The 45655-nt window shown below is 38.5% G+C and carries 38 protein-coding genes; 15 read left to right on the top strand and 23 right to left on the bottom strand.

Features of this window, described 5'->3' with window-relative positions; genetic code table 11:
- Positions 1-908, bottom strand: a 908-nt coding sequence (locus B2R65_RS05365; RefSeq protein ID WP_286741484.1) for a transcriptional regulator, incomplete at its 3' end; no start/stop codon positions are given.
- Positions 909-923: 15 nt separating this feature from the next.
- On the bottom strand, positions 924-2162 hold the full coding sequence (locus tag B2R65_RS05370; RefSeq protein WP_004586301.1) for an AAA family ATPase: 1239 nt from the start codon (positions 2160-2162) through the stop codon (positions 924-926).
- A 774-nt stretch (positions 2163-2936) separates the two neighbouring features.
- On the opposite strand from B2R65_RS05370, the gene B2R65_RS05375 reads away from it, so the two are divergent.
- On the top strand, positions 2937-4151 hold the full coding sequence (locus tag B2R65_RS05375) for a hypothetical protein (protein WP_004586302.1): 1215 nt from the start codon (positions 2937-2939) through the stop codon (positions 4149-4151).
- A 62-nt stretch (positions 4152-4213) separates the two neighbouring features.
- Here B2R65_RS05375 and B2R65_RS05380 read toward each other — a convergent pair whose 3' ends face one another.
- Positions 4214-5089 carry a DNA replication terminus site-binding protein gene (locus B2R65_RS05380; RefSeq protein WP_286741486.1) on the bottom strand — a complete coding sequence of 292 codons (876 nt, stop codon included), beginning with the start codon at positions 5087-5089 and terminating at the stop codon, positions 4214-4216.
- 988 nt (positions 5090-6077) lie between these two features.
- Here B2R65_RS05380 and B2R65_RS05385 point away from each other — a divergent pair.
- A complete protein-coding gene (locus tag B2R65_RS05385) occupies positions 6078-7427 on the top strand; it encodes a class II 3-deoxy-7-phosphoheptulonate synthase (protein ID WP_286741488.1) in 1350 nt (449 codons plus the stop codon).
- Between the two features lie 58 nt (positions 7428-7485).
- Here the strand turns inward: B2R65_RS05385 and ppsR are convergent, their stop codons facing one another.
- On the bottom strand, positions 7486-8295 hold the full coding sequence (ppsR, locus tag B2R65_RS05390; RefSeq protein WP_004586305.1) for a posphoenolpyruvate synthetase regulatory kinase/phosphorylase PpsR: 810 nt from the start codon (positions 8293-8295) through the stop codon (positions 7486-7488).
- 154 nt (positions 8296-8449) lie between these two features.
- Between ppsR and ppsA the strand changes: the two genes are divergently transcribed.
- Positions 8450-10825 (top strand): phosphoenolpyruvate synthase, encoded by a 2376-nt coding sequence (gene ppsA, locus B2R65_RS05395; RefSeq protein ID WP_054981983.1) that lies wholly within the window; start codon positions 8450-8452, stop codon positions 10823-10825.
- A gap of 65 nt (positions 10826-10890) precedes the next feature.
- On the opposite strand, the gene B2R65_RS05400 is transcribed toward ppsA, so the two are convergent.
- Positions 10891-11100, bottom strand: coding sequence for a PGPGW domain-containing protein (locus B2R65_RS05400; RefSeq protein ID WP_154945509.1), 210 nt, complete (start codon positions 11098-11100; stop codon positions 10891-10893).
- 145 nt (positions 11101-11245) lie between these two features.
- Here B2R65_RS05400 and ydiJ point away from each other — a divergent pair, with 145 nt between their 5' ends.
- Positions 11246-14293 (top strand): D-2-hydroxyglutarate dehydrogenase YdiJ, encoded by a 3048-nt coding sequence (gene ydiJ, locus B2R65_RS05405; RefSeq protein ID WP_286741491.1) that lies wholly within the window; start codon positions 11246-11248, stop codon positions 14291-14293.
- Positions 14294-14436: 143 nt separating this feature from the next.
- On the opposite strand, the gene B2R65_RS05410 is transcribed toward ydiJ, so the two are convergent.
- Positions 14437-15636: a cation:proton antiporter gene (locus B2R65_RS05410; protein WP_154945507.1), complete on the bottom strand. Its 1200-nt coding sequence runs from the start codon at positions 15634-15636 to the stop codon at positions 14437-14439.
- Positions 15636-16847, bottom strand: a complete 1212-nt coding sequence (locus B2R65_RS05415; protein ID WP_024032368.1) for a tyrosine-type recombinase/integrase — start codon at positions 16845-16847, stop codon at positions 15636-15638. The genes B2R65_RS05410 and B2R65_RS05415 overlap by 1 nt, the downstream gene beginning before the upstream one ends.
- A gap of 137 nt (positions 16848-16984) precedes the next feature.
- On the opposite strand from B2R65_RS05415, the gene B2R65_RS05420 reads away from it, so the two are divergent.
- The 3 genes from B2R65_RS05420 (at position 16985) to B2R65_RS05430 (ending at position 18936) form a co-directional block, all read left to right on the top strand.
- Complete coding sequence (locus tag B2R65_RS05420; protein ID WP_256846496.1) at positions 16985-17548, top strand: lipid-binding SYLF domain-containing protein; 564 nt, start codon at positions 16985-16987, stop codon at positions 17546-17548.
- Between the two features lie 215 nt (positions 17549-17763).
- Complete coding sequence (locus B2R65_RS05425; RefSeq protein ID WP_286741493.1) at positions 17764-18027, top strand: hypothetical protein; 264 nt, start codon at positions 17764-17766, stop codon at positions 18025-18027.
- A gap of 225 nt (positions 18028-18252) precedes the next feature.
- Complete coding sequence (locus tag B2R65_RS05430) at positions 18253-18936, top strand: hypothetical protein (protein WP_286741495.1); 684 nt, start codon at positions 18253-18255, stop codon at positions 18934-18936.
- Between the two features lie 16 nt (positions 18937-18952).
- Here the strand turns inward: B2R65_RS05430 and B2R65_RS05435 are convergent, their stop codons facing one another.
- From B2R65_RS05435 to B2R65_RS05450, 4 genes are all read right to left on the bottom strand, one after another.
- Positions 18953-19984 carry a patatin-like phospholipase family protein gene (locus tag B2R65_RS05435; protein ID WP_286741497.1) on the bottom strand — a complete coding sequence of 344 codons (1032 nt, stop codon included), beginning with the start codon at positions 19982-19984 and terminating at the stop codon, positions 18953-18955.
- A gap of 139 nt (positions 19985-20123) precedes the next feature.
- Complete coding sequence (locus B2R65_RS05440; RefSeq protein WP_286741499.1) at positions 20124-21530, bottom strand: alanine/glycine:cation symporter family protein; 1407 nt, start codon at positions 21528-21530, stop codon at positions 20124-20126.
- 126 nt (positions 21531-21656) lie between these two features.
- A complete protein-coding gene (gene ctlX / locus B2R65_RS05445) occupies positions 21657-22568 on the bottom strand; it encodes a citrulline utilization hydrolase CtlX (RefSeq protein WP_004586318.1) in 912 nt (303 codons plus the stop codon).
- On the bottom strand, positions 22565-23647 hold the full coding sequence (locus tag B2R65_RS05450) for an ornithine cyclodeaminase (protein ID WP_286741501.1): 1083 nt from the start codon (positions 23645-23647) through the stop codon (positions 22565-22567). The genes ctlX and B2R65_RS05450 overlap by 4 nt, the downstream gene beginning before the upstream one ends.
- 167 nt (positions 23648-23814) lie before the next feature.
- On the opposite strand from B2R65_RS05450, the gene B2R65_RS05455 reads away from it, so the two are divergent.
- From B2R65_RS05455 to B2R65_RS05465, 3 genes are all read left to right on the top strand, one after another.
- The gene (locus B2R65_RS05455; protein ID WP_004586320.1) at positions 23815-24246 is read left to right on the top strand and encodes an Lrp/AsnC family transcriptional regulator; all 432 of its coding nucleotides are present in this window, start codon (positions 23815-23817) and stop codon (positions 24244-24246) included.
- A 74-nt stretch (positions 24247-24320) separates the two neighbouring features.
- Complete coding sequence (locus tag B2R65_RS05460; RefSeq protein ID WP_286741504.1) at positions 24321-25031, top strand: AraC family transcriptional regulator; 711 nt, start codon at positions 24321-24323, stop codon at positions 25029-25031.
- Between the two features lie 150 nt (positions 25032-25181).
- Positions 25182-26045, top strand: coding sequence for a DMT family transporter (locus B2R65_RS05465; protein WP_286741506.1), 864 nt, complete (start codon positions 25182-25184; stop codon positions 26043-26045).
- Positions 26046-26112: 67 nt separating this feature from the next.
- Here B2R65_RS05465 and B2R65_RS05470 read toward each other — a convergent pair whose 3' ends face one another.
- The 3 genes from B2R65_RS05470 to B2R65_RS05480 all read right to left on the bottom strand — a co-directional run bounded on the left by B2R65_RS05470 (position 26113) and on the right by B2R65_RS05480 (position 29264).
- Positions 26113-27108, bottom strand: coding sequence for a patatin-like phospholipase family protein (locus tag B2R65_RS05470; protein WP_029772994.1), 996 nt, complete (start codon positions 27106-27108; stop codon positions 26113-26115).
- A gap of 282 nt (positions 27109-27390) precedes the next feature.
- Positions 27391-28380: an LLM class flavin-dependent oxidoreductase gene (locus tag B2R65_RS05475; RefSeq protein ID WP_286741508.1), complete on the bottom strand. Its 990-nt coding sequence runs from the start codon at positions 28378-28380 to the stop codon at positions 27391-27393.
- Positions 28381-28520: 140 nt separating this feature from the next.
- On the bottom strand, positions 28521-29264 hold the full coding sequence (locus B2R65_RS05480) for a siderophore-interacting protein (protein WP_286741509.1): 744 nt from the start codon (positions 29262-29264) through the stop codon (positions 28521-28523).
- A 123-nt stretch (positions 29265-29387) separates the two neighbouring features.
- Here B2R65_RS05480 and B2R65_RS05485 point away from each other — a divergent pair, with 123 nt between their 5' ends.
- From B2R65_RS05485 to B2R65_RS05495, 3 genes are all read left to right on the top strand, one after another.
- On the top strand, positions 29388-29807 hold the full coding sequence (locus B2R65_RS05485) for a MarR family winged helix-turn-helix transcriptional regulator (protein ID WP_004586326.1): 420 nt from the start codon (positions 29388-29390) through the stop codon (positions 29805-29807).
- Positions 29808-29888: 81 nt separating this feature from the next.
- A complete protein-coding gene (locus B2R65_RS05490; protein WP_004586327.1) occupies positions 29889-30302 on the top strand; it encodes a S24 family peptidase in 414 nt (137 codons plus the stop codon).
- Positions 30290-31549, top strand: a complete 1260-nt coding sequence (locus B2R65_RS05495) for a Y-family DNA polymerase (RefSeq protein ID WP_286741512.1) — start codon at positions 30290-30292, stop codon at positions 31547-31549. Before B2R65_RS05490 ends, B2R65_RS05495 begins: the two co-directional genes overlap by 13 nt.
- 1 nt (position 31550) lies before the next feature.
- Here B2R65_RS05495 and B2R65_RS05500 read toward each other — a convergent pair whose 3' ends face one another.
- The 6 genes from B2R65_RS05500 to B2R65_RS05525 all read right to left on the bottom strand — a co-directional run bounded on the left by B2R65_RS05500 (position 31551) and on the right by B2R65_RS05525 (position 39917).
- The gene (locus tag B2R65_RS05500; RefSeq protein ID WP_054981966.1) at positions 31551-32018 is read right to left on the bottom strand and encodes a hypothetical protein; all 468 of its coding nucleotides are present in this window, start codon (positions 32016-32018) and stop codon (positions 31551-31553) included.
- A 145-nt stretch (positions 32019-32163) separates the two neighbouring features.
- Positions 32164-38463, bottom strand: coding sequence for a M4 family metallopeptidase (locus B2R65_RS05505; protein ID WP_286741514.1), 6300 nt, complete (start codon positions 38461-38463; stop codon positions 32164-32166).
- Between the two features lie 190 nt (positions 38464-38653).
- A complete protein-coding gene (locus B2R65_RS05510) occupies positions 38654-39169 on the bottom strand; it encodes a DUF4240 domain-containing protein (RefSeq protein ID WP_096043004.1) in 516 nt (171 codons plus the stop codon).
- The gene (locus B2R65_RS05515; protein ID WP_004586332.1) at positions 39169-39360 is read right to left on the bottom strand and encodes a YwbE family protein; all 192 of its coding nucleotides are present in this window, start codon (positions 39358-39360) and stop codon (positions 39169-39171) included. Before B2R65_RS05515 ends, B2R65_RS05510 begins: the two co-directional genes overlap by 1 nt.
- A gap of 59 nt (positions 39361-39419) precedes the next feature.
- A complete protein-coding gene (locus B2R65_RS05520) occupies positions 39420-39701 on the bottom strand; it encodes a hypothetical protein (protein WP_286741517.1) in 282 nt (93 codons plus the stop codon).
- 3 nt (positions 39702-39704) lie between these two features.
- Entirely contained in the window at positions 39705-39917 is a 213-nt protein-coding gene (locus B2R65_RS05525) for a hypothetical protein (RefSeq protein ID WP_004586334.1), read from the bottom strand.
- Between the two features lie 89 nt (positions 39918-40006).
- On the opposite strand from B2R65_RS05525, the gene B2R65_RS05530 reads away from it, so the two are divergent.
- The gene (locus B2R65_RS05530; protein ID WP_004586335.1) at positions 40007-40834 is read left to right on the top strand and encodes an ion transporter; all 828 of its coding nucleotides are present in this window, start codon (positions 40007-40009) and stop codon (positions 40832-40834) included.
- Positions 40835-40900: 66 nt separating this feature from the next.
- On the opposite strand, the gene B2R65_RS05535 is transcribed toward B2R65_RS05530, so the two are convergent.
- Positions 40901-42016: a DUF748 domain-containing protein gene (locus B2R65_RS05535; protein WP_286741519.1), complete on the bottom strand. Its 1116-nt coding sequence runs from the start codon at positions 42014-42016 to the stop codon at positions 40901-40903.
- A 635-nt stretch (positions 42017-42651) separates the two neighbouring features.
- Here B2R65_RS05535 and B2R65_RS05540 point away from each other — a divergent pair.
- The gene (locus B2R65_RS05540; RefSeq protein WP_286741520.1) at positions 42652-43446 is read left to right on the top strand and encodes a GGDEF domain-containing protein; all 795 of its coding nucleotides are present in this window, start codon (positions 42652-42654) and stop codon (positions 43444-43446) included.
- Positions 43447-43515: 69 nt separating this feature from the next.
- Here the strand turns inward: B2R65_RS05540 and asd are convergent, their stop codons facing one another.
- Both asd and B2R65_RS05550 read right to left on the bottom strand, forming a co-directional pair.
- Positions 43516-44655, bottom strand: a complete 1140-nt coding sequence (asd, locus tag B2R65_RS05545) for an aspartate-semialdehyde dehydrogenase (protein ID WP_039972138.1) — start codon at positions 44653-44655, stop codon at positions 43516-43518.
- Positions 44656-45022: 367 nt separating this feature from the next.
- Positions 45023-45655 (bottom strand): TonB-dependent receptor domain-containing protein (locus tag B2R65_RS05550; protein WP_286741521.1); only part of this gene is annotated, 633 nt, incomplete at its 5' end.

The raw sequence follows: 45655 nt of genomic DNA on the forward strand, positions 1-45655 counted from the left end.
ACTTTATTATCTATTTTAATAGATACGTCACCACTTTTTAAATTACGTTGTACGTTTATAAAGTTGTTTTCAAATACAGCTTCACGTTTAGCAACCGCGCTAGGCTCGGTAGTTAAACGTTTAGTAATTGCCATTGCGCGCTTGTCGTCGCTTGTAATGGCGTTAAGCTCATCGTCTGTATGTAATTCGCTAACTAGGGCGTTAAACGCCTGCTCGTCGCGCTCCTTTGCACTAACAAGCTTTTTAGCGACTTCTCTGCCTACGTGATTAGCCGTTGGGTAAAGTGAAATTACATCAGCGGGGATTTGCTCGTACGCTTTAATGGCATCTGCAATTGCGGTGTGCGATACACCTTCAATAGCGGCAATTTCGCGATAAGAGCCTTTTTTACCTTGCTCAATAAGATCGTTTTTAGTTTGTTGATAAGCTTGCCCTAGCTCCCAAAGGCTTGGGGCTATGTACTGATCTGAAGATACAGCTAAAATTTTAGCGTCTTGATCGGTAAAATCAGGAGAGCTTAAAACTAAATAATCAGCATTACCTAAAATACATGCCTTTCGACGACGTGAACCGGCAAGTACTAAGTTAGTATTTCCCTGATCCCAAAGTAAAGCAGGGTGTTGATTACGTCCATCTTCACTGATTGCAGGTAAAATATCAGAAACCGACTTTTCGTTTAATAGCGCTTGTACACGGCGATTTTTACCGTAAACCGTGGTGCTAGATTCAATATCTGCATGAGCAATAACTTTACACACTAAGGTTATTTCGCGTGTAGGGTCGCTTGGCGCTGGCATTCTTATTACATCACCAGCGCTTGCTTGCTCAAGTAATGCATCGAGGCTGCTATTGCCTACGGCAGTTGCAAATGGATCTAAGCGGGTGTCGTTTTTACGTTTTGTAGCCATTTTTATGTAACATCCTTACTTAGTGTTGTTAAGTGATGATTGGGTTGACTCCCAATTAGAACGAATAAGCATTTCTAATTCGTCCACAACATCTTTAATATTTTCTTGCGCGCGTAATAAAGACTCGCGACTAGCTAAACTATCCGATGCTTTTTGATCAAATATGGTATTAAAAGACGATGAACTAGCCGTAATTGCCGAGCTGTGATTAATTGGGTAGCTCATTACTTGGCGGCCAAACGCACTACGTACATCTTTAACAATATCGCGCTGTGAATGATTACCCTTAACGTAATTGGTCACTAAAAACTGCATAAAGTCCCAACCTTCATGACCAAGTGCCGCTACTGTGTGGTAAATCTCACCTAAACGCTTTAAATATTTATTGTTAGCATCAAAATCTACAGCTTCTGGATGAACCGGAATAAGCATCGCCGTAGAGGCCATTAAAGCATTATAAAACATAAAGTTAAGTGTAGGAGCTGTGTCGATTAAAATAATATCGAATTCATCTTTAACCGGCTCAATAACCTTTTCTAAAAGCTTATGATAATGACGTGTTTGTTCGTAATTAGAGGTGTCTTTTAAAAGTGTTGCTGTCTCGTGTTCAAAGTAAAAGTCATCCATACCTGAGGGTAAAACACGAATATTTGGAATATGCGTAGTCACAAAAGCACTAGAAACAAACTCTGGCCAGGTTTCGCCTTCGTCTAAATCAATACAATCACGCATTAAGTCGCCTACCGTAACAGGGTCGTGATCGTTAGAAGGGAAAAAGCTAGAAGACGAACCTTGAGGATCTAAATCAATAATACCAATACGATAACGTTTGATATTAGTCGTCGCCAATGCAGCAGCAATATTAACCATACTGGTTGTTTTACCACAGCCACCTTTAAGTGAATTAATAACAATAACTTGGAGTTTATCGTTAGCAGTGCGGTGATCTGGCTGAATATCCATGATATCGGCCATCGCAAAAATATTAACTAACGTGTACGCATAGTGCCCATTTGCACCACGCTTAATATTTAAATCATCAAAGTCACCATTGTCATGACGACGTTTTAAGGTACGATTATTACACCCTAATAAATCTGCTGCCGCTTTTTGGGTGTAAGTTCTTAATTCTTTTTCTTCTGATTTAAGATGAGCGCGATAGTGTTGTATGCGTCCTTTTAAAGATTTTTCAGCAACTTCGGCTGTTGCTTTTAAAAGCCGGTAAGTACTTAGCGCGTTATTATTGATAGACATACTTTCTTCCTCAAAGTTAGGCAGTTAGTATAATGTCCATTCAAATAGCTGTAAACAACTATTTAAGACGACATGCATTTTAATAACAAGACATTTAAAAATATTTTTACACCTTTAAGATTGCTTAGTATAAATAAAGAAGTTTAAAGGTGGTTAAATATATAAGGTAATAAAGGTTAAGGGTGTATAATGGCTATATAACTATATGATATTTATAAATAATGTTAAAAAAAGCAGATCACCTTTATACTTGGTTAAGATCAGATCTTTATCTACATGCAGATCAGCTTTTTACTAAGCCTTATTTAAATATTAAAGTTATGCACAACTTACTCAATAAGTTATGTACAAAATGACTGTGTGAGATCAGTTTTTTACCAAGTAAATTATAAAGTTATACACTTAAGCTTACGAAGAACAGGGCGTTTAATTGGTATAGATCTGATCTGTAGTAAGTACAGATCAGATCTATGCTAACTCGAAGTACTGTTATCCACAGCAGGTATTTATTTTACTAACGTTTGTCGTGTAAAAAGTTTAAAAATAGCGCTTTTAATGGACAAAAAATAAATTGAGTTAGTAAAAATTTAGCTTGAGAAGCTTATCTTAGTAAAATAGTGATCTGAAATTAAGCTTATCACTCCCTACTTAGTATAATAATGATCCGTTACGTTTATTTATACTCGGATCAGTTTTATACTAACTTAAACATTTAACTTTTGTTGCTTAATGTGTTGTTATTAGCTGTCGCAATAAAAAATGGAAATCAGAACAATGAGCCGAAAGGTCAACATCTCGGTAGATAACTTGCCCGATACACTTAGGGGCCAAATACACGGGGTGGAAAGTGCAATAGATAACGAAAGTTTAGCACTATTTACAGATAACAAAGATGTGCGAATTTCTATCGAAAATGCCGCTCATGGGTTACGTGCTTATTCAAACACGTTTAACCACTATGATTTATGGGGGCGTTTTGTACGTTCTGGGCATAAAAAATTGCCATTGGAAGAAGCACCTAAAAAAACAATTATTACGCGTAAAATATCCGAAAAAGTGGATGGTATTTTATATGACGGCGAAATAAAAATTACACCGGCCGTTGTAAGCACGCGTAAAGATGGCGAAGACGTAGAATATTTAGTGTGGCCATCGGATAGAGAAGAAAAAGTTGAGCGCGCGTTAATTCGCCTTGCATCGAAAGGTAAAATCGTAAAAATCAATTTTAAGTCCGGTATTCAATATGCCGTGGTTTTTTCGATGAACGAATTAGCCCAAGAACTTAAAGCGGTTGGCCAATCAATGCCATACCCACAAATTAAAGAATCATTAGAAGCACTTCAAGGTTCTAAACTTTCATTTAAATACTCGGCTACTGATACTAAAAATACAGATATTGATGACTCTTTTTATGAGTCAAACATGAACTTTTTATCATCTCTTCATTTTAGTGGTAAAAAAGGCCAAGGCGGCAACGTTAAATGTGTTGCATGTTTAAATGCATTTGTTCATAACATGATTGATAACCTTGAATACAAAGGGTATTACTTTAACAGTGCGCAAGAGCTAAAACGTGGTTTATCGCGTTGGATGATGCTGCGTTTATACCACCTTTGGCGTTATGCCGCGCCTGGTAAAACGTATCATTTTAGATTGCTATCTATTATGGAAAAATACGGCTCTATTTATTCAACCGACGATATCACAGAAAACAAACTAAAAGCATTACGCCGTGATATGACCACAACAATGAAAGACTTGATTGAAAAAGGGGCTATTTCAGAATACAGCATTACTAATGTAAAAGATGATAAAACCGGTAATATTATTGATTACACCTATGAAATGCATCCTTCTGATCAGTTTTGTGATGAGATACTCACGCTCAACAAGCACAATAAGCGCATTGAGATTCAAGGTGGTAAACGAATTGTCGAAAACGCAGTTTTAATTGATGAAGATAAAATAGAAGAAATAGTCGAAAAATAACAACGGTTAAAATAATAGACTACTTACCAAAAAGGCCACACTATGTGGCCTTTTTAACATAATTAATTATCTACTTGTTCTAAATAAAGTCTATCCACTAAAAAGTCATACTCTTTTTTTCTCGGGTGAGACTCTGGTTTTTGATAATCTGGCAAAGTACCTAACTTAACATCGGGCTGTGGGTTAATTAAAATAAACGGCAATGCTGCACTTACGTGATACCTATTTTCTGCGGTATACCTAACATTTACTTGGGGACTCACTCGGGTAGGGCGGCGAATTCTTAACTTTTCTTTTTCACCTAAACTAGCTACTCTCATTTGCTCTTGTGCAACGAGTGACTGCCATTTTTGTTGGTCGATCATTCTTGGATTTCTATAACCTGCGGACTTATCGAGCATTTCAAGCGCCATTTTTTTAGTTAGAGTTTTAGTTGCATGCTTATGCATCCAAGTAAATCGCACTGAAAAAGGGGACTCACTTTGAAAATGAATTTTTCGATAGGCTGCAAGAGTGATTAAATTTGGAACCGCGTTATGAACAGCTTCAAATCGAGCATCGTTATTATCGATAGCCAAAACACACTCCTTAAAAGCAGCCTTAGCTTTATTAACTTGTTGTATTCGGCTAGTTAATGCTGCGACATCTGCATTTTTTAGAACCAAAAGCCCAGGATGACGCTTGAGTACTCTACTACTTAAACTTTCTTTTTTATAAATATCAGTAAATGAGTTTAAAATTGCCCTATGAGCAATTTCGCCGGTTAATTTTTTTACAGGAATTGACTCGGGAATAATACTTTCATCAACACTATTTATATTTGGTAGCTGATAATACTCAGCCTTTGAATATTCACAGACACGTAATTCATCAATCAACAACGACGTTAATTCATTCATTAAATCAAACTGACTTCTTATTTGTACTTTAGAAACCATAACCACCCTAAGAACACATCTTACTTATGTAATTATCAAGTTTAACCTTTTACTTTGGTTTTTTAAAGTTAATTCATTTTATTAAGGCTAAGATTACATTTAAATAAAATTAAGTATGATGTGTTCTTTAATGCTGTTTACTTATGCTTGTGAGATTCGGTGCTTGAATATTTGCATATAACATAAAGAATCAGTGAACCCAGGCGTGTCCAATACACTTATGCGTATTTAAGCTATATGGGGAAATTTGTTGTAACGCAGGTAATTGCTAGGGCTGTTCATGCTTTTATATATTATAGCTGTGTAAAATTGTTATTTAGCTTTTAGTTTAAGGCCAGCAATCAATTTTTTGGTTCGCCTCTTTAGATAGTGTTGGGCACTCATTGTATAATTGCTTATAAGTGATACTTGTAATACAGCGCTAGGCACCTGTAAGGGGGATGGCTGCTCTGTGAAAATAAACTCTACTACAACTTAATATTTAAAGTAGTCGTTCATACAGACTGTTTTTAGTAGCTCTAATTAGAGTGCTTGCATCGTCTAACAACCTGATCACAGTTGTACAGAATAAAGTGGACTTATTGCTATAGCCTTGCACAACCCCTAAGGCAATTATCACACAATAAAAATAAATTCTAGTTACTTGGTTGATTTAATTAAATTACCACTGTAAAGCTAAGATTACATTTAACCCACTTTAAGTATGATGTGTTCCTATCGAAACTGTTAACTTTAAGGCTTTGAATTCAATTTGGTTTGGGATGGTTAAAAAAACGCCTTCATATATTTAACTTATTGTATTTAAGTAAAAATAGTAAAATTAAAACACGCTTAAAACTAAGCATGAACAGCCTTAAAATCACAAATAACCTTATATATATTTAACTCATAACAAATTAGTTGGTAAATAGTGAATATAGTCCTTGAACTTAGGGCCATGCATACGTTAATTTCTTTATATCAGGTAAAGTAGGAATGAGGAAAGAACATGCAATCGTGGAACCCAAATAGCTGGAGAGAACTGCCAATACTGCAGCAGCCACAGTACCCAGATCAAGAAGAACTGAAAACAGTAGAAAGCCAGTTAAAGAGTGCTCCGCCACTTGTTTTTGCAGAAGAAACAAGAAGCCTCTTTAAACAATTAGAAGATGTATGTGAAGGTCGTGCATTTTTACTTCAAGGTGGCGACTGTGCCGAATCATTTAGCGACTTTAATGCCGCTAATATTCGCGATACATTTAAAACCATTTTACAAATGGCTGTTGTTTTAACATACGGCGGTAAATGCCCAGTTGTTAAAATTGCACGTATGGCAGGTCAATACGCTAAACCACGCTCTGCAGATTTAGAAACTATTGACAGTGTATCTTTACCATCTTACCGTGGTGATATTGTAAATAGCTTTGAGTTTACAGAAGAAGCACGTATTCCCGATCCACAACGTTTAATGAAGGCATACCACAACAGTGCTGCTACATTAAACTTACTTCGTGCATTTGCACAAGGTGGCTTAGCAGATTTACACCAAGTGAATCGCTGGAACATGGGCTTTGTAGCCGCTAATCCGCAAAAAGAGCGATTCCAACAGCTTGCTGACAAAATTCAAGACGCACTTGAATTTATGGAAGTATGTGGCATTAATTCTACTATTGCGCCAAGCCTTAAAGAAACCGACTTATACACGTCTCACGAAGCGTTATTGCTAGGCTATGAAGAAGCACTAACTCGTCGCGATCACCTATCAGGTGACTGGTACGACTGTTCTGCGCACTTTGTGTGGATTGGTGAGCGTACTCGTCAATTAGACCATGCACATATTGAGTTTTTCAAAGGTATTAAAAACCCTATTGGTGTTAAAGTTGGCCCAGGAATGGACCCAGATGACCTAATTCGTTTAATTGATGCAGTAAACCCAGATAACATTCCGGGTCGTTTAACGCTAATTACACGTATGGGTGCCGACGCACTGCCGGAAAAACTTCCAGCACTTGTAAGACGCGTTCAGCAAGAAGGCCGTAAAGTTATTTGGAGCTCGGATCCAATGCACGGTAACACTGAAAAAGCGACATCAGGCTATAAAACACGTAGCTTCGATAATATCATGCGCGAAATTAGCCAGTTTTTTGCTGTACACAAAGCTGAAGGTTCATACGCAGGTGGTATCCACTTAGAAATGACTGGCCAGCACGTTACAGAGTGTACCGGTGGTGCATACGGTTTATCTGATGATGACCTAGCGCAACGTTACAAAACACAATGTGACCCGCGTCTAAATGCAGACCAAGTATTAGAAGTAGGCTTTTTAGTAGCTGACTTACTAAAAGATGCACGTAAGTAATAAATATAAACTAAAGCCGCATTATGCGGCTTTTTTTGCAAAACAGTAAATTAGTTGGTTAGTACTTACGTCGCTCAAGGTTACTGTCTATTAAGATTTTTGCAGATATTTCTTCTACAGAATGATGGGTAGAATTAAAGTATGCAATTTTATGTCGCTTATAAAGCATTTCAACTTCACGCACTTCAATTCGGCATTGTCTTATTGATGCGTATTTGGAATTTGCCATACGGCGATGCCTAATTGCAGCCAAACGCTCAGGGTCAATAGTTAACCCAAATAACTTATGTTTGTAAGGGAGTAAACATTTAGGTAGTCCCTCACTCTCTAAGTCGTCTTCAGTTATCGGATAATTTGCAGCCTTAATGCCGTACTGTAGGGCTAAGTACAAGCTTGTTGGTGTTTTACCGCTTCTGCTAACTCCTACTAAAATAATATCGGCTTCAGAAAAGTTTTTAATATTTCCGCCATCATCATTCATAAGGGCATAGTTAACCGCATCTATTCTAAAGTCATAACTTTTTTCATGAATAGAGTGGGTACGATGCATTTTTGGCACTGGCGCAACATTAAGCTCTTTTTCTATTTTTTCACTGTAAGTAGACAAAAAATCATACGCGATTGCATCGGCCGATTTAATAATTTCACTTAAGTTGTGATTTACGAAGGTAAAGAATACAAATGGCTTCTCACCTTCTTTTGCAGCAGTTGCGTTTATTAACGCTTTAATTTCATTTGCTTTTTCTTCTGTTTCTACAAAAGGAATAGTTTTATGATTAAATTCAACCGGAAATAACGACAAAGTCGCGTGACCAAACACTTCGGAGGTAATAGCAGTGCCGTCTGATATATAAAAAGCAGTTCTCATAGTTAACCTTTTTATTACGTTTAATCCCTAAAATGGCTTACTCACGGTTTACGTGAGGTCTAATGCCAGTGTAGAATGAAGGTGACCTTTATAAAAGGTTTTCTTTCTTAACTCTCACAGTTACAACTACAATTTGTTTTTTGGAGAAAGACCCGTGCAAGAATACGTTCTCTGGTATCAAGAGCTTGGTATGCAAGATGTTCCTCGTGTTGGCGGCAAAAATGCCTCACTGGGTGAAATGATTTCAAACCTCGCTAACGCAGGTGTACAGGTTCCGGGTGGTTTTGCCACTACAGCCGACGCTTTCAATGAGTTTTTAGAGCAATCTGGACTCAATGCAAAAATTCACGACATTTTAGATACGCTTGATGTTGATGATGTAAATACACTCGCTAAAGTCGGTGCCGATATCCGTCAATGGATTATCGATACCCCATTCCAACCTAACCTAGACCAAGCCATTCGCGACGCATACAGCCAACTACATGGCGATACATCAGCCGATGTATCATTTGCAGTACGCTCATCAGCCACCGCTGAAGATATGCCAGATGCATCATTCGCAGGCCAACAAGAAACCTTCCTTAACGTTCGTGGTATCGACTCAGTAATGGTCGCTATTAAACACGTATTTGCTTCTTTATTTAACGACCGCGCCATATCGTACCGTGTTCACCAAGGTTACGATCATCGTGGTGTTGCACTATCTGCTGGTATTCAGCGTATGGTACGTTCAGATAAATCAGCATCAGGCGTTATGTTTAGTATTGATACAGAGTCTGGTTTTGAAGACGTTGTATTTGTTACTTCAAGCTACGGTTTGGGTGAAATGGTTGTACAGGGCGCAGTAAACCCTGATGAATTTTATGTTCATAAACCAACATTACAAAAAGGGTTGCCATCAGTAGTACGTCGTAATATTGGCTCAAAAGCCATTCAAATGATTTACTCAACAGATGAGGCACACGGCAAACAAGTAGAAATTGTTGACGTAGAGCCAAGCCTTTCAAACAAATTTTCAATTACAGATGAAGAAGTGCAAGAGCTTGCAAAACAAGCTGTAATAATCGAAAAGCACTACGGTCGTCCTATGGATATCGAATGGGCAAAAGACGGAAACGATGGCAAATTGTACATAGTACAAGCGCGCCCAGAAACCGTTCGCTCAAACGAAGATGCCAATATTATGGAGCGTTTTCAATTAAATGGCACAAGCAATGTAATTGCTGAAGGCCGCGCAATTGGTCATAAAATTGGTAGTGGTGTTGTTCGTGTACTTGATTCAATTAAAGAAATGGACCAAGTACAAGAAGGCGACATTTTAGTTACCGACATGACCGACCCAGATTGGGAACCTATCATGAAGCGCGCCGCTGCCATTGTTACAAACCGTGGTGGGCGTACGTGTCACGCAGCAATTATTGCCCGTGAACTTGGTATTCCTGCGGTAGTTGGCTGTGGTAACGCAACCGATTTAATTAAAGCAGGCCAAGAAGTAACAGTATCATGTGCTGAAGGCGATACAGGTTACATCTACGAAGGTATTTTAGATTTTGAAATATTAACGTCGCGCGTTGATAAAATGCCAGAACTACCAATGAAAGTGATGATGAACGTAGGTAATCCAGACCGCGCGTTTGACTTTGCACGTTTACCACATGCAGGTGTTGGCCTTGCACGTGTTGAATTTGTAATAAACCGCATGATTGGTGTTCACCCTAAAGCGCTATTAAATTTTGATGCACAATCACCTGCGTTACAAGCTGAAATTACCGACATTATTGCCGGATACGAATCGCCGGTAGAGTTTTATATCTCTAAATTAGTAGAAGGTATTTCAACGCTAGGCTGTGCCTTTGCACCAGAGCGTGTAATTGTGCGTATGTCTGATTTTAAATCAAACGAATATGCAAACTTAGTAGGTGGTGAGCAGTACGAACCTGAAGAAGAAAACCCAATGATTGGTTTTCGTGGTGCTGCACGTTATATCTCTGAAGACTTCCGTGATTGTTTTGCCCTTGAGTGTGAAGCAATTAAACGCGTAAGAAACACCATGGGTATGACCAACATTGAAATCATGATCCCATTCGTACGTACCCTTGAAGAAGGTAAACGTGTTATCGAATTACTAGAAGAGCATGGCCTTAAACGTGGTGAAAATGGTCTAAAAGTTATCATGATGTGCGAGCTTCCTTCAAATGCATTACTTGCCGATGAATTTTTAGAGATGTTTGATGGTTTTTCTATCGGCTCTAACGATTTAACTCAGCTAACACTTGGTCTTGACCGTGACTCAGGCCTAATCGCACATCTATTTGATGAGCGTAATCCTGCAATTAAAAAGCTACTTTCTATGGCAATTAAAACAGCTAAAGAAAAGGGCAAGTATGTAGGTATTTGTGGTCAAGGTCCTTCAGATCATGAAGACTTTGCAGCATGGTTAGTAGAGCAGGGCATTGATTCTGTTTCACTAAATCCAGATACAGTACTAGAAACATGGTTATACCTAGCAGACAAACTTGCTAAATAATCATCAGTACCCGTAACAAATAAAAATGCCAGCTATTATGCTGGCATTTTTGTATGTGGGCTAAATTACCGTGCTAATTTTTTATCTAAATAATTACACGATTTAGTTAAGGCTTTTTGGCAAAGCTTTAAATAATGCCTCGCTTTTGGGTAGTAAAAAGAAAAGCACAGTAACCCCGCCATAAAAAATATCAGGGAGGGGCCTGGCACTACAGCAAAAAATAGCCCCAGCAAAATAAACAACACACCTATGATCTGTAATAGTAATTTTTTCATATAAAGCTCTACACATTGGTTTAACTTGATTATAAATACAGCATCTCAAATTACGATAAAAAGAGTGTTACAAACTGTAAAATCTTCAATTTCTATTAGCCATCACCATGATATAATTACACAAATGCCTTAAATTATCGCCGTCATGATAGCAACAATTACACAGCAAGATGCAGCGACAGAGCTTGTCGCAAACTACTTAAGTACACTTAAAAATCAAGGGTTTAGTGGAGACACCGATGCAAGCTATGCAACGCGTTTAACCGCCTCTACCGATAACAGTATTTATCAGCAAATCCCACAAGGTGTTATTTTTCCAAAAACCGAAAAAGACATTCAACTGGCATTGCAAACAGCATCTCGCGACCCATTTTTGTCGCTTACTTTTGGCCCTCGTGGTGGTGGTACAGGTACTAATGGGCAATCACTCACACCAGGAATAGTGGTTGATTTGTCTCGCTACATGCGCGAAATACTCGAAATTAACGTTGAGGAAGGTTGGGTTAGAGTACAAACAGGTGTAATTAAAGATCAATTAAACGACTTTTTAAAACCGTACGGCTTTTTCTTTTCACCCGACTTATCAACCAGTAACCGAGCAACTATTGGCGGAATGATCAGTACTGATGCATCAGGTCAAGGTTCATTAGTGTACGGTAAAACCAGCGACCATGTTTTAGGACTTACTACCTATTTAGTCGATGGCAGCCCAATGGTGACATCACCAATAGACATAGAAAAAGCTAAAGTAATAGCCGAGCAAGAATCATTAATCGGTAGCCTTTACAAAACAGTATTGGAAATTTCTTTAAATGAGCGCCAAGCTATTTTAGAAAAATTTCCACGCTTAAATCGCTTTTTAACAGGCTACGACCTAGAGCATGTGTTAAGTGATGACTTACAAACTTTTGATATGAGTAGGCTAATTACCGGTTCAGAAGGCTCACTAGGTATAGTTACTGAAGCTAAATTAAACCTAACTCCCATAGCCGAATTTAAAACACTGATAAATATTAAATACGACAGTTTTGATTCGGCACTTCGCCACTCTCCCTTTTTAGTTGATGCGCGCGCAACATCGGTAGAAACAGTCGATAGCAAAGTATTAAACCTGGCTCGCGAAGATATTATTTGGCATTCAGTATCGGACTTAATAACCGATGTACCAAATAAAGATATGCAAGGACTCAACATGGTTGAGTTTAATGCAGTATCACCTGAAGATATAAAAGACAAAGTAAACACACTTTGCACATTATTAGATGAGTGCGTAGCAAATCAAACCAATGGTGTTATTGGCTATCAATTAACCAGCAGTAAAAGTGACATTTTAAAAATTTACGCAATGCGTAAAAAATCTGTCGGATTACTCGGTAATGTCAAAGGCAGCCAAAAGCCATTGGCCTTTGCTGAAGATACCGCCGTACCGCCAGAAAACTTAGCCGACTATATTGTAGAATTTAGAGCATTACTCGATAGCCATAATTTACAATACGGTATGTTCGGCCATGTTGATGCGGGTGTTTTACATGTACGCCCGGCGCTAGATATGTGCGACCCAGAACAAGAAAAACTGCTTCGTAAAATTTCAGACGAAGTTGTAAAACTCACCGCTAAATACGGCGGCTTAATGTGGGGCGAACATGGTAAAGGTTACCGAAGTGAATACGGCCCTGAGTTTTTTGGCGAGCATTTATTTAAACAACTACGTAAAATAAAAACAGCGTTCGACCCTAATAACAGAATAAACCCTGGGAAAATATGTACCCCCATAGAAAGTGAGGACTCACTAGTTAGTGTAGATGGGCAAAAACGTTCGTACTTCGATAAGCAAATTTCTATCGATGTAAAAACAAGTTTTAACAATGCAATGACCTGTAATGGTAACGGGATTTGTTTTAACTACGACGAAAATTCTCCCATGTGTCCTTCATATAAAGTAACCGGCGATCGCAGGCATTCGCCAAAAGGTCGCGCAACATTAATGCGAGAATGGTTACGACTTCAAGAGTCTAAAAATGTAGATTTGCTCGAAGTAGAAAAAGAGCTTAACAAAGGCGAAGTTATTACCTGGTGGGAGCGTTTTGTTCATAGCCGGGAAAAAAATAAAGGTGTTTACGATTTTTCTCACGAAGTAAAAGAGTCAATGGATGAATGTTTAGCGTGTAAAGCATGTACAACATCTTGCCCAATTAAAGTGGATGTACCTACTTTTAGAGCACGCTTTTTAAATTATTATCACAGTTATTACGCGCGCCCACTTAAAGATTATTTAGTCGCAAACATTGAAAGTTCGGCGCCTGTAATGTCTAAATTTGCACGCGTGATAAACCCAATTGTTAAAACAAACTTAGTAAGTAGTTTAATTAAAAAAACAGTAGGGTATGTGGATACACCCCAATTAAGTGTGCCTTCACTTGAAAAGCGCGTAGCAAAAGCACATAAATTTGATTTTGAATTATTAAATTCACTTTCAAGCGATGAACAAAATGACTATGTGCTAATAGTGCAAGACCCGTTTACCAGCTTTTACGAAGCCGAGTTAGTGCAAAGTTTTATAACACTTATCACCGCGCTGGGTAAAAAGCCGATGCTATTACCGTTTAAACCTAATGGTAAAGCCCAACACGTAAAAGGGTTTTTGCATGAGTTTAAAGTAACCGCAAAAAATGCCGCAGAGTTTTTAAATAAACTCGCTGATATTAATTCGCCTTTGGTTGGTTTAGATGCATCGTTAGTTATGTGTTATCGCGATGAATACAAAACCATTTTAGAAAATAATCGCGGCGAGTTTCATGTTCAACTTGCCCATGAATGGTTACAAACTCAATCGTTTAAATCTCTATCGGCTAAACAAAAAACCGATACTGAATTTACATTATTGAGTCACTGTACAGAAACAACCGCTTTACCAAAAGCGGCAAGCGTATGGAAAACAATTTTTACTGATATTGGTTTAACCCTAAATACAACCAATACAGGGTGTTGTGGCATGGCCGGTACTTATGGCCATGAAGCACAAAACCAAGAAAATTCCCGTGCACTGTACGAAATGAGTTGGAAACCAATAGTAGATAAAAATAAACCAGAGCAACTTTTATCTACCGGTTTTTCGTGTCGCAGCCAAGTAAAACGTTTTGAGCAATTTAAACCAAAGCACCCAATAGAGTTGCTCGCTCAGGTACTTAGCTAGTAAAAGTTAAAAATAAAAAAGGCGTAACTTAAAAATAAGTTACGCCTTTTTTATTAATACCAATTCGCTTAGTTAAGTGATTTATTTTAAAGCTAAAAAACGTGTTGATAGCAAAGCAATAGATTCGCTAATTTTTATAAACGCTATTTAGATTTTTTAACGAAGCTATCTGCAATTGGCTTTGTACTTATACCATGTATAAACACGCTAAATAAAATAGTGGTCATTGCAATAGTGGCAATATCGTATTTATTTTCTATTTGCGTGTCTATTACCATTAAAGTAAAAACAATAGATGCTAAACCGCGTGGCCCAAACCATGCAAAAGTAAAACGTTCCTTCCAATTAAGTGCTGTAAATTGTAACGATAACATAACCGGAATTATTCTAATTAATGTAGTGCTTAGTAAGGCATACACAATTATATTTGTATTTAATTTGGGTATTACTAAATACGCACAAACAAATCCAAATAAACACCAAATCATTAACGATGTAAAATCAGCAATGTGCTCTGAATCTTCTATTAACTCAGCGCGAATGTCAGTTTTAGAAAATTTATCAAATAACAAACCTGCTATAAACACCGCTATAAACCCGCTGCCATGAAAATATTGTGTGATAGAAAACACCGCCATCGCAAAACCTAAAAGTAAAAATGGGCTGGTGCTTTTTGCAAAGTAATGGCGCTGCATTGCAAAATTTAATGCCGGAATAAATATCGCTATAGAAAAACCAGCAATCAATAATGCTAAGCCAAGCTCTCTTGAAAACACACCTAATGTATGTGAAGCAGTAATAGCAGAGTCAGGTTTTTTAGCTAATAAAATAAATATTAAAAATACGGGTACACATAAGCCATCGTTTAATCCGCTTTCGGTATTTATACCTTCCCTGATTTTTTCGGGCACTTGTGTACTTTGCAATAACCCTTTACTTAAAGCCGCATCGGTTGGCGTAAGTATAATTGCCAACAGTGCCGATTGAATTAACGACAACTCAGCAAATAAAAATAAGCTAACACCAATTCCGCACAATAAAGTTAAGGGTAGGGCAACGAATAATAATAGGCTAGGGTATTGAAAACTATGCCTCAATACACCTAACTTAGATTTAGCCGCATCAGAAAATAAAAATATACTTAGTGTTAGCTCTATCAGTGGTAATAAATAATCTATTCCTGTTTTTAGTTTTTCGCCTTCATTAGGAAGTAAAAACGCCAAAAACATGCCGCCAATAACAAAAAACATAGGGCCTGTTATTTCTGTGCGCTCTAACTGCCTTATTGAAATTGAATAAACTAAAAATAAAAAACCAATAAATGCTATTACTAAGTATTCCATTAAATTTTCCTTTTAACGCCTGATTTTGCTCGCTCTTTAATATTTGTTTGAATGTAAATTTGATCGGTTGTCGCAATTTTTGAATGGCCTAAATCTTCCGATAAATGTTTTAGCGGTCGAGTTTGCGCATCATGTGTTGCACCCGTGTGGCGAAGCCAATGGGCAGTGGCCGCTTCAAGTTGTTCGGCATCATCTTTAAACCCGTCATCAAGTAAAGATTGCTGAGCTAAATCAAAACTTTGCTGCACTAAACGCCTAATTTGCCTAACGGTCATCCCACCTTGGCCACGAATTTTATGCACCAATGGCTCAGATTCATCAACGCGAGGTAGGGCGGGTAACCCTCTGTATAATCGGTAACGTTTTAAATACTCAACAAAATCATCACTTAACGTAACATCTCGTAGCTTATTACCTTTACCCATAATACGTAAAAACCAAAATCCGTCATTATCTTGCCAAAAGTGTGACATAACTGGCGACCACTGCGGGCGCTCTGATAATTCTGATATACGTAAATATAGCCCTTTTAAACACGCGAGCGTAAATAGGTTACGTTCAAGCTCTGGTTTTTTTTCACATAAATCACGTGTTACGCCAAATACATATTCCCATTGTATGTCACTTAAGGTGTCTGGGATCTGAATTTGAGATTGAACTACCAAATAGGGGCTATTTTTTTTCACTACAGGTACAAAGTTAGCAAACGTTTTTTCTTCTAAAATAGAAAACTTATAAAATACATTTAGCGCAGTAAACATAGCCGCTAATGTTTGCTGGCTCGCAATTGAATCTTTTAATATAAAAGGGCGCCAATTTTGATTTAATCGACGAATACCTTGTTCATCTTTGTAACGCCATTGCACCGAAGTTGATGCCCATTTTTTATCTGGCTCAGCCATAAAATCAACATACGCTTCAATGTCTTCGCGCTTTAAACTAAATACAGATTTTTCGGCAATTAGCCAAGACCACAAATAAAATCGTTCAAGCTCATTACGAAAACGATTAAATGTTGCCTCAGATTTTCGGCCGTACACATATAAAAATTGGTATAAAAATTTAAGATCGTCCTTTGATTCAGTTACAGTCAAGCCAACTTGCTGTATAAAGGATGCAAGTTCTGGGTATTCTGAGTTTAGAGTACCGTCGTCAAGATGAGCAATTTGGTATCTTAATTGTTTTAACGTATCAACTAAAGCAACAAGCATAATGTATAAATATTCAATAAAATAATAGACTTACAGCTTAACGTTAAAGTCCGATACTGTCTAGTATTGGACATAGTGAAAGTGTATTTATTTATACATAGTTGTGTATTGGTATAAATCTTATTAAGGAAAGTTTTATGAAAAAATTTATAGTGTTAGGCCTACTTACAATAACTGTATTACTAACAGGTTGTGCTACCACAGGCAGTGCTTCACCTAGCGAAAAACGTGCTTTAGTTCAAAGCATGAAAAACAATACCCTCGACAAATTATACGCACAAAAACCCGATGTTAAAAAACAAATTGCCAATTCTGCCGGTTACGCCGTATTTGATAACGCAAACGTAAATGTCGTTTTAGCTAGTTTTGGTGGCGGGTACGGTGTAGTAAAAAATAACTTAACGGGTAAATCAACCTACATGAATATGGGTGAAGCCGGTTTAGGGCTTGGTTTAGGCGTTAAAGATTTTAACGTTGTTATGGTTTTTCATAACCAAGCGGCAGTAAATAGATTTATTGAACACGGTTGGGCCTTTGGCGGAAACGCAGATGCAGCAGCAAAATACGAAGATAAAGGTGGAGCACTGGTTGCAGAAGCCATTGCCGACCAAGTTACCGTATATTCTTTAACCGAAAATGGCCTTGCACTTCAAGCAGTACTAAAAGGCACTAAATTTTGGGTAGATTCTGAGCTAAATTAACACCTAATTACTCTCCTAAAAGCGGGCTGGTTTGTATAATCACGCTCGCTTTCTTATAAACTAGTTAATTTAACATAACGTAATTTATGGGTTGTTTGTAATGCCAAAAAATAGGGGTAGTGTTTTTTTCGTATAACTCGATATATATCATTTAGCTATATACATATAACGATATAATGATACAATAATTATACAAATAAACTTAGGAAATCCATATGCCTGAACATTCGTTAGTATTATCAAATCTCTCGATTCGTAAAGAGGATGGAGAAGATATCAAGTCTTCTACTTTAGGTCTCGAAAACCAAAATGTTGGCTATAAATATGAATCTTTCGAGATTTATTGTCACACCTGCAATTCTGAATTCTTTGCATACAGAGATGAGGGTTTTAGCTCTACAGGTGGTGCTGAAGGTGTCTACAATTTTGTAGTGCTCCCATTGTGGACAGCAAGATGCAGTAAAATTATCTCAAATTAAAAAGCATTTTGGACGATAAAGACAAGCTGTCACAATTTAATAAGAAAGGCTTTTCGCCCTTTTCTTAATTTTTACGTACCGTAATTTATGGCTTGTTATAACTTTGACCCTACATCTATGTTTGGGACAACACCTTTACAGTATATTTATCTAGTTTAATATCTGTCTTTATTCTGTATTATATAATTATATTAGTAATGAAATTAATAATAGAAAGGAAGCTAAATGTTTATAAAAACTGATACTGATCAATTATTAGTATTTAGGACATGTGAAAAAGAAGTATATGATTTTGTAATGAATACAGGGTCTTTATGGCTTAGGACTTCTCATTATTATCAAAATATTGAAGAAGATATAGCTCGTGAAGATAAATTAGAGGGTTTGAATTCATGTAAAATTAGCTTACCCCTTATTTTTGAATCAAGTCGTACTAACATTACTTCAATTGAAGGTGAAGGTTTTATCGGTGAAACTCCTCAAAAAGCCTATATTATATCCTTTCATGGTATTTCAATTGAGCAAAAAACAAAAAGAGGTTTCGGGCCTAAAACATTTGGAATTTATAATATTGAGAAATTTATAAATAACATTCTAAATGAAGCAAAAAAGCAGCTTGAAATAAAAAGTTATATTTTCGGGAAAGTAATTTATCAGTATTCCCCTGTATTTATATCCTCAAGTAATTTAGGTGGTTCTTATAAATTAAATGAAAAAGAGCACTTATCAATTTTTGATCAGAACCTCCTTAGAAAACGTCCTGTTGAACCATTTATCCTTCAAGATGAATTTAGACTTGTTCTATTTGTTGATGATTATATAAATAACAATATTGATTCAATTTTAAAAATCAATGTATCAAATAACAATTTTTATGACTACAGTGAAAATCATTTCTATACCCAGTAATTTTTTTATACGACAATTACAATAACTTTAAACTATTTAGCTTGTTATCAAACGCCTCAGCCAACTTTTCAGTTTCACTAAAAACGGTATTCCAATATTTAATACGTGTGTCTGCATCAAGATCGGTAAAGTCATTTCTGTCTGGAATTTTTCCGTAAGGTAAGCCGGCTATAAATTCTTTTGATGGGGTGATCATCACCACGTTATCGTAATTTTGTGGGGCCACTTTACGTTTTAAATTTTTATCAAACCACCCTGCTTTTGGCTCGCTATTAAAATGCGGATATAAAATTAAGCCTGGGTTATTAATTTTTAAATCAAAGTGGTAGTCAATTATTCCGCCATCGCGATAAATGCCGGGTGGCGAACCTGCAATATTTTTTATTCCTTGCATAACAAGGGGTATAGAGCCCGATGCGAGTAAGGCATCTTTTAAATTTGTTTGGCTAAGTGGTATGTTTTGCGTTTTAAAATTATAACTGTCGGTTATAGATAAATTGCTGTTTGGCGCGCCAAAAATAAATCTCTCGTACTGCGAGCCTAATAATTTTCGGTTAACCCGATTAAGCATGTAACTTTTTGATAAACCTAAAAGCTGAATTAATTTATTTTCACTCGCAATAAACCCATTCGATTTAGCCACTATAAAATGCGCTTTAAAAATAGGATTATCTAAAATTTCGGTTACGCCGTGCTCCCCAAATACATCATCTAATAATGCGCGGGCTTTTAGTGTAATTTCAGCAGGTGTTGGTTTATTACTAGAATAGCGCGTTTGCGAATACGATTTTGCTAAACGCTCAATGGCAGCAACGGGGTCGTTTTGTGCAAAACAGGCTGATCGAAATGCGCCAGCAGATGAACCAATTAAGTTAAGTGGTTGGGTTCGGTTTTTAAAAAATTCACCAAAAATATATTTGTCTAAGCCAAATAATGTAAACCATTTAGGCCCGCCACTTGCCCCTAAAAAAGAGGTAAATAACTCGGGTTTAAAGCCCTGCTCGTTAATAATTTTTGCTGCGGTTTTACCTGCGTGAATGTCGATCATTAAATCAATTTACCTTGTTATTCTTATATTTTAGTACTGTTCACACAATCTATTTTTGAATAATTATGCAAAATTAAAAAGCGATTTTATGTTGCCATAAAACCGCTTTTTATCGTTAAAATTGCTTAAAATACGGGAATCAATCCCAAATGCCGCTTTCGCATTTACCCTGTACTTTTACGTCTTTTACTTTAAATTCGGGCTCTATGCCTTTTTCTCTTTGTGTGTTGTAGTCGCGATTAACAGACAAAATAGTGGGCGTGAGCAATATAATAGCGATTACGTTAACCACTGTCATTAACCCTAATGCTATATCAGCTAAATCCCAGACTTCTTTTAGAGACGCAGATGCGCCCCACAGCATCATTGATAAATAAAGTAATGTATAAATTGTGCGCCCTACTTTGTTATCGAGCTTAAATAAATGCAGGTTACTTTCGGCGTAAGCATAGTTGGCCACTACCGAGGTAAAAGCAAATAAGGTTATGGCTGCTGCAACAAAATACACACCGCCTTGTGCTAAATGTGCGGTCATGGCGCTTTGGGTTAAACGTATGCCTTCCATTTCGCCGCTTATATCTACATCGGCTAATAAAATAACTACCGCGGTACAGCTACAAAGTACAATTGTATCGAAAAACACGCCAAGCATTTGTATATACCCTTGTGTAACTGGGTGATTAGGCATTGGGCTTGCGCTTGCTGCAGCATGCGGCACACTACCTGCGCCGGCTTCGTTAGAATATAATCCGCGTTGTATACCGTTTTTAATGGCAGCGCCCATTGCTCCTGCGCCGGCTTCTTGTAAACCAAAGGCAGATAAAAACACATCTTTAAGCATGGCAGGCACTTGCGGCAAATTCATAAGCGTAATAATAACCGCCGCGGCTACAAATAATATGCCCATTAGTGGCACTACTCGCTCGGCAAAGCGGGCAATGGCTTTAAAGCCACCTAATATAATTGAGCCTGCTAATACGGTAATAACTAATCCAGAATAAAAGGTAGGTACTTGAAAAGCATAGTTAAGGGCGTCGGTTATGGTATTGGTTTGCATAGCACTAAAAGTAAAGCCATAACCTAAAAATAAACACGCGGCAAACACAATAGCAAAGGCACGGCTGCCCAAACCTTGTTGAATATAATAGGCGGGGCCGCCTCTAAATTCGCCACTACTATCGCGTACTTTATACACTTGCCCTAATACACTTTCGGCAAAGCCGGTTGCCATGCCTAGTATGGCTATAACCCACATCCAAAATATGGCGCCGCTTCCGCCTAGTGAAATTGCAACAGCGACCCCGGCTAAATTACCTGTACCTACACGGGCACACAGGCCTGTACACAATGCTTGAAATGATGAAATGTCGTCTTTTTTACACTTGCTACTGCCTTTTAACAGGCTAAACATGTGTTTAAATTTTACTATTTGAATTGCTTTTAAACGTACCGAAAACCAAATACCTGCAAACAGTAGTATGTAGATTAGTATTTGGCCTTCTCCCCATAATAGGCCATTTACACTTTTTACTACGGTATCGAACATGGGCTAATCCTTTTGTATTTATTATATTTTTACTCAGCGCGCAGTTGAGTAATTGGCATTTAATAATGCATGTTAGCCATAGATTAAGGCAGCTAAGCTGCCTTAGGGTGTTGACTTAGTGGTAGGTTATTTACTTTGCAGGTGTATGCCAGCAATCATGCATCTAACCGAACCTCCCGCCGACTCTATGGTTGGTATAGGTAACGGAACAAGTTTAGCTGTTTTTTGTATTGCTGCTTTTTGCTCGGTTGTAAGTGCATTAAACGCCGTTTGTGAGAGTGCTAAAATACGACCATTTGTACCTTGTAACTCTATTGCGTTGCCGCAAAAGCTACTTATTTGCTCATTAGATAAGTTTATTACTTCTAAATGGCTTTGTATAAAATGGCTAGTTAATTGTTTGTGCTGACTATTTGGCACCATATTTAAGCTGATCATGGCAAACTCTGTGGCTACACACATTAATACATTAGTATGATAAACCGCAGTGCCTTGCTCATCGTAGGCGTTAAATACAACAGGTTTTAGCTTTAATTGCTCGCACACTGTATTAACCACGGTTTTAGTAGTGCGCTTAGATTCTACTGCATAAGCAAGCTTATGGGGGTGGTCAATAACAAGCGATCCTGTGCCTTCTAAAAATGCATTTTCTTTCGCTAAAAATGAATAATCAGTCACAGACAACACTTTATAGTGATTAGTCAAAAAATCAATAATATCTTTTCGATATTCTAACCTTCTGTTTTCTGCGTACATTGGGTACATAACTAGCTCGCCACTTTGATGGGTAGAAAACCAATTATTTGGAAACACAGAATCGGGCGTGTGTGTATGTTCGTCTTCAAAAAGATGAACCGTTACGCCCTCGTTTTGTAATAATTTAACCGCATTAGTGACTTCGTCAAAGGCAAGCTGGCTCTGGTTTTGTGAGTTACAGGTACTTTGAAACGTGTTGTCTAACATGGTTTGTGGGTTAGATGTAAAGTGATGCGGGCGCACCATCACCACCGCTGTTGGGGCTTGCTTTATGTGGCTCATGCGACTTGCTCTTGCTTAGGTGTTTTTGATGTTTGTGTACTATTAAGTACCGAAAATAAATTACGTGGATCAGCTTGTTGTGTAATTAAATCAAGTAGTTCAAACTCACCCGCAGCCACCAGCGCGTCTTTAATATACACCAGTGCGGTAAAGTCTTCGCTTGCAAAGCCTACCCCATCAAAAATAGTAAGCTCGTTGTTACTTGTACGCCCAGGTGTTTGTTTATTAATTACTTTATGAAACTCTGTTACGGCAAAGGTATCGCTCATTTGCTGTATTTCGCCCTCTATTCTGGTTTGCGGTTCGTACTCTACAAATACATTTGCGCGCTTTAATAATTGTGAATCAAGCTCTGTTTTACCAGGGCAATCGCCACCAATGGCATTTAAATGCACGCCCTGGGGGATCATATCGCTGGTTAAAATAGTGGCATTTTTTTTATCGGCTGTGCAGGTGGTAATAATGTGCGCGCCTTGTACGGCATCTTCTGCGCTATTGCATAGAGTTACATTTAAGCCGTAGCCACTTAAGTTGTTGTAGGCTTTTTGTGAGGCGTTTTTATCAATATCGTATAAACGAATGTGAGTAATGCCTAATACAGCTTTAAAAGCTAACGCCTGAAACTCAGACTGTGCACCATTACCAATTAATGTAAGTGTTGTTGAGTGCTTAGGCGCTAAATACTTTGCCACAAGCGCCGATGTAGCCGCTGTGCGTAAGGCTGTTAGTAAGCACATTTCGCTGATCATAACCGGATAGCCGCTATCAACATCCGACAAAATACCAAACGCGGCCACGGTTTGAAGTTCCTTAAAGGTGTTTTTTGGATGACCATTTACATATTTACAGCTAAACATTTTACCGTCGCTTACGGGCATAAGCTCTATTACGCCATCTGGAGAGTGCGCCGCATAACGTGGTGATTTATCAAATTCTTCCCAGCGAGCAAAGTCGTGTTCTAATCTTTGAGTAAGCTCAAGCAATACGTTTTCTATTCCGACTTTATTTATAAGTTTGGCCATTGCCTGTACGCTAACAAATGGAACACCTTGTTTAGGTTGTGCGATAAAATGACTCATAAATACCTCTTTAATGACTAAATAAATTAATTGAAATAAGTTTATAGGCCAGAGGTGTTACTTAAAATGCCAAAAGTTTATACAAATAATAGTATTTTTTATCAAATTGCTATGCATTAAAGTACAAATTTAGTAATTTGTAATAAACACATAACCCAAGGCGTTTTATGACCCCTTACATTTACGACTCATTAGATAACGCATTAATAGCCGAATTACGAAAAGATGGCCGCGCTTCTATTTCAGCCCTAGCCGATGTTTTAAAGGTGTCGCGCGGGACAGTGCAAAATCGCTTAGACCGTTTAGTCTCATCGGGCGCTATATTAGGCTTTACGGTGCGTGTACACGAACACATAGAAACCGAAGCTGTAAGAGCAATAATGATGGTTGAAGTGGTGGGTAAATCTACATCGCAGGTAATTAAAACCATGCGCGGCATACCAGAGCTAACAAAGTTACATACAACCAACGGCGCTTGGGATCTAGTGGCTGAAATACAGGCGGCAAATTTAGGTGAGTTTGATGGCGTACTCAGGCAAGTACGCGAAATAGAAGGCATTTTAAATAGCGAAACCAGTATATTATTGTCATCTACTTAGGTTTATTAACGCCATGTTTTACTTAAAGTATGTTAGGCAATACTCGGGTTCTGTATTAGGTATTGGAGTAGCTAATGAATAAGCTTTCTATTCGGTATTATTCGCAAGATATAAAGCGCCACCAGCACAATTACCATCAACTCGTTTTACCCCTACACGGGGAAATTTTTATAACGTTAAATAATGACTTTAAAACAACGGTGAGTACGGGCAGTTGTATCGTTATAGAGAAAAACGTAGTGCATGCCTTTACGGCCGATGAAGCCGCGCGTTTTATTGTGGCAGATTTAGACGTACTCCCTGAAAACCTTATTAACCTTTTATGCCCTAAAATCTCAATAGATAGCCGTTTATTAAGTTACTTACAGTTTATAGAGCAGCAACTGCTTGTTGTTAGCGATGAAAAGCTTACTAATTCAACTTTTGATTTATTTTACTTATTACTTTGTGAGCAAAGCAGCCACAGTAATATTGATAAGCGAATAGATAATGTAATAACCACTGTTAAGCAAAATTTAGCCTACCCCTACACGTTAAAAGAGCTGGCCGATATAGCCTGTTTAAGCGTTACACAATTTAAAACTGTGTTTAAAAAAAGTACCACTATGAGTGCGCTGCAATATTTAACTATGTTGCGAATGCAACACGCTCGCGCCCTTTTAACCCATTCAGACTTACCGATTGCTTTAGTAGGCGAGCGCATTGGTTATAACGATGCCTCTGCGTTTAGCCGCCGGTTTAATTTATATTTTGGACAGCCACCGAAGACGTTTGCAAAGCAGTAATATAGATAACCTCCACACGAGATAATAAATCAAACTCAGGCAGAGCGTAGGTTAAATAGCGTCAGAGCAAACAAGAACACCGTCTTTTTAGCATATTTTTAAAAACCTATATTGATACACTCAGTACCTAGTATTTACGGAGGGTAATTAATGGCAACACACATAGGGTTTTTAGCAATATTTTCGTGGGGGCTTTTAGCATTACTGGGTAATTTAACCAAAGCGCTCCCGGCTTTTCAGTTACTTTTTATGTGCTTTGCACTTTCTTTTATTATTTTATTAGTAAAACGTTTTGCTACAAAACAGCCATTATTAACCCCTCCTAAGCTTTCTAAAAAACAAATGATAATAGGTGTTACCGGCTTATTTGGTTTTCACTTTTGTTATTTTATGGCTTTAAAATACGGCCCTTTAATAGAGGTAAGCTTAATTGTGTACCTTTGGCCATTATTACTGGGTGTATTTGTGGCTAGCCCTAGGTCTAAATTTAAAGCAGTATTGGGCGGATTACTGGGGTTTTTAGGCACGCTTAGTTTAATTACCGATGGCAGTGGGCTATCTATCAATAGTGAGTATTACTTAGGGTATTTTTTTGCAGGATGCTGCGCAGTACTGTGGTCTAGTTATTCTTATTTAATGTCGCAATTTAATAGCCATGTAGATGACATAGGCTGGCTTTCGCTTATTGTGGCTGTGCTTGCCCTATGTGCACATTTTTATTTTGAAACAACCGTTATTAGTCTGTCTGTTTCACAATGGCTAGGCGTTATTTTATTAGGATTAGGCCCAGTGGGAGGTGCATTTTATTTATGGGATTATGGTTTAAGATTTGGTAACCGCTCGCTATTAGCTTCGTTAAGTTTTTTAACGCCGGTGCTTTCTACTTTTATTTTAATACTCGCCTCGCAGGCTCCCTTTAGTTGGTCAGTGTTTATTGCTTTAGCGCTTATTTTATTAGGCGCGGTAATTAGCAATAAAAAGCCATCTATAAATTTAAAAAAAGCAGAGCTTTAATTTTGCCACGGCACTTTACTAACGCTTAAACTTAAGTGGTAATTTAAATTTAAGCGTTAATACACAGCTACATAGCGTAGCTGTGTGCGTAATCTACTATACGTGCGTTTTGGCTTTTTAAATAAGCGCGGCCTGCTTTTACACCTAGCTTATGATCAAAGCGTAAATCGTCGTTTGAACTACCTAATAATTTACTATGCAGCTTTTCGTCTGCAAAAATTTGTATAATTTCTACATCACTAGGCGGGTTGGCAATAAACGTTAGCTCGTCTAGGTATGCTTGCTCGTGTTGAATCAAGTAATCAAGTGTTTTTGGGCAGTAGCCTGATGCACATGCAAATGTTCTAAGCTTTTGAACCCATGCAGTTTGCGCCTGAAAATGCTCATCAACGGTTCTAATTACCACGATTTTTCGTGCGCCACGGTTATAAGCTTCGCGTACAGGCAGTGGCGCAGCTAAGCCGCCATCTAAATAAAAATCTTCACTTGATTGCTCTGCAGCTAAATGCGCTTCGTTTGCCGCTTTTGTACCTAACCAAGGAGTAAGTTTAACGCCTTGTTTATACAAAAAAGGTAACGCGCTCGATGCTTTTAATAAATCGCGCCACTGCTTACCCTCGCCTGTAGGTGAAAGGTAATAGGCTTTTCTGTCGCGTGCATTGGTTGCCGTTATAAGCAGCTCTCGCTCACCTAGGCTGGTTTTTGCTGTTTTAAAATCAAGGGCTCTGTTTACTTCGGTGGTTTTTTCAAAGTACCAGTCTAAATCAACAATGTGCTTACCCATTAAACCACGCCCTAGTTGAAAAAAGCGTTTGTTACGCGAAAGCCCTCTAATTAAGCGTTTAGCGTAACCTTTTTGGCGCGCTAAATAGCTTGTTAAATTTTGCGAGCCGGCAGAGGTGCCAATAAATAAATCAAATGGGTCGTAGTTTTGCTCTAACCATGCATCTAATACACCGGCTGTGAATATCCCTCGTTGTCCGCCACCTTCAGCTATCAGAGCAACTTTTGGCTGCGCTGTATGAGTAACTGAATTAGCCGATGCGGTTGTTAGAGCGTTCACGGTGTACCTTCCTTTAATTTAATGATGTTTGGTTAATAACTACATTATAAAAAATAAAAGTGATGTCTTAAAATTGATTGTTTAAATCAGTTTGATTGAAAAAACAGAACGATAAATAATGCAAAATGGGCCTTATCCTTGGCAACCTAAGTATGTTTAATTATCGAAAGCGTTTGTTCAGACATCACTTAAAGTTAATAAGTTTGTATTCACTTTTAATGATGTCTACATAGTAGCAAGGCTTGTGTGTACGCTTGCTTAACTAAACACTTCCTTTTTTAATTAATGCTTTATTTCCATTAAAATTTCTAGAGCTCGGAGGCGTTTTTCGCTGTCGTAAACATCGTTGGTAAATATAAACTCATCCACTTCTAGCTCTTTAGCTATCATTTGTAATTTATGTTTTATACTCACATGCCCGCCAACAACGCTTAAGCTTAAAAAGTTTTCTACGTGGGCTCGCTCTTGCTCACTCCATAAACCTTCCATACTCTCTACCGGTGGCTTTAGCCACAGCTCTTTGCCGCGTATTAATTCAAGCACCCGTTGCTTTGAGGTGGTAGAAAGGTACTGCGCTTCTTCATCGGTTTCTGCTGCTACCAGCGGTAAGGCAAGCATTACATAGGGTTTATCGAGTACATTTGAGGCTTTAAATTCTCGCTTATATAGTGCGATGGCATCGTGTACAAAACGCGGTGCAAAGTGCCCTGCAAATACATAAGGCAACCCTTTTTGCGCGGCCAATTGGGCGCTAAACAAACTTGAGCCTAATAACCAAAGCGGTACGTTTGTGTCCTCCCCCGGAATAGCACGTATAGGGTGTGTGCCATTGTATGGGCCTAATAATGTTTGTAGCTCTGTTACCTCCCCCGGGAAGTTTTCTGCGCGGCTCATATCATTATTTAGCGCACGGCTGGTTACTGGATCACTACCTGGAGCGCGGCCAAGGCCTAAATCTATTCGTCCAGGGTATAAACTCTCTAACGTACCAAATTGCTCAGCCACAACTAAGGGAGAATGATTCGGCAGCATTATTCCGCCAGAGCCAACCCGTATACGCTGAGTTTTACCTGCAATGTGACCTACTAATATTGAGGTGGCAGCACAAATTATACCGGGCATATTGTGATGCTCGGCTAGCCAAAAGCGATTAAACCCTAATTGGTCGGCACGCTGGGCGTATTTAGTGGTTTTATTGAGCGTATGAGAAACGCTGTCCCCTTTGATCATGGGGGCAAGCTCTAATAACGAAAAGGGAATGGAAGATAACAAAATAGCAGCTCCTTAAAATGCATGCTAACAATGGGCTTCATCATCAGCATAAAAGACTTAAATGGGTCTGCTATTTATTCAATTCAAGTTAGGTAACGGATAAAAGCAAAATAGCGTTAGGCTGTTTTGCTCTAAGGTATTTATGCAAGCTCAGGGCTTTGCTGGCGCTCTTTTTTATAACCCTCTGAGTCTACGCCTTTTTTCCAATAACCAGAGGAAACTATATTACTGCGCGGTATATTACAATCCTGGGTAAGTAAGGTTTTTGCTTTACGTACTAACCCTGCCTCTAATGCCATAAATACAATAGGTGGCTCGTTTGTGTGTGGCAAATTGTTAAGCGCGCTGAGCATATCGGTATCCGGTGTATCTGTAATTAACCAATTAACATCACGCTGCGTTTGTAAATCAATAATGTCTTGCTCAGTAGGGGCATGCACAAACGCGTCAATTTTTGCGCTGGCGGGTAACTGCTGCATGTACCCTTTTATTGCATTAACTGAGGTTAAATCGCCTAGCAATACATAATGCGGATGCTGGTAATTATCAAGCTTTTTAGGGCCTGGGCCCGCTATGCCAACCTCGTCACCTACTTTTGCAATTATAGCCCATTGCGTAGCCGGACCTTGGTGCATGTTTATTACAAAGTCGAGCGTTAACGCGCCCGTTGCATCATCAACGTCTCTTATTGTGTAAGAGCGCATGCACGCGGTTTTTAAATTAAAATCAACTTTGCCATTTTGGGGAATAAGCACTTTTACATAGCTGCCAATATGCGCTTGCGTTAAATCCGAAAACTCATCTGAGCCTACAACAATGCGCTGTAAATGCGGTGTTATTTGTTCAGTACTTAGTACCGTAGCTTTGCGAACTTGTTTACCCATTTAAAATCACCTCGTTTAACAAAATAGTTAACTGCTTTTTAAAGCAAGCATTGCACAACGCCCCATTGGTTGATAAAATCAACTATAACAAACTAATTGATATTGTCAACCATTAGAGAGCTTATGAACACGCTTTTATCAAATACCCTATTTGAGCTGATGCAAAATTACCGCGTAACAATACGCGAGGCTATTAACGCAGGCGACCTTGGTATTAATGCTATGCACGTGCGTTGTATACACATTATTGCCAGTACATCTAACTGTACCGCTAACGACATTGTGACTAAAACACAGCGCGACAAAGCCCAAATTGCCCGCTTAATTAAAGATCTTATTGCGTTAAACCTTATTAATAAGCAAGCAAGTGAGCACGACAAACGCTGCTTTATTTTGTCGCTCACCGAACAAGGCAACACACTTTTTGATAAGTTATTAGCCTCTGAGCAGCAAATAAATGATCAAATGTGTAAAAACTTAAACCCGCAGCAAATCAAAGACTTTTTAGATACCGCGCAACAAATGATCAAAAACATGGCGTGATCTGTCTTTCATTTCTTGGCATAACTTACACAAAACGCATATACTGTACACTTATACAGTATATGCGTTTTAGGTTGTGTTATGTTTGTTATTCCCGTTTATATAGAAGCCGGTGTGTGTGGGTTTGAATCGCCCGCGGCGCAATACGCCGAGCTCGGTGTTTCTCTTGATGAGCTATTAATAAAGCACCCCGACGCCACCTTTATTGGTATTGCCTCGGGTAATTCCATGCAAGAGGTGGGGATTTTTGAAGGCGACTTACTGCTTGTAGACCGTGCTGAGCAAGCCGATAACGGCGATGTTATTGTTGCTAACTTAAATGGCTTATTTGTGTGTAAGCTATTAGATAAAACCAATGCACGGTTACTCTCTGCATCGCCTTTACATAAGCCGGTACAACTAACCTCAGCTGATGAGTTTCAGTTAGAGGGAGTGGTTACACTATCAATTAGAATGCACCGCCCAAGCCCTGAGCTATTAAAATGTACGCCTTAGTCGATGCCGTTGCATTTTATGCCAGTGCCGAAAAAGTGTTCGACCCCGCTATTCGCTCTAAACCTGTGGTGGTTTTAACTAATAACGATGGCTGCGTATGTGCAGTATGCCCGATAGCTCGGCGCTTAAACATTCCTAAATTTGGCCCTTATTTTAAAGTTAAGCACCTGCTTGAGCAACACAAGGTGATTGTACGTTCGAGTAACTATGAGTTGTACGCCGATTTAAGCGCCAAAATGATGAACGTAATTGGCCGCTTTTGCGACACACAATACATATACAGTATTGATGAGTCGTTTTTGCACTTTAATGGCTATACACCCCTTATACAAAACTGGCACGAGTACGGGCATACAATAAGGCGTACCGTTTGGCGCGAAACTAAACTCCCTGTGGGTGTTGGTTTTGGCCCAACCCCTACTTTGGCAAAAGCCGCTAACCATGCAGCTAAAAAGCTAAGCGGGTTTGATGGGGTGGCCGTTATAAATAACGAGCAAAGCCGCCAAGCAATTTTACAAAGAATGAGCTGCGCCGATGTATGGGGCATAGGTAAGCGCCTAGCTAAAAAGCTTAATATAATGAACATACATACCGCGTGGGATCTGGCACAGCAAAACCCTAAAACCATGCGCCGCGCGTTTAGTGTGGTGGTAGAGCGTACCGTGAGTGAGCTAAATGGTATAGCGTGCTTAACGTGGGACGATGTACGCCAAGATAAGCGAGAAATATATTCTACTCGCAGCTTTGGTGAGCGGATCTGTGAGCCAACTGCACTTAAAACCGCCCTTATTAACCACGTAACCACGGTTGCCAGTAAACTACGAGGGCAGCGCTCATTAGCAAAACAGCTTTATATATTTGCCGCCACTGGCAAACACGAAGACCGCTATTGTAAAAAGTCGTTTATATATAAATTTGCCACCCCCACTAACGATACCTGCGTAATGGCCAATGCTGTATCAGAAGTATTTACTCATATTTACCAACCAAGTGTACGGTTTTATAAATGTGGTGTAGGCGCTTTAGAGCTTACCTCGGTGCAGTATCAGCAAACTGATTTATTTAGCCAAAGTGCCGATAACCCTAAATTAATGCAGTGTCTTGATACAATAAACAACCGCTACGGAAAAGGCATACTCACCCTAGCCAGCAGCAAACTAAACCAAGGCTGGCATATGAACAGAGATTACTTATCGCCCCAATACACAACGCGCTGGCACGATATACCGCAAATTCATTGCAAGTAAGTTAATCAACTTGCCTTGTAAATGTGCATTCTACTGCGGGGGTATTCTGCGTATATTTGAGCGTTGTAACACTGGTAAACTTAATGCTTTGTCTGATGGTTTTTTCGTTATTGGGGTCAATACAGCGGCTCATTTTTAAGCTGTTATCAACACCATCACTTTTGTATTTATACGAGCTAGTTACAAAACAAAAATTTGGCTTTTTAGTTGTACGGGTGCCGTTGTGTAAACTTTCAAACGCAATATGCTCGCCTAATTTAAAACCCGCGTCTGGGTAAACTGGGTTAATTAAACTCAACTGACTATCCACACACAGTGGGGAGTTAGCAGTTACCACCTGGTAATCGCCAAGCATTGTTTTTAATAACGGTATAAAACGGCTTTTATTACTCGGCGTAACAGTTTTAGCAAAAAGTACATTACTTAGAAATAAACAGCTCATACATAATAAAATTTTACGATAACTCATTAAAATTCCAACTCATTACTAATAAAAATAGCATAACACACTCAACTCTATACTTACTTAAAATACATTTGGTTCATAAAAGAAAAAGCCCCTTGAATACATCAAGGGGCTTTTATCAATATAAGAATATATTTATTAGTAAGTGTTACTTAAAGCACTGCGCTCTTGTGTACACAACAGAAAATGCTAAAAGCAGCAACATGAAGGCTAATGAACCACCGCCACTGCCCTTTTCACTACTTGTGCCAGATGCATTAGTGACAGTCACAGCTAAACTTTGCTCAGTCTCACCTTCACCATCAGATACAATAAGCTTGAAGCCCAGCTCTGTAGTTTGCGACACACTCGGCGCTTTAAACTTAAGTGTGCTGGAGTCAACATCGCTTAGCGCCACTTCTACACCCATTGTTTGAACCCACTTAAAAGAAAGCTCTGAGGATTCTTTATCGGTTGCAGACGCTGTCACTGAAACTTCCTGACCTTCTTTAACCGAAACCGCAGATGTACTTAATTCTACACTTGGTAGCTGATTAACATGTAAAAAGCTAACGGTGTATACTTGCGTAAATTGCTCATAGCCATCTGATATCACTAACGTAATATCCGCATCAACCGTTTGCTCAAGCTCACCCACGGTAAGTACCGCTTTACCTTGAGTATCCTCAGCTGTAATAGATAACTGAGGGTGTTCAACACGCCATTCGTAAGATAACGTATCTCCATCAGGGTCAGTAGAGCCAGAAGCATCAAGCTCAATAGTAGCAAGCTCTTCTATCGTGGCCGGCATATCAACATCTAATACTGGCGCCTGATTTAGACTCTCCTGCGCTAGTTTTGCCACAACTTCAACAACCCCATTAACCTCTCCATCAAGGTCGAATGCGCTACCATCTGCGATTGCAAAGCTAAAGCAGCGTGAACACACTTGCTCATATACATTACCTGATAATACAGTGGCCGACTGCCAACCAGCAGCGGTTAGTACTCTTACTTGCATATCTGAGCTTAAAATTGCATTTACATACTCAGGTAGTGCAATTTCTGCGGTGCTTGATGAATTAGATAACGTAACACGAACGTTAATTACATCACTTTTAGCTTGGAAGTGAGGTTCTATTATATCTAAATCTGAGAAATAAGTGCTTAGTGCTTGTTCAGAAATAGACATATCAGCAATATAACCCGCTGCTAGAGCCTCTTTAATGCTACCTACAGCCAAGTGATTAAACTCATCAATACTGTGAGCACTATCACCTGAAGCTAAGATAGCTGTATTAGTAGTAGAAGTGCTATCTAGGTAATCAGCAATACCATCTTTATCACTATCACCTACCCCTTCTTCAATATCAGGTATACCGTCGCCATCAGTATCTAGCTCAGGGTCATCAAATATAACGCTATCAACAATACGTAAACTAGTTTGCTTAGTTGCTAGTAGTTCATCACCTTGTTTTACACGTAAAGTTAAATCTATATTATTGGTTTGCTCAGAAAGATTTGCGCTAAATGAAACATCCCACTGTGAATCAGCTGTTTTATAAATGTAAAAATCAACACCTGTGGGGCCAATAAGCTCAAGGGATACATCACTACCTGTACTAGGTAAATTTACTAACTTAATGGTGGCATTAAAGTCAGGTAAAGAACGCTGAATAGTTTTATTAACTGCTTTACCATTTTGATAAAAATCAGTAATAAACTGCGCCTGTGCCGCTTCACTTAAGTACACTAGCTGGCTGTTATCATTTTTGTCTATAAACGCATTACCATTAGATAGGACACTAATACTTGCTGCGCTACCTATAAATTCTCGCTCTAACTCAAGCTTAATAGGTCCATACTGATTAGTAGTAAAATACTGGGTGCTATTATTAGCTTGTAAATGAAAGCTAGAGTAACCGTATGGGTTAGCGCCGCTAATAAAAACATCTACAAGCACATTACCATTTTGATACACATACGTAGTAGGCTGAATACTGATTTCAGGGAAAATCATAGCCCTTACGTCGCCTGATACATGATTTCCAGCTTCATCAACAGCAGATACAGGAATAGATACATCACCCGTTCTAAATACAAAGCTATCATCAATTTCCAGAAGCGTTATAGCTGAAACACTATCGTAAATAACACGACTATCTAAAAGTGAATTTTTTATAGCCGTAATCGTGCTGCCATAAACACTAAAAGTATACGGTTGGATAATCGGGGCAGTTGTATCAACAAGTGTGACTGTTTGTATAGCCGATGTTTCGTTACCAACATTATCTCGTGCAATCCATGTAATCTGGTGCTCGCCAAGGGGCAAGTAAGACCCTGAGCTTGTGTATACTTGAGGCTCTAAATGGCCGTTATCCCTTGCCTCTGGAGTATATAGGCGGGTGAAATTAGTATTTTGTGAAGTCGCTTCAAGCGTAATCGGCTCAAGACTCGATATAAACTCAGGCGGACTATTTTCACCGCGGCTTGCATCATCTGGGTGGCTATCTTCACTGTCTTGAACACCATCACCATCTGAATCTGAGCTAAGCGGATTACCCGAAAGTTGATACTCTTGTAAATTAGTCAAACCATCATAGTCGGCGTCATAATTAGCGTCGTAGGGTTCTAAAGCATTTAGCCTATATTCAACTTCCCAAAAATCAGGAATACCGTCCGAATCATAGTCGCTGGTGAGGTCTATATCTGCAGACCAGGTAATGTTATCAACTGATAACGGTTGCTGCTGAAGGTATAAGTCCTCATATTTAACTTTAATAATGTTAAAACCATCATCTACCGGTAACAATAAACGAGACTGGCTACCACGATTTACATCTATAGGGCTACCATTTAAGCTTATTTGCAGCGCTGGAGAGTCATAAACCAAATAGTCTAAATTAATAAAACCGGCTTCAAATAACCCCGCAATGGCAAACCCCCCAACCTTGCTAGTAGGCGTTAATGCTAAGCTAAGGCTTGCATCGCCCAAAGTTGACCAACTTGTATTAGCTTGCCAACCCCAAGAGTTAACGGCAAGTTCGGTAAACTTAGCCGGAAGAAGGCCATCTTCAAAGCTTTCATTTAATTGCGTAAAAGATTGCACTAATGATGAAGCATCGTTAGCTAGACTCTGAGAGTAAAACTCCTGAATATTTGTATAACCATCTTCATCGTAATCTAAATTAGCATCTGCAGCATCTAAAGGTAAAAGATCATTACTTACCTCATAGCCATCACTTAGTTCATCACCATCTGTATCTGCTGAGGTTGGATTTGTTCCTAGGTTAAATTCTTCTAGGGCTGAAAGACCGTCAGTATCAGCATCAGATGCAGCATCACTTGCATCAAGGCGATTTAATCCATTAACTAATTCCCAGTAATCTGGCAGTTGATCGTTATCAGTATCTGTTAAATCAGTTGGAGAAAATAAAGCAAAGTTATCAAGCCATACAGTATCGGCACCGAATGAGACAGAACCGTCTTTATAATATTTAAATTCAATATTATGAAGCCCTTCGCTTAGGTTAAGCACAATAGACGTTGCTTCTGTGGTATTTGAATTACCTCGGTCATTACGCTCAAAAACGGGTTGTCCATCAATAGTAATACTTAAAAAATCGCAGCAAGACTCTGATTCAATTTTATAATCGAATGCTAATACACTCTCTTCAAATAAACCTGTTACGGTGAAGCTGCTAAACTGTGAGTGACTAATAACGCCTGAGCGAATACTTTGTATACCGTCGGTCGCAAAATCATTCGTAATAAACCAAGGAGCACTAGAACCTTCGGCTTCAACCATCCAACTAGGTAGTGCAGAGCCTTCAAAAGAGGTAGTGAGGTTTAAAGCAACAGGGAAAGAAGTATCTGACTGCGGATCAGTGTTTGCTAAATACTCGGTTAGATTTGAAAACCCATCATTATCTGCATCTTCTGCTGCATCAGACGAGCTGGTTAAATCTAAACTATTATTGTACTCCCAACCATCAGGGATAGTATCGCCATCTGTATCAGGGTTATTTGGTAAACCCGCGTTTAAAAACTCTAAAAGGTTAGATAAGCCATCCGCGTCAGCATCAAGTGATGCATCTTCACTATTATTTATATCAAGACCATGCTGTAATTCCCAAGAATCAGACATACCGTCATTATCAGCATCAGGAAAATTAGGCCCTATATATAAATTATCTATATATACAGCATCTGCAGGAGTAGAAACGGACAAATCTTTAGAATAAGTAAACTTAACAGTATTTAGTCCAGCAGGAACTTGGAAAGACGCGTCCTTCCACTCGCTTATTCCTGACTCATCTAAAACAATTGAACCATTAATATAAACAGTAAAATAGTCATAACCAACTTCTGTGTCTAATGCGTAGTTAAAGTTTACATAGCCTTGCTCGCTATTTAAAAAGCTAAACTCAACACTGGTTGATTGGTTGTCTGTAATGTCGTTATTAGTCAACACAAAGCCAGAATCTTCATTAATTTGAGTTGTTACCCAAGGCGTTTGTAAATTTGACGAAATAAGCAAATCTGGAACAGCTGCATCATCGAAGTCAAAGGTTGTTTCAGGAAAAACGACCGGCTCAGAGCTTGCGTCTGAAGGGTCACTGTTACCAAAGAACTCGATTACATTACTCCAGGTGTCTGAGTCTAAATCAAGTTGAGCATCATCTGCATTTAATGGGTTTAATGAAAACGAAACTTCCCAGCCATCAGACATGCGGTCAAAGTCAGAGTCTGCATTGTTAGGTTCAGTAAGGTATACATTAACTTCATCATAATCTGATAGATCATCTGAGTCGGTATCCGTTACATTAGGGAAAGTATTCGCTAAGTATTCTTCAAGGTTTGTTAAACCATCTTGGTCTAAATCAAGTCCAGCGTCATCAGCATTACTAGGATCTAATCCGTAAAACAGCTCCCAGTTATCATCCATTAAGTCGCCATCGGCATCTATAAACTGAATGTTATCGCAAGTAACGCCTACTTCATTAAATGCTACAATGACATCGTTAGCTTCATACCTTAAATCAATAGCAGAATTTATAGCACCACAGGCACCATCAATAAAATCACTAGAGTTAACCCAATAGTTTTGATTTGCAAAAAGCATTATCTCGAACGCTTTTTTAGGGTCCCAACCATCAGTGTTCGAAAGTAGGAAGAAAGCACGATTAAAAACACCACTACTAAAGTGAACATCCATACCTGAGTAATATTCACTTGCGTGGTCAATCGAAAGCCCATCTAGTGATGGCGTTTCAAAATAACGAAGTGCGGGGCTAGTTTTTGAAATATCAGCGCCAGATAACCAATCAGTCTCTGCGCGTAAAAAATACTCGGCTGTTTCACCCGCCATATCAGAGAAAGATTCGTTTATACCACCAGATTGTTCTGCATAAATTAAATTAGAGTTTTGACTAGTAAAACCATGGCTTACCTCATGAGATACGATATCAAGTGAAACCAACGGGTAAAACCTATCAGCGCCATCACCAAAGGTCATAGCCTGACCATTCCACGTTGCATTTTCCCAGTTGTTACCACTGTGAACACGCATCAATAATTGAAAAGTAAGCGGAGCCGTGTTGTACCACTGTTGATACATATCAAATACCGCAGTACCAAATGCATGGGCATCATTTAGCGGGGAGTAAGCTCCATTTACTTCTTTGTAAGTATTCCTATCACAGGCAAAAGAGTAAGCTTCACTTGGCTCAAAACCCGACTCCATGGTGACAGTTTTAACTTTCTCGTTTTCTAAAAAACACATCTCACCACGCTGTGTCACATCCAGTGCTTCAACGTCAGTGCCGTATTCATACTGCCCTATTTTTGTATTACCGCCAGGGCCTGTACCTTGGGCACTTTTAATATTATTCCACTGTTTAAATACACTGTAATCAGATTCACTTACTAAACCTATTGGCTTTTTTTCAACGCCATTTTCAAATACATTTAATTCAATTAAGCGAGCAAAATGTGCGACTCCGTTATCAATATAAACATAACGTTTGTTGTTTAATACTTGATAAGCGGTAGATTCATCAAGTTTAGCGTTTACTAAAATAGATTTAACCGCAGAAAATTCGTCAAACTGATTATTAGCCGTTTTATTTAAAGATATAGCATCGATATTTTTCGCAAAAAAACCACTTATGTGTTGATTGCTAGATTGCACTCGTATTTGCTGCCCCCAAATAGGCACGCCTGCAAAAAACTGCTGCATCTTTTTAGCTGATGACCGAGTTTGTTTTGCATTTAAGGCTTGAGGAGTATCTAACTCAATAAAGTAAGAATGGGTGGATGCCTGATTAGTTAAACCTACGCTTTGATTTAAAAGTAAGTTAACTTCTGATAAAGATGATTTGTTTACTCGTTGCGAAACCGCCGCGTGTGCACTTAGCGAATTTAAAAAGCAAAACGCTATCAATCCTGATGAGAGTGTTTTATACATAACATTCCTATGTCGTATATTGTTATTATTCAGTGTCTGTTCATTTAAAAACACATTAATGTAACATAACTATTAACATAGAGTCATTTAAAAAAGTGAATAAATGGGTACGATTGTGAACAACTGTGAAAGGAAAATTCAAGATGGTGGCGTTAAATGCAACCATCTTGAATGTAAATAACGTTGAATATTACTGCCAGTATTTTGCAAATAATTGCGGATAGCTTTGTTTTAAAAACTTGGGTTTGTCTTTAAAGCGTTTACCTGCCGGTTGCTCGCCTGAGGGTACAAAAGGTAATTCGTCGTCGTTACGCTCTTCAAATAATAAACCGGCTATTAAGTCGTATTCATCAATATAAGGGTAAGGTTGCTCATTTAAATAATACACAGGGGAGCACTGTGCTAGTGAGTCGGCATTGCTTAATGCGTTATTAAATACCGTCTCCCCGCGGGAGATGAGCCAGCACCTAAATTCGCTAAAACCGTATTCGTCGTTACAGCCAGCCATAACAAATGCAGCACCAAATAAATCCCAGGTAAAACATTTGCGCATGTGAATACCAAAAAATTTATCAAAAGCAATGAGCTGCTCGTCAGTTAAATCGCTCAATTTAGCTTTTAAGTTGTCGCTTACGCTTTGTGGGTCGAGCCCTAACTCAGGCGTGGTCACTAAATCCCAAAATTCCTGCTCTGTTAACGCTGTCATTATAAAATCTCTTTTACTCGGCCGACTTGACCATCTTCTAGGCGTACTTTAATACCATGCGGGTGATTAGGTGATTTAGTTAATAAACGCTCAACTACACCTTGAGTCAATGTGCCGCTGCGTTGATCTTCTTTTAATACAATATTTACGGTTGTACCTGGTGTGATTTGCGAACGCGATGGAACAGCCATGCTTTACATCCTAAAAATAATTTTGGTAATTATAACGTCCATAGCTAGGCAAACCAATGTTAATCAACTAAAAACGCTATTTGCTTAGCCGCTACCGGTAAGCTTATTTTGCTAAGCTCAGCGTGAATAATATCGACTAACTGACAAAAATGCGCTTCGGTGTCGTTATAGGCTATATCATCTTCAAAATAGCAGCTTATGTTTAGTGACTTTGCTTCATTTTTTAAATCAATGGTGTGAGTTAAATAAGCAAAACCATCATGAGTCGCTTTTATTTGCTCACAGGCGTTGGTGAGGGCTTGGCGTATTTGTTTATCACGCAATTTTTGTGTTTTAGTCATAAATTATTGTGTTTGTTCACTTTGCTGTTTTTTATACTCTTCAAAATTTTTATCTTGATTTTCAAGGCACTCGTAATATTCTTTATCGGCTTTATAATTACATTCATCTAAACGTGCTGATTGAATTTCGTGAAAGCGAGCGTCGGAGCTGCACCCAGCAAGTACCGAAAATCCCACAAACAGCAATGCGCTTTTAGTTATTTGACTGATTAACATTAGAATTCCTTACACTTTCGTTATCGAAAGCAACAATATTATTGTATATTAGCGTCATAAAAACCTGACTTTGCATAGGACCCATAATTATGATGTCGCAGTTACAAAAGCTGTTTCAGCGTATAGACAAAAGCAAGATATTTCAATCATTTGTTATAGCTGTCATTGTTGTTTCTGCCCTCACCGTAGGTGCTCATACATATTCTCTTCACCCCACTGTAGAATTTATTCTAAATTGGATGGATGTAGGGATCACAGCTTTCTTTTTAATCGAACTCATTATTCGCTTTATTGCAAGTAAAGGAATAAAAGACTTCTTTTCAAAGGGCTGGAATATATTCGATACCATTATTGTACTTGGCAGCTTATACCCAGCTGCAGGCTCAACCATGTTACTTGCCCGATTGCTGCGTATATTTAGGGTACTGCGTTTAGTATCTATGATCCCAGAGCTGCGTTTGCTTGTAAATTCGTTGCTTAAAGCCATTCCGCAAATGGGCTATATAGCACTGCTTATGTTTGTTATTTTTTATATTTACGCAGCCATGGGCAGTATGATGTTTGCCGATATTAACCCGGTACTTTGGCAAGATGTATCCATTTCAATGTTGACGCTATTTAGGATAGCTACCTTTGAAGATTGGACCGACATTATGTACGAAACCATGGCGGTGTACGAGCTGAGCTGGATTTACTACCTCACGTTTATCTTTTTAACTGCGTTTGTGTTTTTAAACATGATGGTAGGTGCCATTTTAGAAGTAATGAGCGAGGAGCATCGAAATGCCCGTGAGCTAAAAGCGGATAATAACTCACTTCCTGCAACGCAGGGACAAGTGGTTGAACTACAAGCGCAAATAGCTGAGCTAAAAACGTTATTAAGTAAAACCTCAGATATTACCAACTCCAATAAATAGCTGATCTATTTTACTTGCTAAAACTTAAAAAGCCCTTTGTATTGAGTTAATACAAAGGGCTTTTAGTTACTCACCTTGTTGTTCTTGCGTGCTTTCAAACGAAATAACATTATCAACCTTCATTTTAAATGCTTCAAAAAACGCATTTTTTAATACCGAAATCACGGCTTCAAAAGTAGATACATCAGCGTTATCTAACTGCCCGTCTATGGGCACCCGAGCAGCCACCAGCTTTGACTCGTCGTTTTCTAATAACGAGCTGAGTAAATCAATACTGCCTTCAAAAATAGCGGTAAATAGACCGTCATCATCTTTTTCTATATCTTCGCGCCACGAAAAAACACTTAAATCGTGCACACCCGCTTTTACATATCCATTTAAGTTATTATTGTTAGCGGCCAATTCCATTGCGCCATCTATTCCGCCGGCTTCAATGTCAAATGGGGTATACACTTTAAAAACAGTTTCGAGATTTTTAACCGAAAAACGCTGCACTTCAACATTAAAATCAAAATTAGCTTTATCACTAAAAGGGTCCAATTTACCATTTAAAGACAGCTTAGCTTCGCCCATTAGCTGCCCTTCTACTTTTAAACTCGTAACTAAAGTTTTAGAGAGGTTTTGTGCATTGGTAATATTGTTAATGTTAGCGTTTATATTTGATACGTAAGTAGGCTGCTCTCCTTCGCTGGTGGCGTTAACTAAGGTTACTTTACCATTGTCTATACGTAGCGTATCAATTGAAAAAGGCACGAGATCATTAGCAAGGCCTACCCACGTGGTTTCATCTTTCACCTGTTGATTTTGTTCAGCGGTAGTTGGGTCTTTATCGTAAATAACAATTTCTGGGCGGGTAAAAGCCATGTTGGTGACAAAATTACCGTTTAATAAAGCAGACCACGCAAGCGAAAAATCAAGTGTATCTATAGACAGTAACGGCTTAGGCACCTGCGTGGCATCTACCGCGTAAATTTCTACCTCATCAACAGCGTAAGCGCCTCGGTATAAGTACAAATCAACATCACCCACATGCCCTGTTATGCCTTGAGTTTGTTCAAGCTGCTGATTTACATAATATTGAACCGCATAAGGGGCTAAAGCTCTGAGTAAAATTAACCCCAAGGCTGTAAACACTAAAGCATAAAACCATTTTTTGCGTGTATTTTTAAAAGTAGAAGCCATTATCTATCCTTATGTGAAGGCTTAGCATCTCGGCATAAGTAAAAAATACCTGCATAAGTGAATTAAGTACCCACAAAACAGCGAAAACCGAGCGAATAAAGGTGTAATAGATCAGTACGAGCAAAAGCTATACCAAAAAAAGCAATTCATAGGAGTTGTGGGTACACACAATACATAAATATTTACAAATAGAATTTTTAAATACATAGCTTTACTCGAATTCCCAAGCAACCTCAACTACAGTAAAAAGTAACTAACACAAGAACATATAACCTATGAGCCCAGTCTTTTTTATTTTAATTACTCTTTTACTAACCAGTATTGTTTGGTCAGTTATATTTTTAATGGCGTGGTATACGTTAGGGAAAAAATCATATTCGTTATTTTGGGCCTGCGCATTTATGTGCTCTGCGTGTCAATGGGGTACAATATTATTGCGGCCCTACTTCGAATCAGAAACCTTCTATTGGCTACTGGCTGTTAGCTTTTCTATGGGGTCTGTCATTTTGGGAACATGGGGACACAGTATACGTGCCCGAAGCCCTATCAAAATCGATTATTTGTTGGCTTTAGCCGTGATTACGTTAGCTGCAGTTTATTATTATAAAGCCGTGAACGTTCATGTTGGTTTGTTTATGTCTTTATATATTTATTACGATATTTTACTGCTGCTAATAAACGCCGTCATTATAATAAAACATAAACCTAAGTCGCTACCCGCTGAAATTGGGGCTGCCATTACTTACACTTTGTGCGGCGTATGTTTATTTATTGCGGCCACTATCGCACTAATGCAAGGCAGCCAGGTTAACCAAGCTTACTTAGATTTATATACACTCATTAATTTTATAACAGTCCCAACTGCACATGTTGGTATGGCTGTATTTATTATTTTTATAATGGCCTCAGATTTAGCGCAAGAAATGCAAAAACTCGCCATGACCGACGTACTCACACAATGTATAAACAGACGTGGTTTTTACGACGTTGGCCAAAAAAAGCTTGAAAATAAATTAAGCTGCGAACAACACGTATCGCTTATATATTGGGATATAGACTCGTTTAAAAATATAAATGATGAATACGGCCATGCGGGTGGAGATGAAGTACTAATCCAAGCAACAAAACGGGTAAGAGCGTGTTTAAATAAAGAAGATATATTTGCCCGTATAGGCGGAGAAGAATTTGTAATACTGATAGCCAGAGATTCAGAGCTAAAAGCAAAGCAATTTGCCGATACTCTACGTACTACTCTTGCAAGCAAGCCCATTGAATACAAACAACAATTTATAAATGTTACAGCAAGCTTTGGCGTTATAGGCATTAAACGTGCAACTATTCAAATAGACAAAGCGATAGATTTAGCAGATAAAGCGTTATACATAGCAAAACACGAAGGAAAAAATAAAGTAGTATGCAATGTCACTTAACTAAAATAATAAAAAAAGGGGTTAGCAATACGCTAACCCCTTTTTAATATACACTTTTAAATGCAGAAATTATTCACCGTCTACAATGATGCGAAGCATACGACGAAGTGGCTCTGCTGCGCCCCATAACAGCTGATCGCCCACGGTAAATGCGCTAATGTATTTAGGACCCATGGCTAATTTACGAATACGACCAACAGGAATACTTAAAGTACCTGTTACTTTAACTGGGGTTAAGTCAGTTGCACTAATTTCGCGCTCATTAGGGATAACTTTAACCCACTCGTTATGCGAAGCTAAAATTTCTTCAATTTTTTCTACGCTAATGTCTTCACGTAATTTAATGGTCATCGCTTGGCTATGACAACGCATTGCACCAATACGTACACATAAACCATCAATTGGCACAGGCTGTTTAGAAGAGCCTAAAATTTTGTTCGCTTCAACCTGAGCTTTCCACTCTTCTTTAGACTGGCCACTTGGCATTGGTACGTCAATCCAAGGAATTAAGCTACCGGCTAGCGGCACACCAAATTGGTCTTGTGGTAAATCGCTTGAAGCCATTTTTTCGCTCACTATTTTATCAATTTCTAAAATAGCTGAACTTGGATTATCTAGTTGCTCGGCAACACTTGAATGAATAGCGCCCATTTGTGCAATAAGCTCTTTCATATTACGAGCGCCGGCACCAGAGGCCGCTTGGTAAGTCATTGGGCTTACCCACTCAATCAGGTCTTGCTCAAACAAACCACCTAAAGCAAGTAGCATTAACGATACGGTACAGTTACCGCCTACAAAAGTTTTTACGCCTTGCTCTAAACCTTGTTCAATGACATCTTTATTTACAGGGTCAAGTACAATAATGCTGTCATCAACCATACGAAGTGCAGAAGCTGCATCAATCCAGTAACCATCCCAACCCGATTCGCGTAATTTAGGGTAAACCGCTTTGGTATAATCACCACCTTGGCAGGTAACAATAATATCCATTTTAGCAAGTTCATTTACATCACTTGCATCTAATAACGGTTTTGCGTCGCCAGCAATATCAGGGCCGAGTTGCCCAGCTTGTGAGGTGGTGAAAAAGGTGGTGTCGATATGTGCAAAATCACTTTGCTGCTGCATACGTTCTAATAACACAGAGCCAACCATGCCACGCCAACCGACTAATCCTACTTTTTTCATTGTTTTTTCCACTGTTTGATTCATAAAAGATGCCTTAATACATTAAAAATTAAAATTCATTGCGTGAGAATTAATTTTTATTAAAACCAATCATATGAAGTTATTAATCATTTATAGCGGCAAATAAATAGCAAGATAACCAGCCATAAATTTTTATATGTAGCTGTTCTGCATCAAAAATTTATAACGCCGTTCGCGCTTTATTGAGCACACTAGAATGACTAGTTATTTAAATCGATTAGTATAAAGCTAACCTAACACCCCAAGCGCCCTAAAACTAGTGAATAAAGCGAAACTTAAATATTTTTCATAGTCATAAAAAAGCCCTGTATTAAATACAGGGCTAATCGGTAGTTAGGTTTTATTATATCCCCCTTCCTTGGGAAGAAAATTAAAACTCGTAGCTGTAACTTAAATCAAACGTTACACCTTGCTCTTTTGAGCGCACTATAATGTCTGATTGTGTTACCTCTTGATCTTCATCGAGTAAGTTTTTAACTTTAAACTTAATCTTAGAATTAAAATCAGGGTAATAAGTATAAACTAAATCAAGTGAGTGAAATGGCTGCTCATACGCGTCATCTCTATTAGCAACACCCGCTGCTAAAATTCGCTCACCAAATACGTTATAAACTAATGAACTGCTGTGCATGCCATCTAACGAATCGTAGTTTAATTGTAAATTAACTACATATTCAGAGTGGCCTGTCATACGTTTTTTAGGATTAGTTAATGTACCCGCAAGTGCTGGGTCAATAGATGCTTCAGAATCACTTAATGTGATATTACCGCTAGTAAATAGGCCTTCACTTACAAATGTTAAGTCTTGTAGCCATTCAGCTTCAATACCATAAACTTCTGCTGTTTCACCATTTATAAACGATGCTGAGTAATCTTCATCACCAATGTTTAAAACTGTTTCAATTGGCGCTGTAATATCTTTATAAAACGCCGCTACGCTAAATGAATTACCGGCTTGTCCGTAATATTCATAACGTAAGTCGTAGTTTTTAATTGGGCTACT

This window comes from Pseudoalteromonas sp. UBA2102, from assembly GCF_002331165.1.
Taxonomy (GTDB): Bacteria; Pseudomonadota; Gammaproteobacteria; order Enterobacterales; family Alteromonadaceae; genus Pseudoalteromonas; species Pseudoalteromonas atlantica.

Bases quoted from the DNA above. Each gene is read 5' to 3' on its own strand.
- B2R65_RS05370 (WP_004586301.1), bottom strand. From the start codon at position 2,162: ATGTCTATCAATAATAACGCGCTAAGTACTTACCGGCTTTTAAAAGCA.
- B2R65_RS05375 (WP_004586302.1), top strand. From the start codon at position 2,937: ATGAGCCGAAAGGTCAACATCTCGGTAGATAACTTGCCCGATACACTT.
- B2R65_RS05380 (WP_286741486.1), bottom strand. From the start codon at position 5,089: ATGGTTTCTAAAGTACAAATAAGAAGTCAGTTTGATTTAATGAATGAA.
- B2R65_RS05385 (WP_286741488.1), top strand. From the start codon at position 6,078: ATGCAATCGTGGAACCCAAATAGCTGGAGAGAACTGCCAATACTGCAG.
- ppsR (WP_004586305.1), bottom strand. From the start codon at position 8,295: ATGAGAACTGCTTTTTATATATCAGACGGCACTGCTATTACCTCCGAA.
- B2R65_RS05400 (WP_154945509.1), bottom strand. From the start codon at position 11,100: ATGAAAAAATTACTATTACAGATCATAGGTGTGTTGTTTATTTTGCTG.
- ydiJ (WP_286741491.1), top strand. From the start codon at position 11,246: ATGATAGCAACAATTACACAGCAAGATGCAGCGACAGAGCTTGTCGCA.
- B2R65_RS05410 (WP_154945507.1), bottom strand. From the start codon at position 15,636: ATGGAATACTTAGTAATAGCATTTATTGGTTTTTTATTTTTAGTTTAT.
- B2R65_RS05415 (WP_024032368.1), bottom strand. From the start codon at position 16,847: ATGCTTGTTGCTTTAGTTGATACGTTAAAACAATTAAGATACCAAATT.
- B2R65_RS05420 (WP_256846496.1), top strand. From the start codon at position 16,985: ATGAAAAAATTTATAGTGTTAGGCCTACTTACAATAACTGTATTACTA.
- B2R65_RS05425 (WP_286741493.1), top strand. From the start codon at position 17,764: ATGCCTGAACATTCGTTAGTATTATCAAATCTCTCGATTCGTAAAGAG.
- B2R65_RS05430 (WP_286741495.1), top strand. From the start codon at position 18,253: ATGTTTATAAAAACTGATACTGATCAATTATTAGTATTTAGGACATGT.
- B2R65_RS05435 (WP_286741497.1), bottom strand. From the start codon at position 19,984: ATGATCGACATTCACGCAGGTAAAACCGCAGCAAAAATTATTAACGAG.
- B2R65_RS05440 (WP_286741499.1), bottom strand. From the start codon at position 21,530: ATGTTCGATACCGTAGTAAAAAGTGTAAATGGCCTATTATGGGGAGAA.
- ctlX (WP_004586318.1), bottom strand. From the start codon at position 22,568: ATGAGCCACATAAAGCAAGCCCCAACAGCGGTGGTGATGGTGCGCCCG.
- B2R65_RS05450 (WP_286741501.1), bottom strand. From the start codon at position 23,647: ATGAGTCATTTTATCGCACAACCTAAACAAGGTGTTCCATTTGTTAGC.
- B2R65_RS05455 (WP_004586320.1), top strand. From the start codon at position 23,815: ATGACCCCTTACATTTACGACTCATTAGATAACGCATTAATAGCCGAA.
- B2R65_RS05460 (WP_286741504.1), top strand. From the start codon at position 24,321: ATGAATAAGCTTTCTATTCGGTATTATTCGCAAGATATAAAGCGCCAC.
- B2R65_RS05465 (WP_286741506.1), top strand. From the start codon at position 25,182: ATGGCAACACACATAGGGTTTTTAGCAATATTTTCGTGGGGGCTTTTA.
- B2R65_RS05480 (WP_286741509.1), bottom strand. From the start codon at position 29,264: ATGGGTAAACAAGTTCGCAAAGCTACGGTACTAAGTACTGAACAAATA.
- B2R65_RS05485 (WP_004586326.1), top strand. From the start codon at position 29,388: ATGAACACGCTTTTATCAAATACCCTATTTGAGCTGATGCAAAATTAC.
- B2R65_RS05490 (WP_004586327.1), top strand. From the start codon at position 29,889: ATGTTTGTTATTCCCGTTTATATAGAAGCCGGTGTGTGTGGGTTTGAA.
- B2R65_RS05495 (WP_286741512.1), top strand. From the start codon at position 30,290: ATGTACGCCTTAGTCGATGCCGTTGCATTTTATGCCAGTGCCGAAAAA.
- B2R65_RS05500 (WP_054981966.1), bottom strand. From the start codon at position 32,018: ATGAGTTATCGTAAAATTTTATTATGTATGAGCTGTTTATTTCTAAGT.
- B2R65_RS05505 (WP_286741514.1), bottom strand. From the start codon at position 38,463: ATGTATAAAACACTCTCATCAGGATTGATAGCGTTTTGCTTTTTAAAT.
- B2R65_RS05510 (WP_096043004.1), bottom strand. From the start codon at position 39,169: ATGACAGCGTTAACAGAGCAGGAATTTTGGGATTTAGTGACCACGCCT.
- B2R65_RS05515 (WP_004586332.1), bottom strand. From the start codon at position 39,360: ATGGCTGTTCCATCGCGTTCGCAAATCACACCAGGTACAACCGTAAAT.
- B2R65_RS05520 (WP_286741517.1), bottom strand. From the start codon at position 39,701: ATGACTAAAACACAAAAATTGCGTGATAAACAAATACGCCAAGCCCTC.
- B2R65_RS05525 (WP_004586334.1), bottom strand. From the start codon at position 39,917: ATGTTAATCAGTCAAATAACTAAAAGCGCATTGCTGTTTGTGGGATTT.
- B2R65_RS05530 (WP_004586335.1), top strand. From the start codon at position 40,007: ATGATGTCGCAGTTACAAAAGCTGTTTCAGCGTATAGACAAAAGCAAG.
- B2R65_RS05535 (WP_286741519.1), bottom strand. From the start codon at position 42,016: ATGGCTTCTACTTTTAAAAATACACGCAAAAAATGGTTTTATGCTTTA.
- B2R65_RS05540 (WP_286741520.1), top strand. From the start codon at position 42,652: ATGTCTTTATATATTTATTACGATATTTTACTGCTGCTAATAAACGCC.
- asd (WP_039972138.1), bottom strand. From the start codon at position 44,655: ATGAATCAAACAGTGGAAAAAACAATGAAAAAAGTAGGATTAGTCGGT.